Source organism: [Clostridium] aminophilum DSM 10710, assembly GCF_000711825.1.
Lineage (GTDB): Bacteria > Bacillota > Clostridia > Lachnospirales > Lachnospiraceae > Clostridium_R > Clostridium_R aminophilum.
This window is the reverse complement of the sequence record NZ_JONJ01000003.1, coordinates 115,343-173,013: the sequence shown is the minus strand read 5'-3', so window position 1 is coordinate 173,013 and position 57,671 is coordinate 115,343. Positions and strand designations below refer to the sequence as shown.

57 protein-coding genes and 2 pseudogenes (1 of these 59 cut by a window edge) are annotated in these 57,671 nt (G+C 45.8%); 14 read left to right on the top strand and 45 right to left on the bottom strand.

What is annotated here, in order from left to right; translation table 11 throughout:
* Positions 1–220: 220 nt before the first annotated feature.
* From BR86_RS0104315 to BR86_RS0104300, 4 genes are all read right to left on the bottom strand, one after another.
* A complete protein-coding gene (locus BR86_RS0104315; protein WP_031471766.1) occupies positions 221–772 on the bottom strand; it encodes a flavin reductase family protein in 552 nt (183 codons plus the stop codon).
* Between the two features lie 56 nt (positions 773–828).
* Positions 829–1,260: an Rrf2 family transcriptional regulator gene (locus BR86_RS0104310; protein ID WP_031471765.1), complete on the bottom strand. Its 432-nt coding sequence runs from the start codon at positions 1,258–1,260 to the stop codon at positions 829–831.
* Positions 1,260–2,075, bottom strand: coding sequence for a nitroreductase family protein (locus tag BR86_RS0104305; RefSeq protein WP_031471764.1), 816 nt, complete (start codon positions 2,073–2,075; stop codon positions 1,260–1,262). Before BR86_RS0104305 ends, BR86_RS0104310 begins: the two co-directional genes overlap by 1 nt.
* 113 nt (positions 2,076–2,188) lie before the next feature.
* Positions 2,189–4,012: a sigma-54-dependent Fis family transcriptional regulator gene (locus tag BR86_RS0104300; RefSeq protein ID WP_031471763.1), complete on the bottom strand. Its 1,824-nt coding sequence runs from the start codon at positions 4,010–4,012 to the stop codon at positions 2,189–2,191.
* A 241-nt stretch (positions 4,013–4,253) separates the two neighbouring features.
* On the opposite strand from BR86_RS0104300, the gene BR86_RS0104295 reads away from it, so the two are divergent.
* The 6 genes from BR86_RS0104295 to BR86_RS0104270 all read left to right on the top strand — a co-directional run bounded on the left by BR86_RS0104295 (position 4,254) and on the right by BR86_RS0104270 (position 10,413).
* A complete protein-coding gene (locus tag BR86_RS0104295; protein WP_031471762.1) occupies positions 4,254–4,550 on the top strand; it encodes a UxaA family hydrolase in 297 nt (98 codons plus the stop codon).
* Positions 4,551–4,554: 4 nt separating this feature from the next.
* Entirely contained in the window at positions 4,555–5,724 is a 1,170-nt protein-coding gene (locus BR86_RS0104290; protein WP_031471761.1) for a UxaA family hydrolase, read from the top strand.
* Between the two features lie 31 nt (positions 5,725–5,755).
* Entirely contained in the window at positions 5,756–6,718 is a 963-nt protein-coding gene (locus BR86_RS0104285) for a 2-keto-3-deoxygluconate permease (RefSeq protein ID WP_031471760.1), read from the top strand.
* A 70-nt stretch (positions 6,719–6,788) separates the two neighbouring features.
* Entirely contained in the window at positions 6,789–8,048 is a 1,260-nt protein-coding gene (locus BR86_RS0104280) for a four-carbon acid sugar kinase family protein (RefSeq protein ID WP_081844064.1), read from the top strand.
* On the top strand, positions 8,045–9,124 hold the full coding sequence (gene pdxA / locus BR86_RS0104275) for a 4-hydroxythreonine-4-phosphate dehydrogenase PdxA (RefSeq protein ID WP_031471758.1): 1,080 nt from the start codon (positions 8,045–8,047) through the stop codon (positions 9,122–9,124). Before BR86_RS0104280 ends, pdxA begins: the two co-directional genes overlap by 4 nt.
* A gap of 395 nt (positions 9,125–9,519) precedes the next feature.
* The gene (locus tag BR86_RS0104270; RefSeq protein WP_031471757.1) at positions 9,520–10,413 is read left to right on the top strand and encodes an Abi family protein; all 894 of its coding nucleotides are present in this window, start codon (positions 9,520–9,522) and stop codon (positions 10,411–10,413) included.
* On the opposite strand, the gene BR86_RS16190 is transcribed toward BR86_RS0104270, so the two are convergent.
* The 4 genes from BR86_RS16190 to BR86_RS0104240 all read right to left on the bottom strand — a co-directional run bounded on the left by BR86_RS16190 (position 10,355) and on the right by BR86_RS0104240 (position 14,454).
* A complete protein-coding gene (locus tag BR86_RS16190; protein WP_031471756.1) occupies positions 10,355–10,807 on the bottom strand; it encodes a hypothetical protein in 453 nt (150 codons plus the stop codon). The two genes, BR86_RS0104270 and BR86_RS16190, sit on opposite strands and share 59 nt — an antisense overlap.
* A gap of 38 nt (positions 10,808–10,845) precedes the next feature.
* On the bottom strand, positions 10,846–11,664 hold the full coding sequence (locus BR86_RS0104260; RefSeq protein WP_031471755.1) for a 4Fe-4S binding protein: 819 nt from the start codon (positions 11,662–11,664) through the stop codon (positions 10,846–10,848).
* A gap of 361 nt (positions 11,665–12,025) precedes the next feature.
* Positions 12,026–13,903, bottom strand: a complete 1,878-nt coding sequence (locus BR86_RS16185; protein ID WP_031471754.1) for a DUF2207 domain-containing protein — start codon at positions 13,901–13,903, stop codon at positions 12,026–12,028.
* Positions 13,903–14,454, bottom strand: a complete 552-nt coding sequence (locus BR86_RS0104240) for a LemA family protein (protein WP_031471753.1) — start codon at positions 14,452–14,454, stop codon at positions 13,903–13,905. Before BR86_RS0104240 ends, BR86_RS16185 begins: the two co-directional genes overlap by 1 nt.
* 415 nt (positions 14,455–14,869) lie before the next feature.
* On the opposite strand from BR86_RS0104240, the gene BR86_RS0104235 reads away from it, so the two are divergent.
* The 5 genes from BR86_RS0104235 (at position 14,870) to BR86_RS0104215 (ending at position 21,102) form a co-directional block, all read left to right on the top strand.
* The gene (locus BR86_RS0104235; protein ID WP_031471752.1) at positions 14,870–15,550 is read left to right on the top strand and encodes an ECF transporter S component; all 681 of its coding nucleotides are present in this window, start codon (positions 14,870–14,872) and stop codon (positions 15,548–15,550) included.
* A gap of 245 nt (positions 15,551–15,795) precedes the next feature.
* Positions 15,796–16,599, top strand: a complete 804-nt coding sequence (locus BR86_RS0104230; protein ID WP_081844062.1) for a type III pantothenate kinase — start codon at positions 15,796–15,798, stop codon at positions 16,597–16,599.
* 84 nt (positions 16,600–16,683) lie between these two features.
* A complete protein-coding gene (gene coaBC / locus BR86_RS0104225) occupies positions 16,684–17,880 on the top strand; it encodes a bifunctional phosphopantothenoylcysteine decarboxylase/phosphopantothenate--cysteine ligase CoaBC (RefSeq protein WP_031471750.1) in 1,197 nt (398 codons plus the stop codon).
* A gap of 260 nt (positions 17,881–18,140) precedes the next feature.
* Positions 18,141–20,384: an ABC transporter permease gene (locus BR86_RS0104220; protein ID WP_031471749.1), complete on the top strand. Its 2,244-nt coding sequence runs from the start codon at positions 18,141–18,143 to the stop codon at positions 20,382–20,384.
* A 19-nt stretch (positions 20,385–20,403) separates the two neighbouring features.
* A complete protein-coding gene (locus BR86_RS0104215) occupies positions 20,404–21,102 on the top strand; it encodes an ABC transporter ATP-binding protein (protein WP_031471748.1) in 699 nt (232 codons plus the stop codon).
* 178 nt (positions 21,103–21,280) lie between these two features.
* Here the strand turns inward: BR86_RS0104215 and BR86_RS0104210 are convergent, their stop codons facing one another.
* The 17 genes and pseudogenes from BR86_RS0104210 to BR86_RS0104130 all read right to left on the bottom strand — a co-directional run bounded on the left by BR86_RS0104210 (position 21,281) and on the right by BR86_RS0104130 (position 35,072).
* Positions 21,281–22,093, bottom strand: a complete 813-nt coding sequence (locus BR86_RS0104210; protein ID WP_031471747.1) for an AIM24 family protein — start codon at positions 22,091–22,093, stop codon at positions 21,281–21,283.
* Positions 22,094–22,233: 140 nt separating this feature from the next.
* Complete coding sequence (locus tag BR86_RS0104205; protein WP_242841559.1) at positions 22,234–22,917, bottom strand: alpha/beta hydrolase; 684 nt, start codon at positions 22,915–22,917, stop codon at positions 22,234–22,236.
* A gap of 218 nt (positions 22,918–23,135) precedes the next feature.
* Positions 23,136–23,747: a TetR/AcrR family transcriptional regulator gene (locus BR86_RS0104195; RefSeq protein WP_031471745.1), complete on the bottom strand. Its 612-nt coding sequence runs from the start codon at positions 23,745–23,747 to the stop codon at positions 23,136–23,138.
* 261 nt (positions 23,748–24,008) lie between these two features.
* Complete coding sequence (locus BR86_RS0104190; protein ID WP_051684573.1) at positions 24,009–24,506, bottom strand: low molecular weight protein-tyrosine-phosphatase; 498 nt, start codon at positions 24,504–24,506, stop codon at positions 24,009–24,011.
* A gap of 276 nt (positions 24,507–24,782) precedes the next feature.
* Positions 24,783–25,006: pseudogene (locus BR86_RS16560) on the bottom strand (transposase); the annotation flags it as partial.
* A gap of 57 nt (positions 25,007–25,063) precedes the next feature.
* Positions 25,064–25,147, bottom strand: coding sequence for a hypothetical protein (locus BR86_RS15550; RefSeq protein ID WP_408644227.1), 84 nt, complete (start codon positions 25,145–25,147; stop codon positions 25,064–25,066).
* A gap of 566 nt (positions 25,148–25,713) precedes the next feature.
* Positions 25,714–26,409 carry a flavodoxin family protein gene (locus BR86_RS0104175; protein WP_031471742.1) on the bottom strand — a complete coding sequence of 232 codons (696 nt, stop codon included), beginning with the start codon at positions 26,407–26,409 and terminating at the stop codon, positions 25,714–25,716.
* 77 nt (positions 26,410–26,486) lie between these two features.
* A complete protein-coding gene (locus BR86_RS0104170; protein WP_031471741.1) occupies positions 26,487–27,383 on the bottom strand; it encodes a helix-turn-helix transcriptional regulator in 897 nt (298 codons plus the stop codon).
* Positions 27,384–27,598: 215 nt separating this feature from the next.
* The gene (locus BR86_RS0104165) at positions 27,599–27,934 is read right to left on the bottom strand and encodes a phospholipase D-like domain-containing protein (RefSeq protein WP_143099309.1); all 336 of its coding nucleotides are present in this window, start codon (positions 27,932–27,934) and stop codon (positions 27,599–27,601) included.
* Between the two features lie 381 nt (positions 27,935–28,315).
* Positions 28,316–29,062 carry an N-acetyltransferase gene (locus BR86_RS0104160; RefSeq protein WP_031471739.1) on the bottom strand — a complete coding sequence of 249 codons (747 nt, stop codon included), beginning with the start codon at positions 29,060–29,062 and terminating at the stop codon, positions 28,316–28,318.
* A gap of 182 nt (positions 29,063–29,244) precedes the next feature.
* Positions 29,245–29,667, bottom strand: a complete 423-nt coding sequence (locus BR86_RS0104155; protein WP_031471738.1) for a VOC family protein — start codon at positions 29,665–29,667, stop codon at positions 29,245–29,247.
* 276 nt (positions 29,668–29,943) lie between these two features.
* Positions 29,944–30,885, bottom strand: coding sequence for an MBL fold metallo-hydrolase (locus BR86_RS16655; protein ID WP_031471737.1), 942 nt, complete (start codon positions 30,883–30,885; stop codon positions 29,944–29,946).
* A gap of 77 nt (positions 30,886–30,962) precedes the next feature.
* Positions 30,963–31,145 (bottom strand): hypothetical protein, encoded by a 183-nt coding sequence (locus BR86_RS0104145; protein ID WP_031471736.1) that lies wholly within the window; start codon positions 31,143–31,145, stop codon positions 30,963–30,965.
* Positions 31,146–31,167: 22 nt separating this feature from the next.
* Positions 31,168–31,257: a rubredoxin gene (locus BR86_RS16545; protein ID WP_278245590.1), complete on the bottom strand. Its 90-nt coding sequence runs from the start codon at positions 31,255–31,257 to the stop codon at positions 31,168–31,170.
* 284 nt (positions 31,258–31,541) lie between these two features.
* Positions 31,542–32,750, bottom strand: a complete 1,209-nt coding sequence (locus BR86_RS0104140) for a M20 family metallopeptidase (protein WP_031471735.1) — start codon at positions 32,748–32,750, stop codon at positions 31,542–31,544.
* 414 nt (positions 32,751–33,164) lie between these two features.
* Positions 33,165–34,091 (bottom strand): DUF2156 domain-containing protein, encoded by a 927-nt coding sequence (locus tag BR86_RS0104135; protein ID WP_031471734.1) that lies wholly within the window; start codon positions 34,089–34,091, stop codon positions 33,165–33,167.
* A 345-nt stretch (positions 34,092–34,436) separates the two neighbouring features.
* The gene (locus tag BR86_RS0104130; protein ID WP_031471733.1) at positions 34,437–35,072 is read right to left on the bottom strand and encodes a hypothetical protein; all 636 of its coding nucleotides are present in this window, start codon (positions 35,070–35,072) and stop codon (positions 34,437–34,439) included.
* A 499-nt stretch (positions 35,073–35,571) separates the two neighbouring features.
* Here BR86_RS0104130 and BR86_RS15920 point away from each other — a divergent pair, with 499 nt between their 5' ends.
* Positions 35,572–36,030 carry a hypothetical protein gene (locus BR86_RS15920; protein ID WP_031471732.1) on the top strand — a complete coding sequence of 153 codons (459 nt, stop codon included), beginning with the start codon at positions 35,572–35,574 and terminating at the stop codon, positions 36,028–36,030.
* 3 nt (positions 36,031–36,033) lie between these two features.
* A pseudogene (locus tag BR86_RS15530) lies at positions 36,034–36,342 on the top strand (transposase); the annotation flags it as partial.
* Positions 36,343–36,452: 110 nt separating this feature from the next.
* On the opposite strand, the gene BR86_RS16480 reads toward BR86_RS15530, so the two are convergent.
* From BR86_RS16480 to BR86_RS0104055, 12 genes are all read right to left on the bottom strand, one after another.
* Entirely contained in the window at positions 36,453–37,898 is a 1,446-nt protein-coding gene (locus BR86_RS16480; RefSeq protein WP_081844058.1) for an SDR family oxidoreductase, read from the bottom strand.
* Positions 37,882–38,451, bottom strand: coding sequence for a DUF4298 domain-containing protein (locus BR86_RS16280; RefSeq protein ID WP_242841558.1), 570 nt, complete (start codon positions 38,449–38,451; stop codon positions 37,882–37,884). The genes BR86_RS16480 and BR86_RS16280 overlap by 17 nt, the downstream gene beginning before the upstream one ends.
* Before the next feature lie 43 nt (positions 38,452–38,494).
* The gene (locus BR86_RS0104100) at positions 38,495–38,809 is read right to left on the bottom strand and encodes a TfoX/Sxy family protein (RefSeq protein WP_031471728.1); all 315 of its coding nucleotides are present in this window, start codon (positions 38,807–38,809) and stop codon (positions 38,495–38,497) included.
* Between the two features lie 24 nt (positions 38,810–38,833).
* Complete coding sequence (yaaA, locus tag BR86_RS0104095; RefSeq protein ID WP_031471727.1) at positions 38,834–39,607, bottom strand: peroxide stress protein YaaA; 774 nt, start codon at positions 39,605–39,607, stop codon at positions 38,834–38,836.
* The gene (bcp, locus tag BR86_RS0104090; protein ID WP_031471726.1) at positions 39,604–40,059 is read right to left on the bottom strand and encodes a thioredoxin-dependent thiol peroxidase; all 456 of its coding nucleotides are present in this window, start codon (positions 40,057–40,059) and stop codon (positions 39,604–39,606) included. The genes yaaA and bcp overlap by 4 nt, the downstream gene beginning before the upstream one ends.
* 72 nt (positions 40,060–40,131) lie before the next feature.
* Positions 40,132–40,317 (bottom strand): MerR family transcriptional regulator, encoded by a 186-nt coding sequence (locus BR86_RS0104085; protein ID WP_031471725.1) that lies wholly within the window; start codon positions 40,315–40,317, stop codon positions 40,132–40,134.
* A 41-nt stretch (positions 40,318–40,358) separates the two neighbouring features.
* Positions 40,359–41,435: a Fic family protein gene (locus tag BR86_RS0104080; RefSeq protein WP_051684572.1), complete on the bottom strand. Its 1,077-nt coding sequence runs from the start codon at positions 41,433–41,435 to the stop codon at positions 40,359–40,361.
* A gap of 501 nt (positions 41,436–41,936) precedes the next feature.
* On the bottom strand, positions 41,937–46,319 hold the full coding sequence (locus tag BR86_RS0104075) for a coiled-coil domain-containing protein (protein WP_031471723.1): 4,383 nt from the start codon (positions 46,317–46,319) through the stop codon (positions 41,937–41,939).
* The gene (locus BR86_RS0104070) at positions 46,303–47,010 is read right to left on the bottom strand and encodes a DUF6063 family protein (protein WP_031471722.1); all 708 of its coding nucleotides are present in this window, start codon (positions 47,008–47,010) and stop codon (positions 46,303–46,305) included. Before BR86_RS0104070 ends, BR86_RS0104075 begins: the two co-directional genes overlap by 17 nt.
* A complete protein-coding gene (locus BR86_RS0104065; RefSeq protein ID WP_031471721.1) occupies positions 47,007–48,554 on the bottom strand; it encodes a hypothetical protein in 1,548 nt (515 codons plus the stop codon). The genes BR86_RS0104070 and BR86_RS0104065 overlap by 4 nt, the downstream gene beginning before the upstream one ends.
* Positions 48,541–49,605 (bottom strand): Wadjet anti-phage system protein JetD domain-containing protein, encoded by a 1,065-nt coding sequence (locus BR86_RS0104060; protein WP_031471720.1) that lies wholly within the window; start codon positions 49,603–49,605, stop codon positions 48,541–48,543. Before BR86_RS0104060 ends, BR86_RS0104065 begins: the two co-directional genes overlap by 14 nt.
* 83 nt (positions 49,606–49,688) lie before the next feature.
* Positions 49,689–49,910, bottom strand: coding sequence for a hypothetical protein (locus tag BR86_RS0104055; RefSeq protein ID WP_031471719.1), 222 nt, complete (start codon positions 49,908–49,910; stop codon positions 49,689–49,691).
* 149 nt (positions 49,911–50,059) lie between these two features.
* Between BR86_RS0104055 and BR86_RS0104050 the strand changes: the two genes are divergently transcribed.
* On the top strand, positions 50,060–50,563 hold the full coding sequence (locus BR86_RS0104050) for a hypothetical protein (protein WP_031471718.1): 504 nt from the start codon (positions 50,060–50,062) through the stop codon (positions 50,561–50,563).
* Between the two features lie 8 nt (positions 50,564–50,571).
* Here BR86_RS0104050 and BR86_RS0104045 read toward each other — a convergent pair whose 3' ends face one another.
* From BR86_RS0104045 to BR86_RS0104005, 8 genes are all read right to left on the bottom strand, one after another.
* Positions 50,572–51,000 (bottom strand): EamA family transporter, encoded by a 429-nt coding sequence (locus tag BR86_RS0104045; RefSeq protein WP_031471717.1) that lies wholly within the window; start codon positions 50,998–51,000, stop codon positions 50,572–50,574.
* 387 nt (positions 51,001–51,387) lie between these two features.
* Positions 51,388–52,305 (bottom strand): RnfABCDGE type electron transport complex subunit B, encoded by a 918-nt coding sequence (locus BR86_RS0104040; RefSeq protein ID WP_075034418.1) that lies wholly within the window; start codon positions 52,303–52,305, stop codon positions 51,388–51,390.
* A gap of 15 nt (positions 52,306–52,320) precedes the next feature.
* Positions 52,321–52,899 (bottom strand): electron transport complex protein RnfA, encoded by a 579-nt coding sequence (locus tag BR86_RS0104035; protein ID WP_143099310.1) that lies wholly within the window; start codon positions 52,897–52,899, stop codon positions 52,321–52,323.
* 14 nt (positions 52,900–52,913) lie between these two features.
* The gene (gene rsxE, locus BR86_RS0104030) at positions 52,914–53,597 is read right to left on the bottom strand and encodes an electron transport complex subunit RsxE (protein WP_038287770.1); all 684 of its coding nucleotides are present in this window, start codon (positions 53,595–53,597) and stop codon (positions 52,914–52,916) included.
* A gap of 18 nt (positions 53,598–53,615) precedes the next feature.
* Entirely contained in the window at positions 53,616–54,218 is a 603-nt protein-coding gene (locus tag BR86_RS0104025) for an RnfABCDGE type electron transport complex subunit G (protein ID WP_031471713.1), read from the bottom strand.
* Entirely contained in the window at positions 54,215–55,198 is a 984-nt protein-coding gene (locus tag BR86_RS0104020) for an RnfABCDGE type electron transport complex subunit D (protein ID WP_038287767.1), read from the bottom strand. The genes BR86_RS0104025 and BR86_RS0104020 overlap by 4 nt, the downstream gene beginning before the upstream one ends.
* A 16-nt stretch (positions 55,199–55,214) precedes the next feature.
* On the bottom strand, positions 55,215–56,570 hold the full coding sequence (gene rsxC / locus BR86_RS0104015; RefSeq protein WP_031471711.1) for an electron transport complex subunit RsxC: 1,356 nt from the start codon (positions 56,568–56,570) through the stop codon (positions 55,215–55,217).
* 671 nt (positions 56,571–57,241) lie between these two features.
* Positions 57,242–57,671, bottom strand: the 3' portion of a protein-coding gene (locus BR86_RS0104005) for a sodium-dependent transporter (protein WP_031471710.1). It continues 938 nt past the right edge of the window; the window shows 430 of its 1,368 coding nt (coding positions 939–1,368); its start codon lies off the right edge, out of view — the gene reads right to left on this strand; its stop codon occupies positions 57,242–57,244.

Genomic DNA, 57,671 nt, shown 5'->3' with positions numbered 1-57,671 from the left:
CTTCTACGGCCTAATGACATGAAATCTGACGTGGCGTTTTGCTACCCGGCGGCAGTTTATGATACGTGAACTATTATACGCAATTTTCCTATTTTGTTCAACATCGTTCAGAACACGTGACCGTCTAATCCGTAAAAATGCTAATGACTGACAGAACCAATCATAATGTCAGGCAGAACGAGTCATAATGAGTCATAACGCGACTATGTCGTTCAAAACCTTATTTTAATGTCATTCCATCTTTAAAAGCATTGCCTACTTTCGCTCCAACGCCATAATATGCATTTCCAAAAGGATCAAAGCTGATTGGCTTAACTTTTGTAATATCTACAGCACCGTCAGTAATTACACGGTCATCCGCAGAAACATTGATAATTTCACCAATAAGGATTCCGTTTTCAAAGCTTTTCACCTTGCATTCCAGAGCAAGAGGAAGTTCGTCAATTAAAGGTGCGTCTACGAACTCGCTCTTAGTAGCGTGAAAACCGGCTTTGGCAAATTTGTCAGGAATCTTTCTTCCGGATTCTACACCTACATAATCACAGGGAACCACCTGGTCTTCCGTTGCCATACTTACGGTAAAAGCGCCCTTTACCTTGAGGTTGTCTGTCGTCTTGTGATCGGAAAGACTGATCGTAATTTCCCCGAAATCCGTAGTAATGCCCCAGGCCGCATTCATCGCATTCGGAACTCCGTTCTCATCATAGGTTCCGATAATCAGTACCGGCTGCGGATACATCAACGGCTTTGCTCCAAAATTTACTCTGCTCATCAAAACATCCTCCTAATTTTCATAAAATACACGGTTGCCCAAAAGAATCCGGACTCTCACAGATGATCGCTCTCAATCTGTTCTCTCATCCTGTCCACACAATCCGCAAGGGTTGTATCTCGCAGTTCTTTTTCGGCTTTTTCTTCAATGTCACGAAATACATCCGTAAGTACCGGCTTTATATGTCTCCCTACGACACAACGGTCATTGGGATTCTGATGCAGATCAAATACATGGACTTCATCGGTCTCCGAAACTGCCTGATATATTTTATATAAAGAAAGTTTCTCCGGGCTTACTGTTAACCGAAAACCGCCGACTCCTTTCCTGCTCTCTATAATCCCCTTTTTCTTCAAAAGACCGGTAACCTTTCGGATGTAGCTGGCATTGGTGCCCACGCTTGCTGCGATCATCTCTGATGTCATCGGATACTCCGCCTCGGATATCAGGATCAGCACATGTATTGCGGATGAAAACTTCGTATCCATTATTCGGTCCTCTCATATGTTGCAATATAAAGGACATTTTCCGGTACGTTTATCTGTGGATCCTGAAATACAAAGGTACCCGATACACCATTTTCCTGCATGGTCAGATTAAAATGACACAGAGCAATCCCTACATCCACTTTTTGAATATCTCCCAGATCACTGTCATTGATGGACTTCTGCTCATAGAAATGAACCTTATTCCCCTGAACAATCACACGCCATGGCTGCTTATTTACGGCCGAAGGTGCAAGCCTTACCATTTCCAGGCCTTCCGCAAATTCTCCCGCGCTCTCTTTCGAAAGTTCTTTTCCAAAAGCGTCATCGAAAAAGAGCTCTCCAAATGCCATCCTGCCATCCGCTTTGAGCCCCTTTCGCATCAGTTTCTCACGAATGGACATTTTATCGGCAGGGTATCCCACCGGGCTTGCTGCCGGGAGGACCTCTCCACTCTCAACGTTCATTGCTTTCTCGAAGGTACCCCGGCTCAAAGACCCCGCCAGCATGACAGTCCCTATTCCCAAAGACTCCGCATACAGACACGCCTCTTCAAAGCTGTATCCGAATGCGATCTCAAAATGCTCCTCTTTGCGCACCTTGGCCGCAAGATATGTATGCTCTCCAAGAATAACCGGACTTGTAAGCTGATGCTCTTCTGCCTCAAGAAGCTGAAACTCCACCGGCACGCCAAACGGGTTGGTCAGTGAGGAAATGTATTTTTCCAGATTATTTCTATCCTCTGCAGAGAGCTGCCTGCCATCAAATGTCCGGACACTCCTTCTTCGTTTTATCACTTCTTTTGCTGAAAAAGTCATATTTCTAATCTCCTTATCTGTACTTGTATCTGATACCAATACAACTTTACTATGATCGGTTCTGCCTGTCAATTACTCCGAACATCCTTTTCCTGGGATCTGAAGTGTTGTCTCTAAAAATCCTTTTTCAGGATCCTCCAAAGGGTTGATCTTCCGATCCCGAGTCGTTTTGCAGTGCGCGCCTGATTCATGTTTTCCTCTTCCAGAACTTTCCGGATAATATCATACTCGATTTTTTCGAGTGTCTGGGACAAATCAATGTCACCGCCGGCCAACCCGCCGGTACTTTCCCGCCGGGTTCCCTCTTCCCGCAATATTTCCCGGATTCTTCTCCCGGTCAGCCAGGGCGACCGGGCCGTTTTTATAGCCTCATTCAGAATCCTCTCCAACTCATTGGTGTTGTTCGGCCACGAATATGATTCGAGAAGTTCCATTGCTTCCGGTTCCAGGCCAATGATATTGGTTCCATTCAGCTGGTTTTGCTCATGAATATACAGAAGCGCGTAATTGGCGATATTCGTGATGTTATTTCGAAGCGGAGAAATCCGGATCTCTTTACACTTCAAACGGTTTTTGATGCGGTTGATCCGCATCTCGTCAACATTGTGCGTGTGTTCAAAATGATTGTACTCATAGGTCAGCAACACGCGGCAAGTGACGTTGGGAAGAATCTGCGCAAGCTGCTCCAAAAAATCCCCAAACACGTTATCCGATAAATACTGCATTTCCTTGAACAGAACACAGGTGTTCAGCGAAAAGAGCGGCGAATGAACGCTGTAAAATAAGTAATCCATGAGTTTTGCAGAGAGATCGCTTCCGCTGATTTGATACAGAAGATCTCTCTTGCCAGATGCTGTGAGAAAGATCTGATGTGCAATGATTGTTTTTTCAGTCCCCTTCTCTCCCGTCACCAGAATCGGCATGGATGAATGAACGATATCGGAATGCTTCGAAAGCGTGGCTGCTGCGACATTTCCAAGAAAACCTCCGCTATGAACCGATTCTTTCTGTTTGGCATAGATGGTCAGATCTTCCTGGGAAAAGACATCCATCCCATGAAAACGGGTATGTCGTCCCGTTTCGGAAATGGAGACATTCACCGAAAAATACCAGACAGGAGAAGGCATTTTGGCACGAACGGAGCGGATAAAGAACATTTCTTTTCCGACCTTTTTCTGTGACATGCTTTTCTCCAGAGCTTTACGGTCAGAAAGCATCGGAAGTAACTCTCTGCAGGCATTTGTAATCCGATCCGGTATCCGTTTTGCGGAGTAAATGATCTCACCCCCGGCATTCATACTGAAGTCGTAGGATGGGGCGGATAAGAGAAACGACTTCATATTCTGATACTCGGTATTGATGGAATCAAAATACTTATAAACGCGCAGAATGTCATTAAAGGCGGTTTTAATGCTTTCGGGGCCGGATACCAGAAGCATGGATTGAAGGCCGAATTCTGCGGCATACGATGTTGAAACCGCATCGCCGATAATTAACTGATACCCCTGATCCCTTGCGCTTTTGACCTTCTCCCTTGCGTCATTCCAGGAATGCACTGTAAAGATATCGTAGGAACGCTCTAATAATTCGCAAACCATTTTGACATCCGATGAAATGTTCGGGTAACAAAGAATAACTATTTTCCCGGAAAAACCTTCCACCAGTTTCAGGATTCCCATCAGATCCGGATACGTAAGAGGAATCTCAAAAACAGGTTTTTTTGCAACTTCATCGATATATAATTTGGTGCCCCCGCGCGATAAAATGACGTCATATTTGCTTTCATCATAGTGTTTTACGATGTCTGCACCGTCTTCGAGATCCCCGACCAGTGCATCCACCAATTCAATCCGGGAAAACTGTTTGGCGATCCGGATCATCGTTGTTTTCATGGAATCATATGGCGCAATTCCAAGTACTCGTACTTTCTGCAGCATGGTTCTCCTTTCACGCTGACACAAGAATTGGTTGAACAGATAGCTTAAGTATGTGTCAAAATGAATCATGTATCAAGTATTATTGCACTGTTTTGAAAAATTGTTCCTATATGAAACAGTTAGAATAAACTCACCTCGTTGTTGAATCGGATCTTCTCTTCTACTATAAGGGCAGAACTGACAGGCGCAATGGAATACGTATGAAATTGTCAACAGAGTATTTGGAGGAAAAGGAACGCTTATGAATGATGTAATCCATATTAACCCTAAGGACAATCTGGTAACTTGTCTTAGACCGATCGCCAAAGGGGAAACGATCGAATTTGAGGGGGTAAAATACACCGTAACCAGCGATATTCCAAAGTATCATAAGATGTCGACCGCAGAAATCAAAAAAGGCGAATATGCGTATAAATATGGGCAGATCATCGGTCTTGCACTTGAAGACATTCATCCGGGGGACCATGTACATGTCCATAATATTTCGAGTACCAGAGGTCGCGGCGATGACCTGACGGCAGAGAGAAAGGATTGGTAAAGCTATGAAAATTACAGGATATCAACGTGAAAATGGTACATTTGGAGTACGCAATCACCTTCTGATTCTTCCGACCTCGGTCTGTGCAACCGATACTGCAGAAAAAATCGCTGCGCAGATTCCGGGAGCGGTTTCCGTTCCGAATCAGCACGGCTGCTGCCAGATTGGATCTGATTCAGAGCAGGTGGAACGCACTCTGGTTGGTTTTGGCGTGAATGCGAATGTCGGTGCAGTTCTTGTAGTGGGACTGGGCTGTGACGGAATTCAGGCAGAAAAACTTGCGAGCCGCATCGCTGTATCGAAAAAGCCGGTGGAATGGATCACAATTCAGGGTTGTGGCGGAACGTTAAAGGCAATTGCCAAAGGCGCAGAAATTGCTTCCCGTATGCAGAGAACGCTCTCTGAGATGGTTCGGGTGGAAGGTGATCTTTCCGAAATCATTCTGGGAATGGAATGCGGCGGATCGGACCCGACCAGCGGTCTTGCATCCAATCCGTCCATTGGGTATGTATCCGATAAGCTTTGCAGTCTTGGCGGTTCCAGCATTCTGAGTGAGACCACAGAAGTCATCGGCGCAGAGCACATTCTGGCAGAACGTTTTGTGAACGAAGAAGAAAAAGAAAAATTCCTTCATATGGTTCACCGTACAGAGCAAAGAGCGCTTGATCTCGGAGAAGACCTCCGGACCGGACAGCCGACGCCGGGAAATAAAGCGGGCGGTCTTACCACGATTGAAGAGAAATCTCTTGGCTGTATGTATAAGGCCGGCACTTCCGCTCTCTTCCAGGGCGCTCTGGAATACTCTGAAATCCTTCCGTTAGATAAAGCGCACGGTCTCTATTTCATGGATACTCCGGGACAGGACATCGATTCGATCACCGGAATGGTCGCTGGCGGAGCAACCGTCATCATTTTCTCAACCGGACGGGGTACTCCGACCGGAAGCCCGATCGCTCCGGTAGTGAAGATTACCGGAAATAATGATACATACAACAATATGCCGGATAACATTGATATCAATGCCGGCAGAATCATTGTTGACGGTGCGGGCATTGCGGAAATCGGAGAAGAAGCGTTCCAGATGATCGTGGAGGCATGTAACGGAAAAATGACCAAGGCGGAAGCACTTGGTCACCGCGAGTTTGGAATCTACAAAACTGCAGGTACATTCTGATTTCGATAGAAAAACCATTCGGAGGTTTATCATGAAGATAATGAAAACGGTTCAGAAGGTTCCGGGCGGTCTGATGATCGTTCCGCTTCTTCTTGGTGCAATTGTAAACACCTGTTTTCCACAGCTCTGGGAGATGTATAACGGAACATTTACCGTACATCTCTGGAAATCCGGTGCGATGCCGATTCTTGCCGCGTTCCTGTTCTGTAACGGAACAACGATTGATGTAAAACAGGCTGGTGTTACCGTGGAAAAAGGCTGCCTTCTGACCGCAATTAAGGTCACCGTTGGAATGCTGATCGGGATTCTTGTCAGCAGGGTCTTTGGCGAGGCAGGAATCTTTGGACTTGCTCCGATCGCGATCATCGCGGCAATCGCTAACTCCAACGGCGGTCTCTATGCGGCATTGGCCGGAGAATATGGCGATGCAACCGATGTTGGTGCGGTATCCATTCTTTCCATCAATGATGGACCGTTCTTTACCTTACTTGCACTGGGAGCTGCCGGATATGCGGTTCCGATCAACACTCTGATCGGCTGTGTCATCCCGATCATTATCGGCTGCGTTCTCGGAAATCTCGATCCGGATATCCGAAAATTCTGTGCACCGGGAGCCTCTCTCCTGATTCCATTCTTTGCCTTTCCGCTTGGAGCAGGTCTTACGTTAACATCGATCGTAAAGGCCGGTCCTGCCGGAATCGTACTTGGTATCGCTTCGACGCTTCTTACGGGACTTGCAGGATATCTCATCTACAAAGCGCTTCGTTTTAAGCATCCGGAAGTCGGTGCAGCCATCGGAACCACAGCCGGAAATGCAGCGAGCACGCCGGCGGCGGTTGCTGCGGCAGGGGTTATCTCAACAGCAGTCGGTGATGTTGCAACCGTTCAGGTTTCAGCAGCGATCATTGTAACGGCGATTCTTTGCCCGATCCTGGTTACCGCGCTTCATAAAGCAGAATCCAAGGGAAAAGCCAATCCATCCGTAACAGCATAAGGATCATACTTTTTTCGGTAAGGCGGGAGCGGAACATCCTGCCTTACCGATACGTGTTACAAAGACAACGATGGAAAGGAACAACAAGATGCTGAAACTGATTGTACTTGCAGATGATCTGACCGGCGCGCTGGATACCGGAATCCAGTTTGCCAAAAGCTCCGACGGCACGCTGGTCGCATTGGATTGTGATGTTTGCTGGGATGACGTGAGTGCGGAAAAAGAAGTCCTGGTGATTGATACGGAGTCCAGACATATTGCCCCGCAGGAAGCTTATCAGAGGGTGAAACATCTTAGCGAAAAAGCAAAAAATGCCGGAATTCCGTTTATCTACAAAAAAACCGACTCTGCGCTTCGCGGGCATGTCGGAAGTGAACTTGCGGCCGTGTTGGATGCGACCGGTGAAAAACAGCTTCACTTTATTCCGGCGTTTCCCAGGACAAAACGTGTAACCGTTCATGGAATTCAATACATTGACGGGATTCCGGTAGCGGATAGTGTCTTTGGATCGGATCCCTTTAATCCGGTTCGGCACTCTTCCGTCATGGATGTCCTTGCGGAAGAAACCAATCTCCGAACTCATTCCATTTCGTGTGAAGAAGACAGCTCGGAAGAAGAAGGGATTCTCATCTATGACGCGGAAAATGATGAAGATATTCAAAAAAGAGCCGGAGAACTGAAGAAAAAAGACAGGCTTCACGTAATGGCAGGCTGCGCTGGCTTCGCGGCAGTATTACCGGAACTTCTGGATCTTCATCGTGGAAATGCGAAAAACCGCATTGAGCATAAACCGATGCTTGTCGTGTGCGGAAGCGTCAATCCGATCACCGTCACTCAGTTGGATGATGCCGAAAACAAGGGATTTCGAAGAGACCGGATTTCCCCGGATACACTGTTGCGAAAGGGGCATTTTACCTCCGAGGAATGGAAAACGAACGTTAAGGATTGGGCAGACTGGCTAAATAAGGGAAACGACCTGATTCTGGACACAAACACGCTTCCAGGATGTGAAACTGCTTATGATTTTGCCGATCAAAACGGAATTCGCCGAGAGGATGTTCCGGTTCTCATCTCACGCTCGATGGGACAGCTGGTAAAAGATTTGATCGACCTTGGCGTGGACGCAACCATGCTGATTACGGGAGGCGACACCTTAATGGGCTTTATGAGGGCGGAAAACATCCGGCTAATGCAGCCATGCAGGGAGCTTGTAGCCGGTACCGTTTTATCCATGGTTTCTATCCATGGAAAAACGTATAATATTATATCGAAATCCGGCGGCTTTGGCGTGCCCACACTGATTTCGGATTTAAAGGAGTTATTACAATGAACAAGAAACCGATCATAGCGATTTCCATGGGAGATCCCTTTGGAAACGGGCCGGAAATAACGGTCAAAGCGCTTTCTGACGAACATCTTTATGAGACATGCCGACCGGTTGTCGTGGGTGATGCGTCCTGCATGGAATATGCATGCCGCATTGCCCGAAAGGTCTCGGGAATCGATCTTCGAATCCATGTGATTTCGGAAGTAAACGAAGCACGCTTTACATACGGAACCATTGATCTCATCGACATGAATAAAGTCCCGTCTTCCTCCATTCCGGATCACTCTGTGGAAGACTCTCCCTCCGCTTTCGGCGTTGGAGCCTGTGCGCTCGGCGGAGAGGCGGCATTTTCCTACGTCACAACCGTAATCGATTTGGCAATGAAAGGCCTCGTAGATGGTACGGTAACCAATGCGATCAGCAAAGAATCCATCAATATGGCGGGTCACCACTATTCCGGGCATACGGAAATCTATGCGGATTATACGGGAACCAAACGCTACGCGATGATGCTTGCGCATCACGACTTCCGGGTTGTTCACGTATCCACTCATGTATCTCTTCGGGAAGCGTGTGACCGCGTAAAGAAGGACCGCGTGCTCGAATGCATCCAGTTGGCGGCGGAGGCATGCAAAGACATGGGAATCGCAAATCCAAAGGTTGCCGTTGCCGGATTAAACCCGCATTGCGGAGAAAACGGATTGTTCGGCACGGAAGAAATCGATGAGATCCAGCCGGCAATTGAGGCGGCAAAAGTGCAGGGAATTGAGGTCCTTGGACCTCTCCCGCCGGACAGCATTTTCTCCCAGGCGATCGGAGGATGGTACGACATCGTGGTCGTTATGTATCATGATCAGGGACACATTCCGATGAAAACCGTTGGATTCGTCTATGACCGGGAGAAACAGGATTGGAAAGCGGTGGAAGGCGTGAACATTACCCTCGGTCTTCCGATCATCCGCGTCAGCGTCGATCACGGAACCGGCTGGGCTCTTGCCGGAACCGGAAAAAGCAATGAATTAAGCCTCGTGAATGCCATTGATTATGCTGCGAAACTTGCAATGGGGAAGCTCGCATAAGAATCAAGCATTATAGGGCTATTTACGAAAAAACTCACACTCTCGAACAAAAGAACGGACGGTTCGTAAGCGTCAAATAATTCGCTCGCAACACTTTTAGGTCCGCTTTTTCCTGAATGCTTCGGTTCATTCGCAGCTGAACGCCGTATTCCGAGGTGATTCGCTCCAGGTCTTCCTCACGCTTTTGTTTCTTAATTTTTGAAAAATGGGCATAATAATAGACCAGTACGAATCATCTGGGCGTCCCCAGAGGTACTGGTCTATGTAAAAGCTATGTAAAAATCAAAAAAATATTGAATTTCCGCCAAATCTATTATATTATAATAGCAACAGTACCCGACACGCCTCTTAACAATGCGGACCACGTCGGGTCATTTTAATTTAGGGAGTTTTTTATGTTAAAGCAGCTTCAACCATCTATGTCTATAGATGATCAAATCAAAAATTTAAAATCCATTGGTCTATCAATCCCTGATGAAGAATATGCTCGCCGTTTTCTAAATGATGTTTCCTATTATCGACTAATCAAGGGATTCAGCATTGGGTTAAAAGAAAAAAATGGCCATTATCATGATGGAGTTTCTTTTGAGCAGATTGTATCGTTATATCTTTTTAATGCAAAACTACGTCAGTTATTGTTTTCCAAAATCGAAATAATTGAAATCAATCTCAGGACACGATTATCTAATCATATATGTGAAAACTATGGCGTTCTAGGCTATAAAAATCCATCTATTATGCCAAGTGAAGAGTATCATGCTTCTCTGATGAATGATGTTAATCGAGAAATAAAGAGAAATTCCCGTTCTCCTTTTATAAGGAATTTCAAGGACAACTATGAAAATGGCGATATTCCATTTTATGCTTTGGCTGAAACTTTAAGTTTTGGCACGCTATCTCGCCTTTACAAAAACCTAAATACAGACGATAAAGCAACCATAGCCGATTTATATAATCTCAAATACTCTTATTTAGAGAGTTGGATTGAGACAATTGCTTATGTTCGAAATCTCTGTGCCCACTATGGCAGATTATATAATGTTAAACTTACCAAAACACCGAAGCTTTATAAATCTGACCGTCTTGCAAATATTGGTAATCAACGTATATTTGGCGTTATATGCTGCATGAAGTATCTAATTTCTGACAAAAGAGAATGGAATGAATTTATTGAAAATTTAGATACTCTCGTTTCCAAATATACATATGTGAACATTCATCTTATGGGATTTACAGAGAACTGGAAATCTCATTTACTTTATGAATTAGAGGAAGATGTCGAGAACTAACTCTCACATCTTCTTTTTTATACCCACATCCATCCTCTTCACAATACCAATGATCCATCGGAATGCCATACGGATAGCCGTTCTCTCCAATCAGGGAAAGAACTCCCCTCTTCTGTGTGAACAGAACCTCTCTGCACTCTGCATCCGAAATCTGCTGTTTGAATCGTCTCATCTTTCTGAACATAATTTTCCCACTCCTCTTATTCAATCGTTTAAGGTCTTCGCCGACATCTGTCACACCTCCGCAGAATACACAGCCCTTAAAGACGGCTTTATCAAAACATTCGATCCATCCTTTTGTCCCTTCTACTGCTCTTTGAGGAACTGTCTTATCATCCTCGGCTGCAGCTGCGAGAAAATACACATCTCTAAACTTATCATCCTTTGTAAACATAGGCAGGAGTTAATACCGAAGGAACCTGACTTCCAGATTCAGAGTGCATTCTTCGGGCAGGCTTTCACACATTCCATGCATAGAATGCACTCCGTTCCGTTCTTGCGATTTCTCGAATTATCTGTCACATCCACATTCATCGGACATATGCGCCTGCATTTTCCGCAGGATATGCATTTTTCTTTATCGCATTGGATCCTTATCAGTGAAAACCGGCTCATCGGTTTTAAGAATACCGTTATTGGACAGATGTACTTGCAGAAAGCTCTGTTATCCTCAAATGCAATTGCCAGAGTTATACCGGTTCCGTAATACACGATATTCCCGACCACAAACGACCAAAACATGATGTATTCGATATTTCCAGCTTTGAAAAGAAATAATGCCGCCACGAATACCAAGGATACGGCAAACGTGATATACCGGATCCACCCCAGTTTCTTTCTTGGCTCCTTCGGCACCTTATACGGAAGAAAATCCAGCACCATTGCCGTCCAGCAGGCATATCCGCACCATCCCCGTCCGAAGACCAGGGGACCGAATATCTTTGCAACGGCATAATGAATGGTCGCCGCCTCAAAGACACCCGAAAAAAGATAATACCAGAAACCTTCTATCTGCATATTTTCCCGGCAGATAAGCCCCAGATAAACCAGAATATACAAGCCGACAAGCAGCTGCACGGAACGCCGCGCATATTTGTATTTCTTTATAAAGCAAAATACCCCCAGTGATATGGATAAACCTATATAACTGAAGTTAAACAGATAAAACAAGTTATCCCTGATCAGCCACAGCCCAACGGCTGCGATCTCAAATACCGCCAACAATATGGCAGGCAGCCTGTATTGTTTCATAATTTTGTCCTCCAGGCTCAAGCAGACAAGCTTGCTTGTCTATTTGATCCGTCAATCAAAGTTTGAAAGTTTACTTTCAAACTTGCTCCTTACACCGTTTTCCCAAACATCAGCCGGAACGCATCGGTTTCCGCCGGTTCCGCTCCGGGGTGACAGTCTCTGATCTCTCCGCCTTTGTTCGGAAAAACCTTTTTTCTGCTCTCAGAATAATTGCAAATCGAGCAGGAGACCAAAGCCTCCTACTCGATCTTTTTCTTCCGTATGAAAAGCGCATCTTCTGTTTTTGTCCGATCAACGATCTGTTTGGACCGCTTCGCCTTCTCGGGCATACGACTGGCCGGACACATTGCGGATTCCGGCATTACCAGGCACCGCCGCCTCCGCCGCCTCCGCCGCCTCCGGAGAATCCGCCGCCGGAAGAACCTCCCGAATAACCTCCGGAAGAGCCACCCGACGGGACAGGCGGTACCGCTTTCGTGGTGCACGAACGGACAATCTGATTGCACCAGACAGGTGAATATACAAATGTGTCATCCGACCGATACCACTCAGGCTGCGGGATGGAAATCTTCTCAAAATGCCTTGTCCACTGGGTTTCCAGTCCCAGAATCGCCGCATAGGGAAGAATGTGATAAAAATATTCCGGGTCCTCTTCGCTGAGGGCCACAATCCTTTCATACTCCGCATTCTTGATAAAACTGCGGAAACCGTTTATTCTTCCCATCAGCCGGGTATTCTCAGGTGTGCGTTTCTGCATTAGTGTCATGGCAAGGAAGATCACCGCCATGGAAACCGCAAATGCTATGGTGTACTCGCCCTGCGGCAGATGGTTAAACCACCAGAGAGAAATCAGAATCTGAAGCGCATACAATATAAAACCGGCCACGATCTTGACAACACCCATGCCCTTATGGAAACGGAAATTATCCATTCCCGTGCAGGCAAGATACATTGCGGCAATACAAAAGCCAACAGGGAAAACGGCCAGATATACCCCGTCAAAATGGCCGTCCATGCTCCAGTAATAAACTGCCATATCCAGAATCAGGAAGATAAGGCAGGCACAACGACTCAAAAATGCGCTCACTGTATAGACGTCGTCATGTTTTTCACGAAAATCCTTTTCCGCTCTGGTTTTCGCCTTGTTAAAAGGTTCCCGAAACGCCATCGGAACTTTGTCCGTCCGGAAGCACTTTCTGCCCTTGAACAATGCAAGAAGGAAGTCCTTTACATGCTGCGGCTCCTCGTCCGCTGCGTCCTTTTCTCTCTTCAGGACAAAATGACCCTTTTCCGGTTCTATGGTGATGTATCCCTTATCTGCCAGATAAAAGACCATTGTCATCATCTCTCCATCCGAAAGCTCCTCGTCCATCGCATATCCGATCTCGGCGGGAGTCATCTGATCCGGCGGATAAAACTCCACCGTTTCAATGATCGCATCATCCCGGCCGTATCGTATCCAAAGCAGGATGGACAGCACGGCGGTGAGAATGGAGACGATCATAATGACCGTGATTGCTGTCTTATGAACCTCCGCATAGGTTCTGGCATCAGACCAGTATCCATCCGGAAGCCGGGTATCGCGGAGAGTCAGACCGCAGCCTTTCCCCAGATCCTCTCCGTAAAGGGTCAAGGTATCGCCGTTGATCTCGTAATCAAAACAGGACTTCCAGCGCTCATCATCGACTGCGCCATATTCCCCGTAATAGATAAACATATTATCCCAGTCGATCTCGGAGGGCATGGTGAGGCTGAGCTGCACCTGACGGATCGATGTCTGCCACTCCGTCGGAAGCATGTTCTGAGCCAAAAAATCCGCCGAAGTATCTGTATCTTTTAAATACTCGATCTGATAAGAAATGACGAAAGTCTGATCGCCCTCCAGATATTTCTCGGCGTCTCCTATTCGAACGACCACATTGCCGCTCTCTTTCTCCACCGAATAGTTATAGTCATTCACCGAAACATTCCTTATCTCATATGTGCCGTCCCGGGCCTCCGGAATGTTTCTGGTGATACCGTGATGCGCCTTGATAAAGTCCACGCTGATCTCTTCGGTAATGGCTGCGGTGTGGGATGAATCAAACTCTGCCCATACGTTGAAATGCCTGGTTATGTAATCCTTCGGGTCGGAATCGTGGTATACTGTCTCATTGTCCGCATACACCGGCCCCGCCGGAAAAATACAAAAGCACAGTGCCAGACAAAGCGCCGCAGCAAATGATTTAATCCGTTTCATCAAAAGCTCACCTTTACATTCTCGCGCTCTGCTGCATCCGCAACCTCAAACATCGGCTTCTTCTCAAAATGGAACATGGAAGCAATAAGATTGGTCGGAATTGTCATCACGATATCGTTAAAGATGCGAACGGTTGCATTATAGTATTTTCTGGAATTGGCGATATCTTCCTCAATCTTCTGAAGCTGTCCCTGCAGATCCAGAAAGTTTTCATTGGCCTTCAGTTCCGGATAACTTTCCGCCAGAGCAAAGATATTGCGCAGGCCGCCGCTGATGGCCGCTTCATTTACCATGCGCTCTTCCGCACTCTTTGCGTTTCCTGCCGCATTTCTTGCCGCAATCACCCGGTCCAGTGTCTCACTCTCATGCTTTGCATACCCTTTCACCGTCTCGACCAGATTCGGAATCAGGTCAAACCGCTTTTTCAGGTACACATCCATGGTGGAAAATGCTTCCTCCACCTTGTTTGCAGCCCGTACCAGTCTATTGTAGCCGGCAACAAACCACAGAATAAGAACCACTGCCACTCCGATAATTATCCACCTGATCATTTTTTCCTCCTTGTGGTAACAAATTTTAGTCATTATATCATTTTTCCGATTACCGTTTCAATTTTATCGGAATACTTTCGCGATCCAATATGAACTTCCGTCTTATCCGGATATTTCCATTCCTTGTTTGAGTTTTTTTATCGAATTCGTTCTGTTTCGAAACAATGCAGACCATCTCCAAATACAAAATGTCTGTTTTGAATTTTTTGCCGGCAGGCACTCCAAACCGTATCCGGAGCAATCCATATAGTTTTTAATTTCCATGAATATTTTCAATAGTTTGAATCATAAGAAATATTGCATGCCCGGACAACAAATGGCATAATGAGGGAGCGCGATACTTCGCAGGGGGCCCGGTACGATAGCCGTACCGGGTAAGCCTCGTAAGACGGAGACCGCAGCAGGAGGAAAAAAAATGAATAACAACGTTACTGCAACCACTTCGGCTTCCGGCGTCGGTGTATCCAGCCGGGTACGTGACCTTTCGATCATGGCGATGTTTACAGCCATCGTTCTGATCATGGCATTTACCCCATTCGGCATCATCGATCTGCCGCTCATTAAGGCAACGATCCTGCATGTGCCGGTTATTATCGGTGCCATCGTTCTCGGCCCGAAAAAGGGTGCCTTTCTCGGATTCCTGTTCGGAGCAACCAGTCTTTTTAAAAACATCATGACTCCGAGCATCTTATCGTTCGCATTTACCCCTACCGTACCGGTTCCGGGACTGTCGCACGGTTCTCCGTGGGCTTTATTCATCTGCTTTGTGCCGCGTATGCTCGTCGGCGTTACACCGTTTCTTCTTTATGCGGCAGGTAAAAAAATGCTTCCGAAGATGAATGACGCAGTACGTTTCGTCCTGCTCACCGTTTGCGGCGCGCTTGGCGCCTTAACCAACACCGGCCTTGTCATGGGATCCATCTTTGTAATCTTCCGGAATGCCTACGCTCAGGCGAACGGCATCCCCGTTGAAAAAGTACTCGGTGTGATACTCGGCATTGTATTCACAAACGGTATTCCCGAGATGCTTGTGGCCGCAGTCATCGTTCCTGTCGTTGTGACAGCGCTGATCAAGGCACGTATCGCAGCAAAATAACAAGGCGAAACACGCTCCGCAAGTTTGCGCGCGTTTCGCGGCAGTCGCCAAAGCCATGTGCAGGCACGGGGTTTGGCTCGTTGCTCGCGTAATCTGTCATGCCGGTCAGACGCTCTGTTTTGACCGGCATTTTCCGGCATAATCTCCCGATATGTCAAAACCGCCTTTAATCCATCTGTTCTTGATAAACCTATGCTTTCAGCCGATCTGCGCAAAAGATCAGATGTAAATTCAGAGAATAACATATGAAAATACTATTGATAGACGTTGGCAACTCCAATATCGTAATTGGCCTCTTCGAGGACGGAACGAAACTTTTTCAGGACAGGACAGAAACCAGACGTGACTGGGATTCGCTCTGCTTCATGAACGAGCTGGAAACCATCTTTTTCAGTCACTCCATCTCCGGAAATGCCGTCGACGGGGCTATCATTTCTTCCGTTGTACCGGATCTGAATCCCATACTGTCGACGGCCATCCGGCATTTCACCGGTCATAATCCAATGATTGCAGACAGAAGCCATATCGATATTCCGGTCCGGGACTACGATATAGACCGGCTTGGAATGGACCGGATGGTGGACATGATTGCCGCAAGAGAAAAATACGGCGCTCCGCTGATCATCTACGATCTGGGGACATGCACAACAATGTCCACCCTTGACGCCGAAGGCTACTTTAACGGAGGAATGATCTCACCGGGTGTTCAGCTCGGACTGGACGCGGAAGCGCAAAAAACGGCGCAGCTTCCTGAGCTTATGGCTGACTCGCCGAAAGCCCTTTTGGGAAATGATACCGTCTCCTGCATGATCAACGGTTCCGTCATCGGCACTGCTGCCATGATTGACGGAATTCACGAGCGCGTGGCGGAGGAAATGCATCTTGATGTTGAAAATCTTCCGCTCGTGCTTACCGGCGGTCTCGGCCGGCTGGTCCTTCCATGGATGAAACATCCGGCCTGTTTTGAACCCGATCTTCTTCTGAACGGTCTGGAGATTCTCTACAGGAAAAATGTCCCCATGACATCATCCGAAGCAGTTCTGCAGTGAGATGCGGTACTGACGCACCGCATGCCGGAAACGAGTCCTCAATCCCCATATGCAGTTTCACGAAAACGAGAAAAGGAGCACACAATGCTGAAAGGTAAAAACATATTACTCGGCGTAACCGGCGGCATCGCCGCCTACAAGGCGGCGGATATCTGTTCCCGTCTTGTCAGGCTTCACGCCAATGTGGATGTCATTATGACAGAGCATGCGCTGAACTTCATCACTCCGAACACGTTTGAGGCTCTTTGCCACAACAGAGTAGTGACTGATACATTTGACCGCAATCACCCCTATGAAGTCGAACATATCGCGCTTGCGGACAAGGCGGATTGCGTGATCATTGCCCCGGCAACCGCCAATATCATCGGAAAACTCGCTAACGGCATCGCGGACGATATGCTTTCCACCACGCTCCTCGCATGCAGATGTCCAAGGCTGATTGCTCCGGCCATGAATACACACATGTGGCAGAATCCCATCGTAAAGGACAATGTCGCAAAGCTTGTGCATTACGGCTTCACCATGATTTCGCCGGAAAGCGGACATCTTGCCTGCGGATATGAGGGCTCCGGCAAACTGGCAAGTCCGGAAACCATCGTCGACTGGATTGTGAATTCCTGTGCTCATGAAAAGGATATGACCGGTCTGAACGTGCTGGTCAGCGCCGGCCCTACCTGCGAAGATCTGGATCCGGTTCGTTATATCACCAACCGCTCCTCCGGAAAAATGGGCTACAGCATTGCTTCCGCCGCTGCCTGCCGCGGTGCAGACGTCACACTCGTCAGCGGCCCTACAGAACTTTCCGCGCCTGCCGGCGTAAGTGTCGTTCCCATCCGCAGCGCCGAGGACATGTTCCGCGAGATCACCGGCCGGCAGAATGAATCCGATATCATCATCAAGGCTGCCGCGGTTGCGGATTACCGTCCTGCCAGTGTTTCGGACAACAAGATCAAGAAAAAAGATGACGGCTCGGATCTGAGTCTTTCGCTTGAGCGAACCAGAGACATCCTTCAATACCTCGGCGAGCACAAAAAGGAGGGGCAGTTCCTCTGCGGCTTTTCCATGGAGACCGAAAACATGCTGGAAAATTCCAGAAAAAAGCTTGAAAAGAAACATCTGGATCTGATCGCGGCGAACAATGTCAAGGTTTCCGGGGCCGGTTTTCAGGGGGACACCAACGTGCTGACACTGATTTCCGGCAAGTCGGAAACCGAGCTTCCGCTGATGTCAAAGTGGGATGCCGCAAACCGGCTTCTGGACGAGATCCTGAAACTGCGGTAAACACCGGATTCTCCGCTTCTTCATTTCACGGCTCAAACATTTTCCATGCACCGCAGTGCCAGTTCCATAGCCGATCACATTCCCGATGATACCTACGGAAACCTGATACGTTCCATGTTTCCGCCAGGTATCATCTTCTTTTATATTCTCCTTTACATATGGAACATTTTAGCCAAAGAATAAAATGTGTTATTATTGAGTCAGAATCAGTGTATATGAACTGATCTGTTTGAAGAAAATACATCCTTAAGGAGTCTGTTATGCTGGAAATCCTGAAAAACAACATTTGGAGAGATTTATATCGAAACCGGATCACCTACCTTCTGATGGGGTTGCTGATTGCCGGTGGCATGTATATTGCTTCTTCCCTGGCGTCCATTACCTATTCCTATAATCTTGTCTGCGGAAAGAATTATATCGCTTCCAATTATCAGGACGGACAGTTTTCCCTGAGAAAACCTCTGACCGATCCGGACGAGTCCTCCCTGAAAGAACAGGGATATGCGCTGGAACGGATTTTTTCATTTGATCTTGAACTGGAAAATGGCAGTATCCTTCGCATGTTTAAGAACCGCCAAAAGATCGACCTGTTGGTCCTTGATGAAGGTCATTATCCGGAGGATCCGCAGGAGCTTGTATTGGACAAATGCTATGCGGCTTCAAATGGAATCGCAGTCGGGGATGACCTGAACATTGGTTCGCAGCAGTATCATGTTTGCGGCATTGGCTCGGTTACCGATTATGATATGCCTTCCAGAGGTTTGTCGGATTACAGTTCGGACAGTCATTCATTTGGTCTTGCATTCCTGACGGATGAAGGATATGATACATTGCTTTCGCAGACAGGAAACGGCACCCGGCAGGAATATGTATACTCCTATAAACTGCCGGATGAAGGTTCCGATGATGAACTTCGCGGGGAAATACAGGCTTCCTTCGGAGCAGACGCGAATCTCCTAACATTCGTCCCGCGGGCCAATAATGAGAGAATGTGCTCCGCAGTGGCTGATGGTTTTGCGTATGAAATTGCCGGCTTTATTATCGGAATCGGCTTACTGATCCTCGTCTCCGTCGTATTCTATCTTGGAATCAAATCCGCGATTGAGAAAGAAAGTGCTTCGATCGGATCGCTTTACGCTATGGGGGTAAAGAAGACGGATGTCATCATCATGTATCTTGCTCCGCCAACGCTTATTTCATTTGTCGCCGGATTCCTCGGATGGCTTGCCAGTATATGGTTCAGTGCGGCCAAGTTGATCTCAAATTCCGATTATTACTGCGTTCCCTATGTTCCGATTCAGACTTCGCCGTTCATCTTTATCTATTGCGTGCTGATACCTCCGATTGTTTGTTTTCTTATCAATTTTGTCCGATTAAACAAGCTCTTTTCGATGGCTCCGGTGGCATTGCTGAAAGGAACCTTCAACAACGATACCCGGAAGTACAAAAGCCGCGGAAACGGCCGCGGTATCCTGTTGGATCTGATCTTTTCGCGCTTTACAAAGGATATCGGCTTATGTGCGGTTCTCCTTACCGGCTCGCTTGTGTCCGGAATGGTCTATATGCTTGGAATCGGTATCGGACAATTTGTTAGCAATATCGAAGAAAGACTTCCGCAGGAGATTAATTATGAATACGTATATGATCTCATGGAGGAATCCGATGAACCGCTAACTTCGGGCGAAGCTGTTTACAAAAAGGTCTTCAAGATCGGTGATACGGATTACATGTCCGATATTCAATTTCTCGGACTCGAATCAACCGGCGAATTCTTTCATGTAGATACGAGTGATCTAAACGGAAAAGTACTGATCAGCAGTGCGGTTGCCTCACACTACGGTCTAAAGGAAAATGACAGTTTTACCGTATATGATGATCTGACGGGAGAAGCATATACATTCCCGATTGCCAGCGTGGCAGATTATGATGTTATGTTAACTGCCTATATGAACATCGATGATCTGCGCAGTCGTTTGGGAAAGGGAAAGGTTTATAACAGCATCTACTCAAATGAGGTCTGCGATTACTCCCCGTCGGAACTGCTTGGCTCATATAAAAGAGAAGACTATCTAAAACCGATCAAAAGTTTTAAACTTGAATCAGGAAGGATGAGGATATTCTTAATAACGGTATCGCTGCTCTTTTATTTGGCGATGGTCATTTTCATTGTACGTTTTTCTGTAAATGGAGGAATGCACCAGATTGCGATCCACTCTGTACTGGGCTACAGCAACCGGGAACTTCAGCTGATATTTCTTTCCAGTACTGCAGTGTTCACTGTTTTATGTGGAATCATCGGATTACTTACGGGGTTCCGTTTTTCTAATATTGTAGTCCGGTACTTAATGAATACCACCCCCGTCGGGATTCATTTAAGCTATTCCGTTATAAACTTCATAAGAGATGTCGCTGTTGTCATTTTTATATATCTGATAGCAGCATTTGGTCCTTCCAGACAGATCAAAACGATAAACGAGCTTGATCTTATACGGGCAAATGAATAAAGAAAGGCGGCTGATTTTCATGATAACGGTTAAAAATATTAAGAAAACATATGGCAGCGGAAGCAGTAAGATTGAAGCATTAAAATGTGTATCCTGCGATATTGCGGCCGGGGAAAAATGCGTGATCATCGGTTCCTCCGGAAGCGGTAAATCAACCTTGCTGAACTGTATCGGCGGTTTGGAGACCCCGGATGAGGGTGAAATTCTGATTGATGGAATGGAGATAACCGGCTTCAACAAAGAGGAATTGCGCTGTTTCCGAAGAGATAAATTGGGTTTCGTATTTCAGTTTTATAACCTGTTACCCAATCTGTGTGTCCGAGACAATATCAGAGTCGGAGCCCGGCTGAGCAAATCGCCGATGGATTACGAGATGCTTCTGCATGTTCTGGGGCTTGAACGCCTTGAGAAAATGTATCCGCCGGAACTGTCCGGCGGCCAGCAGCAGAGAGTTTCCATTGCAAGGGCATTGATCAAAAACTCCCCGGTTCTTCTGTGCGATGAGCCGACGGGTGCTCTGGATTCTGTCACTTCCAAAGAAATACTGAAACTGCTCGAAGAAATCAATAAGAAGTATGGCACCACGATCGTCATGGTCACTCATAACACTGCGATTCCGAAAATGATGGATACTACGATCGTGATGAAAGATGGCATGATCGTAAAGACGGAAAAGAATCCGAATCCCGTGCCCGCGGACGAACTGGACGATCTGTGAGTCTCCCGGTCGGTTTTTCGACCTTCCGTGTCGCCTCACCGGTTGGCGTTTTTATGGTCTAACAACCATAATTCCTGCGTTGGCAAACTCCCTCTCAACTCTCTCATTTGCAGTATAACAGCCTTCCCGACACATGCCGGGAAGGCTGTTTCTTCTCATCATACAAATTCAAATATCATCATTTCTTCGCTGCCTTTGCCGACACCGTATTGGTCGCCTCATACAGCGAGGTGGTCGGAGTCACCGGACTCATCAGGACCTTTCCGGTGCCACGGAATACATTGACCAGTCCTTCTCCGCTAGCAGCCGAGCCGATCAGCGTCTTTGTCGTTCTCTCCACGGTAAAATCAAGGCTGGAGGACCAGCACACCGCATAATTGCCGTCGATCTTCAGCGTATCGTTATCCAGTTCCACTTCGATCAGCTCATCATACGGCACATTACTCTCCAGAGCTGCCACACCGGAGCCGGACAGACTCAGATTAAACAGTCCTTCTCCGCCAAGTGTTGCGGAGGAAAGATTCTTTCGCGCAACCACTGCCGTCTTCACCGTTCCGGCGCATGCATAAAACATGCCATCCTCGATGGTCAGACCCGATCCCCATTCTGCCACGTCAACCAGAAGAATATATTTGTAGGTCGGTTCCAAAACCAGCCACCCGTTTCCGGTGTACTCCGGCTTAATCGCAGATTCTCCCGTGACTGCACCTTTCATCATTTTTCCAAAGAAATCACCGACGCCTTTTACCCCGGTACTCACATTGATGTCTCCGGCCATCCACTGCATGGCACCGCTCTGAATCATTGCCGAACGGCCGTTTTCCAGCTTGATCGCAACCTGTCTTCTGTGAACGCCCATCTTGCTCATGTAGTACTCCGCCGCGGCATTCATCGGTGATACGCTGGCATCGCGCAGATACTCAAGAACATAGAAATTATCTTTGTTTTCCGCAAACTTTCGGGTGTCATTTTCAAAATTCCGGATATTCATCTCAAACCCTCCATACAGATATATGCCGATCCCGCCGGATGACGGCACACCACGGCATTGGATCTTGATTTACGCCATCAATTTCATTATATCCTTTTCACTGCGATTTCCAAAATTTATTTTCTGATTTATCAGTCTAATCAATCTCTCACAGTCCCGGTCTTTGCTTCCAGCCACCGATCCAGAAATGCCACCTGCTCTTCCGTGTGAAACCAGTGCTCTCCGCCTTTCATCACGGTCAGAGATGCTTCTGTTTTCTCCGCGAAATTCCGGACAGTTTCCTGATCCTGCAGATGATCTTCCGACCCATACAAAATATCGGTCGGAACCCTCCAGGAAACCGGATGTTCTCTCACATAGCAGAGATACTCCCATGACAGATCCTCACCGAACTCCGTCCGGATGTTTTTTTCTCGTTGCAAATCCGCCTCGGATACTTTCGCCCACGTCATCATGCTGAGAATCAGTTTTTCCATATTAACCATCGGTGAAATGAAAAAGGCCCGCTCGATCTTCTCTCCAATATTCGCATTTATGGAATAAAATGCGCCGATGCTGTTAGCGATCAGTATGATATGACGGTATCTCCCGCTCAAATCATTCACCACGCTCTCCACCTCAAGGTTCGTCTCCCACGGAAGATCCGTCCGGTAGTCCAATCCATACACATCACACTCCGGAAAGAGCTCCATATAATGTTCTGCCTCCTCCGCGTTTCCGCCTTTTCCGTGAACATATAAAACCGCCTTATTGCGGTTCTGTCCCAGTTCTTCGCTGGCTTCGCAGTTGTTCTTCCTGTTGAATTGTTTCAGCAATTCCGTCATTTCCTTCTTTCTCCTTTTCTGTTTCCAGTTCTGTCTTCTGCTCTGCTTTCTGGTTCCCGCTCCGCTCTCTGTTCAGTTTCCCGCCCGGCTTCTGTTCTGTCTCCTGCTATACTTTCTGCTCATTTTCCCGCTCTGCCTTCCGTTCATTTTCCCGCTCTGCCTTCCGTTCATTTTCCCGCTCTGCCTTCTGGTTCTTACTCTGTTTCCATTTCAATCTCTTACTCTGCTCTCTGTTCTGCTTCCGTTCCCGATCCTTCTTTTCCTGATCCAGTCAGTTGCCTTTTGATATGACTCACAATGGAATGAAAACTATCCGGATTCATCGGAATAATGCGGCTCCACATTCGGATACCCTGATATGAATACAGAATCACATTCACCATTTCATCGACATCCACGTTTTGAAATTCTCCGCGAGCTATCCCGTACCGGATCAGTTCTGTCCATTTATCCTCATTGATTTCGGTAAAATGTTTCATCACACCACAATCAACGGTTTCCGCATACTCATACATGGCCATGCTCAGAGACTCTTCCGGATGATTCATTTCATCCTCCATGAGAAGAAGCGCTCCATCCAAAATGTCCGTCGCAGACATCCCCTTTTTCATCTCTCCGAAAAAATCCATCGACTCCTTTTCCGTAATTCGCTCCAGCAACGCCTCGAACAGCTGCGCCGTTCCGGAAAAATGACTGTACAGTCCGCCCCGGCTCATACCGGTGACTTCGCAGACATCCTTCATGGTCACCTGCTTGAAGCCTTTCTCTGCAAAAAGAGCGTATGATACATCCAATATCGTGTTTCTTGTCTGTTCACCTTTTGATGTCATTTTTACCTCCCCAATACCCGGTACTCATACTTGTACAATGTTAAAGTCATGAAACCTATGATCATTTTTTCTTATACGCTTTCCGTTTTTTATTATGCTTTGGCCGAACTCCCTGTGAAATCGACACCAATGTCGTTTTTTATTTTAGACACGTGTGTCGATTTTGTCAATAAAGAAATGCCGGATAAGAAACAACTGCTTCTGCTCTGCGTTTCCATCCGACAATGTAGTAACCTCACGAAACTTCCCGTACGATATTATTTAGTTTTCCCCTTCTGTCTTCCGCAAAAGCTCCTCGCATCCGCGTTTGACGTCTTCGTAGCAGTAATTGAATCTGCGGGTATACCACGGATCCGCGATATCCCTCGGATCATCTGTGAAATCCAGGAGACGGCAGCATTTACCGGCCGGATCGTTTCCGAATGCCCTGGCAAGATCCCGCATGTTTTCCGCATCCATTCCGATGATGTAATCAAAATCGGTATAATCCTCTTCTCGTACATGGCGGGCCGCATATCCGTCGCAGCTGATCCCATGCTGATTCAGAACCTGCCGCACCGGCGGATACACCGGATTTCCAATCTCCTCATAGGTCATCGCCGCACAGTCGATCTGATACCGGTGCGCGAGGCCCCGTTTTTCAACCATATCCTGAAGAACGTATTTTGCCATTGGTGAACGGCAGATGCTGCCGTGGCAGACAAATAGAATATGGATGGTCCTACGGGACGGGGTTAACGGTTCATTTTTCAAATTCATTTTGCAATTTCCTTTCAACAAATATATGACTTCTTAAGTCAAAGTGTTTGACAATCTAAATTTATATTTCTTGCAGAAGTTTATTTTATGTCAAGAAACCCCAGAACTCTGAATTCAACATGCTTATATCATACTTCATTCAGTCAATCAGCACATCATATTCGAAGAAGATTCCGCTTATCAGAAATTCCTTTTTTTTTTATCAGATTGTAAAAGAAATATGCCCAAAGTGGCCATCTTCTCCAAGATCGTTTCTACCGTTCTGCAATAAAAAGTGAAAGAGCTTTTCTGTCTGCGCTCATCTATGTAGCCGTTGCGGTAGTCATCAGAGTCGGAAAGCTCGGATTTTTCGTATCCGAGGTGATTATCCATCTCGGCTTCCATCATCTCCTTAATTGTACCGCCAAGCAGGTCTTTGTGAGCATCCTGAATGTCCTCAGAGGTCTCAATGTCGTCTTCCTGCAGGAACTGTTGGATGAACTGACGTTTTCCTTCGTCATCACGATTTTGTGAGCTGGTTTCTTTTCTCTTCTTGCCTCAAATCGGTCAATTTGACCTCACCATCCGCCTGCTTTACGAATAACATGATATAATTCTGCAATATCTTGGTCTCTCATGCCTTGAAAATAGCGTAATAAGATTACATCACGCTGTTTCTCTGATAACTTCTTCCTGTATTTTGCAAATCGACTATTTTTAAGACTTCATCTATTCGGATTTTGGGAATATTCAGTAATTTTGCACGGACTTCTAAATTTTCTACTGCGGAAAGATTTTCATAAAGTGGAGGAGTTTCAATCAAAGCTCCTATCTGTTCTAAATCTATTCTGTTCCATTCATGTCCATTAAAAAGAACTTTACCACTAGCAGGACGGAGGGACAGTTATAGATACATTCAAAAATTATCAGAAGAAGAATTTGACACTCTTTTGAATAGAAGCAAATAACGCTTTGGTGTGTCATATTGATCTTTTATTAGTAAAAATATATGAATTATTGAGGACCTTTTACGTTTTTTTAGTATATGATTATAAAAAAGAAATCAATTTAGTTTTGTACTAAATTGACTCCATTGACCGCCGTTAGGCTACTTTATTTTCTTTAGGCACATGGCTATTCTGCTGTCACAACATCGTTTTTTTATTTTACTTGTTAGGGCAGATGGTTTTGTATCTATCATTTTGCTCTTATCAACAGTATCGTAAATTTAGTTCTTTTCTTTCATTGCAGAGAAGGTAGCATTTACATTTGCAATATACATATCTGTTGGTATCATTGGAACATCTAATATCATCTGTGTATCTTTAGAAATCAGACCTGTTGCTTTATATTCTGTTCCTGCCTTTTTTGCAGCTTCAAGGTAAGGTAGTGTCAAGGGTTCTGTTTCAGGTGATAAAAACAATCCTGCTTCTGCACATAAGATTGTAGCGGTATTTTCGCCAAACATACGCTTTAGTTGAAAGACCAGTCCATCAAAGTTTCCTTTTACATCGGGCAAACCACCAGAGGAAATCAACACTGTTTTTTTAGAACCATCTTCATATCCATAGTGGTGTGTACATTCATCATCCCCCAAATACATTTCTGCTGAGTTAAAGCAAACGGTTCTGTCCATGAGGGCTTTACAGTGCGAGGGAGCAGAGTAGCAATATAATGGAATTGACCATATTACTAAATCAGCTTCACGGATTTTATTAAGGACAGTGATTGCCTCATCATTTTGTACACATTTGCCATTTGTTTTCACCCAGCAGGCATAACAGGCACGACACGGATTTATGTCCAAATCAATCGTATGTACAATCTCCGCAGTCTCGTTCAGCCCCTCCATAAAAGCTCTTGTTATTTTTAATGTGGTGCTGTTCTCCTTGTATGGTGAACCATTAATAATTAATATCTTCATAAGTATTTCCTTTCTCGTCTATTTATTTTCTTTTATTTATGAAATATACTATATCAAATAAATACTGACACCTTATGTCATACTTTATTCATTTCATAAATTTCTTTTGCTTTTTCCGCTAACTGTGTTTTCAAATACACAGGCTCTATCACCTCAACCTGAGTACCAAATGAAAGCAATCCACCGATAAGCCACGGTTCTCTTGTCATTTCAGCCGTGACAAGCAAATATCCATCATCTTGCCTAATCACTTGGCTGCTACTAAATTCGTCATAAACACGAAAGGCTACTTCTTTGGAAAAGCGAAGAACAGCTTTCCCATAAGTCTGTGACGGCATTTTCTGAACTTCCGGGAATGATGTGGGGATAAAATCCTCGTTCAAAAGTTTAATACTTAAAATCCGATTTAGCTTAAACATACGAAAGTCATGTCTTTCGGTGCAAAATGCTTTTAAATACCATGCATTTGTTTTGTAGTACAATTTTAGCGGTTGTACTTTTCTTTTGCTGTACTGACCATCGCCACTTGCATAGGAAATTTCCGCAGATTTATGATGGATGACCGCCGTTTTTAGCGTTTCAAATTTTTCATTATCTTCTGTTTTGGTTTCCCACCTTGAAAAATCTACCTCAAACCATGTTTCAGAACGAGTATTAAAAAGTGCAGACAACTTTACAAGCGTAGCATCCTCATAGACATTTCCTATTACGGACAAACTTTGTAACGCTGCTAATATCTCTTGCTTTTCTTTTTCGGACAAAACTGCTTTGTCTAAAACAAAATCATTCATTAAACAAATGCCACCTTTACACCCTGTTTCCGCATAGATTGGAATACCTGCTCCGCTAAGGGCATCAATATCTCTATAAATTGTTCTAACCGAAACCCCAAACTTTTCTGCCAACTCTGGAGCTGTGGCTTTCCCTTTATCAAGCAAATAATATACAATTTTAAATAATCGACTTTCCTGCATAAGTGACACCTCCATGTATATCAGTATAACGCAAAAACCATGTCACAAAATGTCATGGTTTTATTAGAAATACAGAAAAGAGAGTATAAAAAAGCACGTACAAATCGAAACAGGATATCTATCTTTGAAACGAAAGCTATAACGCGAAACTTAGAAAAAGTCCTGTGGTATTTATGAAATAGAAAGTGAAAATGGGAGACTTTCCTATAAAATTTTTACAAATTAAAAAAAGCCGACAGATGCATATTGAACTTTTCAGCGTTAAGTATGCCTAAATAATCTTGTATTACATAGTGCGCATATAAAGCATAGCAATCCTTATAATATGATGAAAATCTTTTAGGGATATTTGTAACGATAGTAACTTTCGTTCCATTTTTACAAGCCGCTTCTAACTCCTTGATCAACTTTCCATCCCGATACTTTGAAATGTTAAACGTGACAATATATATTTCTATTGCATTATTAAAATCATCAACTACTTTTTGGATAACGTATAATAAGCTTCGCAAATTCACTTTCATATCTTTAGCGACATTTTTCCAATCCAAACCGTCATTCAAACCGACATTTTTTGTATTTAAGATGTCACCCTAATTGTCACTGTATTATCCATTCTAAATAACAAACCCACCGCCCCGTGTCAAACTACAGCACATCTTTACTGCTTTTGACACGACCCGATGGGGTTGTTCATAGGTAGCCAAGCACACTTAAGATAAAGTGCGCTTTCGCTATATTTTATTGTATGTCACATCTCCAAAATCACTTATATTCTGCTGCCGAATAACATTTTCTCAAAATCACTTGGGTTAAAAGTGGATTGCAAATCCACCTAAAAACTCCCACAGCCCTTACTATTACTGTCTTTAGAAGATTCATAAAAGCAGTTGACATGGCAGACAAACATAATTCTTATCTACTTTTCCTCCCTAACCATTAATAAGCTTCAAAAATTTCTTATCATTCAGCGGCTCATTCGTGACATACTCCCCATCACAAAATAGCGCATACGTCGTGATCGGAGTCGGTGCTTTCTGAGCTTCTTCCCTGCTTTCAATCCTCACAGCCTTAAATGATATGCCATTCTTCTCAGCGGTTTCTTCCAGAACCGGTACATATTTTGCATTAAACGGACACTGGTTCGTGTAAAAGAGAACATAACCGCGCTCATCTATACGGGGATGTCTGGCACATTCCTTGAATAGCGGTTTCTCAGTATCCATTTCAAACGGGAAGTACCACAACTGGATCCCATTATCGGCCTCATCCGAAACTCGAAAACCTTTATATTTCAAGAATTTCGGATCAGCCAGAAATGGCTTTTTCTTTGCTGAAGCAAGAATACACAGCCCCTTCTTTCCCTTTACCTTACTGTCAGCAATGCATTCGGAAAGCAGATCGTTTGAATATCCATGGCCTTTGAAAGCCCCGGAAACCCATAGGCAATCAATATGCATATATCCGGGCGCTTCGATCGGATTCCAGGCATATTCCGCAGGAAGATACTCTATGAAACATTTTCCACGCTCCACACTTTTCAGAAATACAAGCCCTTCCGCAAATCTATCCGCAAGCCATGCCTTTTTCGATGATACCTGATCATCTTTATTGCTGGAAATGGCGCAGCAAATATGCTCTTTTTCAAGATTCTCCATCGTAACTCTTATATATTCCATACCCTTTTCTCCACTTTGTTTCGCCCGAAGCGAAATGAGCACTCGGCAACCGCTTCTACCCCGAAGTCCTTTTCTCATCTTCATTCCGCCTGATGCGAAATGAGCACTCGGCGACCGCTTCAACCCCGAAGTCTTTTCTCGTCTTTGTTCCGCCCGCCGCAAAATGATCATCTGCCGGGCGATCAACACTTCTCCGTCAGGTCCTTCTCTTCATAAGGCTTATTCCATGAGCCGATCTCAATCAGGTTGCCTTCCGGATCCGCGATATAGCAGGTTCGCTGTCCCCAAGGCTCCTGCTCCGGTTCAAGCACCGATGTCGCACCATTTTCCACGGCCTTCTTATATGCTTCATCCACTTCTTCGAATGTATCGACGTACAGCGCTATTTCAAATTGACCATTCAGCCCCTTGATGTATTCATATCGTCTGCCTGTCATCTTTTCAAAATCCTTCCTGCCATAAAGCAGAAACAGTGTTCCATCCTTCACAAGGTAAACATTAGGCGTATTCTCTTCCTCCTTAATTTCGAATCCGAGAACATCCCTGTAAAAGCGAATCATCTTTGCCATATCATCAACGAGCAATCCAAATCCATCCAATCTCATGATGCAAATCCTCCATCGATTTTTAGTGTTTCTTTCATGTTCCTGCGGACAATGTCCCGTCCTTCAGCCGGTTCCGGCGCCTCTGCCTCTGTCTTCACCCCCGATGTCAAACAGCAGGGTTACAGGACTTTCCATTTCCGTATAGTCCGACAAAAAGTGACATCATCTATCTTTATTTGATCATCCTTAAATTGAGTGATTGTTATGATATCAAAAGAGAGCCGCTGTTACACGACTCTCTGTATAATACGCGTTCAAATTGAGGAATCTGAGGAATCAAGCCTTGTTAAATTTCTCTTTTCTCTGTTTGCATCTTGGGCATTTCCAGTCATCCGGAAGATCCTCAAAGGCAACTCCGTCATGCTCCGCAGGATCATACACATATCCGCAAATGGAACAGACATATTTCCCGGATGCTGCTGCCCCGGAGAAATCCACCTCAGCCAAAACGGTAGGCACCGGATTATCCAGATCCATCACACGCTTTGCTTCAAGGTTCTCATATCCCTGCGGCGTGTGGGTGCCGCAATAAACCGTCGGATGATTCTTTACAAACTCACGGACCCGGTCAAGTGTCTCACGCGCTGCCGGAAGATCGTCAAAAACAACAGAAACCTTGTTTTCATAGAGCGCCTCGTCCACATATGTGATATCACCGTGAAGCATATAGAACAATCCATCCTTCTCCACGATCACAATGCTATTGCCATAGGTGTGTCCTTTTGCTTTGATAAAATAAATTCCGTCCCCTATCTTCTGGCTTTCCGGGAAATTATAATATGCACCGTCCGTAAATTTAACCGGTTCAAGATTCGAAAGTCCCTGCAGCTCATCAGCCGATGTTTCATCCGCACTCACAAAGATCTTTGCGTTCGGGAAAGACCTCAGCTCACCTGAATGGTCAATATGTTTATGTGTAAGAAGAATCTTCGTCACTTGCTCCGGCTTATAACCAAGGGCAGCAAAAGCTTCCATGTAGCTGCTGATATCCTTTCCGGTATATGCCGGGCTTTTTTCATCCGGCACCTCTTCCGGCGTCCCGGACGGTAAACCGGTATCAACCAGGATCACTTCCTCTCCGGTATCAATCAGATAATTCTGGAGTGTACCGCGATATCGGATGGTAGGGTCAAACTTGTCCGGTCCCTCTTCCCCGCCAAATGCAAATGGCTGAGAATAGAACCCGTCTTTTCTGAATTTTACTGCTTTGATCTCCATTTGCTCATCCTCCATTTTTTGAATATCATCTCCTGCTTCCATGCTGCATTTTCAGCAGGTTTTCCATCACGCCTTCTTTATTTCTCAGCGGGCTCCCATTTGCATCTGACCGGGGATACAATTGATCCGTCTTTTTTCATTGCAGCAAATGCCTTATCGACCACTTTACGGTCAAGACCGGTCAGTTCTGCCACCTTGCCGGCATTCAGCGGTTCACCGGCCTTGCGCATAGCTTCTAAAATCTGTTCCTTCTCACTCATGATGGCCTCCTCCTTTGCTCCATTAAACCTGCTTAAACTGTTCCCTACCTTTACGGCAGAGAGGACATTTCCAGTCCTCCGGAAGATTGTCAGCTATTGTTTCCGGCTCTATGTTGTGCTTCGGATTTCATTTTTCAGGATCATAGACCCGTCCGCATTTTGCGCGCTTGAATTTGCATCTCCGACAGGTTCCACAGTGTGTTCCCTGAAAAGCCATCCTTTTTTTCTATTACAAGCCGGTATGACTTATGATACTTTGATATTACATCTGTCATTGTTATTTTTCAATTTACAGTCATTCATATCATGCTCCTGTCATATAACATCGGTAATAATATCCAGAAAGCATTCCTACATAAGTATTTCAGGCATGATGCGCGGAAGAGTTTTCGAATGTCATTCGATATCCTTCTGGTGCTCCACATGGTTACGGTGATCTTCCCGGATCTTTTCCAGAAGCTCCGAATCTTCCAGAAGATCAAGCGCCGTAAATGCCAGAACGCCGGCGCCAAGCCCGATGGCTTTCAATCCCTTTTCGCTTGCCGCCGCCTTCACAAAATCCGGAGAGTGACCGGCAATCTTCGTATCCGAGATCGAGATATACGTCTGGATGGTCGGAACAACCTGAGATACATTTCCCACATCGCTGGAACCCGCTTCAATCTTGTCCGGCTTGTGGGTGATCTTCTCGCCGAAAAGCGCCAGATTCTTTTCATAGACTGCGTCAAACGACGGTGTTACCACCATATTCTCCACGAGGTTCTGATAGAGTTTCAGACTTCCCGTGCATCCGGTCGCCAGTGCGGCGCCCTGAACGATGTTTTCCACCTTTTTCTTGAGTTCATGAAGCGTCTCAATGTCTGTTGCCCGTATGTACCATTTGGACCTGGTGTAATCCGGAATGACATTCGGCGCCGAACCGCCCTCAACAATCACACCGTGAATCCGGATCCGGTCAGTCAGCTGCTGTCGGAGCACCGATATTCCATTGTATACAAGGATCTGTGCATCCAGTGCGTTGATACCGTCCTGCGGATCTCCCGCCGCATGTGCCGATTTTCCGTGGAATTCGATGTCTACCGGTGCGCAGGCGTAGTTTCTGGCAGAGAGCGTATGCTCCGGACTGCCGCCCGGATGCGTGCAAAGTGCAAAATCCGCATCTTTGAAATATCCCTCGCGTACAAACGAGCCCTTAGCGCTGCCATTCTGTCCGCCTTCTTCTCCGGGTGTTCCGTAAACACGGACTTCACCGCCGACTTCATCAATCACCTGCTTCAAAGCAGCTCCGGCCAGTGCGGATGTTGCTCCGAAAATATTGTGGCCGCATCCGTGTCCAAGCCCGGCAAGCGCATCATACTCTGCCAGAAACACAGCAACCGGCCCCGGTTTTCCGCTCTTATAGTAAGCCGCAAATCCGGTTCGGTGACCGGCCGCCGGAAGCTCAATTTCGAAACCTTCCTTCTTCAGCTGTTCTGAAAGCGTTTTGCTGGCAAAAAACTCAAAATCGGAAACTTCCGGATTTGCATGAATCTGTAATGCGATATCCTGATACGTCGTTAAATGCTCTTCCACAAATTTTCTGATTTTTTCTCTTCGGTCTGCCATATCCGTTCCCTTTCTCTATCAATGTTGTTGCATAGTATAAAATTGAAACGGATGACCGACAATTACATCCTTTTAATCGTCAGCGATAGAAAGTTTTTATATCATATCACAGAACAAATTCCGCATGGGATTCTTCGGTTCCCCCTCCCAAGACTCATGGGCTCTGCGTGCCGCTGATCACGTACCGCTCTTCACTTGTCGCTGGGTACTTGCCGCTGGTTACCGCAAGTTGACTCCTTCGTTGGCGGAGCGCTTTTCCAAAAAACGAGCAGAAACATGCTTCTCAAGTTTTGATCGTTTCGCGGCAGTTGCTTCGGCCTCACCGGGGCGTGATCTTTGGCGAGTTAGCCGCAAAAAAAGAAGACATCTGTCATCTGGACAAATGTCTCCCTCGCTGATTGGCTTCTGCTTTTATCACTGAATTCCGGCGCTCCGGTATTCAAATTTCTTGAATCGCAGATCCGGCTGGTACATCATTTTGGCTCTGCGAAGCCCCGGAATTCCCATATCTTCTTCCCGGTTGATCCATTTTGCATTCCAGTTTTCCAGCAGATGTTCCGCAAAACACTTGTTGATCATCGCAAATCCGCCGTCCTGTGCATACGAACCATAGCTCTTTTCAAAAAGAATATCATAGACTCCGTTGTTGATCTCCGAGGCAACTGTCATGGCTACCGGCTTATCCTCCGCATAGATAACCGCTCCGATCAGCGGAAGCTCATTCCAAAGCCGGACTGCCTCGTGAATCTCGGACTGTTCGATGGAAATGGCCGGATCTTTGTCTTCCTGTGCGGAAAGCCAGCGCTCTTCTACTTTCAGAAGATCAGCCAGAAGATCCTCCTGTTCCTCGTGATCGATATAGCGGATGCTCCACTCCGGATACCGACGCATAAACCGGTTCACCCGGTTTCTCTTCTTATTATTCTCTTTCCCCGGAAGAAAGGCCAGATGTTCCGCATCATACACGTAATCCCAGTTGGCCTCATCGGTAGTAAATGATCCTTCCATATTCTGCGACCGGAGTTCTTCGATCTGGTCTTCTCCCAGAAGGATCATATCCATCGGAAGATTTCTCTCCCTGCGGTCTTCCGCAAGACGCCGGATCGCATCGGCGATATTGCCCTTTCCCAGCGGGAACGTCACGCCGCTTCTGCCCGGAATCTTATCATTTTGATACCAGCGATATAGGAAGCCGTCTTCCACTGCAATACGGGTATCGTATTTTTCCCGGAGCAAAAATATATTTGCCGCACATGTATCGCTGCCGGTCATACCGGATTCCTGGATGCACTCTTTCATAAGTGGTACAAGATCGGCAGTCGGTTTTTTCCAGTTAAGCATAAATCTCCTTACCTGTTTATAAAGTCTGCTTTTCATGCAACGGTATATACTATACCATTCTTTTTGATTTAGCGCAATTTAATTGTTTGCTATCTTTTGTATTTTTCCCGTATCTTCCGCTCAGCGTTTTTTCAATTCCACGGAATCCGCGCGAAGCGTTTTTTCTGGAATATGGTATTTCGGAGTAAATTCCTATACCGCAAAAGACCGGCACGTCCGTCTTTCCTTTCCGTGCCGGTCAAATCATGATTCATGTGCAATTATTGTCTTTTATTTTGATTGCCGCCGGATCATAGACTGAGCGCCCCCCGGTCCGGCATTTCTCTGATCACTGTCTTCCTTGTCTTACGAAACTGCCGAAAGCTTTTCAAAGATCTGCTCCATCTTGTCATCTCCTACCGATGCTGCCGTAATGCAGAGGTAGAATCCGTTTTTTGCAAGAATAACCTGTTTCTGATACAGGGTCAGATCCCGTATGGTCGCTTTGGTGTTCAACACATAACGAAGTTTTCCAGCGATATATTCCCGGTCAATACTGATCCGATCCACCTTAAAGCCACTGTTTTCCAACGCCGTTTTCGCCGCGTTCAGGCTGTCCTCATCGATCAGCCGGTCTGTCTCGTCCGCTCCTTTTCCGCTGTCTCCCACAACAATATTGATACTGTCATAATTTTTTGTCTCAGCATACGCGATCACATAGACTTCTCCGGCTTCCAGTTTCTTCCGCAAAGCGCTCTCATCTTCAAGAAGGTCTGCCGGAATCTCTCCGCTTTTTACCAGCTCTTCGTCGCTCTGAAAGCGGAAACCATCCAGTGCTTCCAGCTGATATCCAAAGAACCGGTTTACATAGGCTCCTTCATCAGATGCTCCAATCAGGCTGTACGCAGATCTCGTCTTTGCATATCCGGTCAGAGTCATGGTCAGAACAAGCAGAATTGCGGTCCACACCGCAGCAAATATTCTTTTCCTTCGATTTGTCATGGTGTCCTCCTTTCAAAGAGTATGTGTTAGATCTTCATCGTCTCTTAGAATAGAGAATACTGTTATTTTAAACTATATCGGCAAAAAGTCGGAAAATCATAATATTTTATAAGTAATAATTATATGATTTCACAGCCGTAATCCCCTTTCTGCAACATTTCCCCAAAACGAAATCCCGGTAGATTGTCGGGAATACATACGATTTACCATCTGAAGTTTAGGTTTACCATCTGAAGCTTAGGTTTACCATCCGGAGCTTAGGTTTACCATCCGGCACTTAGTTCTATCACCCGGAACTTAGTTCTACCACCCGGTGCTTAGATTTACCTGAAAAAAGTTTTCCCTGAAGCGGGCCTCTATCATGCGAAAGATCCGGATCCATTCTCTTCCACGGATAAAATGGCATAATTCGCGATTTGGAGATATAATACTTATATTCAAATCATCGTACCGTAAACAAGCATCGATCCGGTTGACATACCGTTGAATACTATCAATCATGTTTGAAATTGTTTTCTGTATCCCCTGGATTGTTGTCGCATCCATCTGGGGTTATATTCTTCTGAACGCAGCCGGCAGAAACCGGGCCATCCTGAACGATGACAAACTCTGCCGTAATCCGGAAACCGTGCGGGAGGCGAAAAGCACTCTGCGTACCGTTCGTATCATGGGCCCGATTGTGATTCTGATACTGGCCGTAATGATATTTGTGCTCTTCAATTCTCTATTTCCGATTGACGGGCTCGACATGGCAGGATTTGCACTCGCCGCTGGCGGTTTCATTTTTTCCTACATCGGTGCAGCGCTGGGGCTTGTGTTTGCCGGGACAGCCGAGGATCCAAAGCCGAAAGATGCTCAGAGAGCCGGCAGAATTCTGATGTTTTCCTTTTTGACCGCCGGAACAATCGTCATGTTCGCCGGGATTCGTATTTTAACCAATCACCCGCTGCAGGTTTAATTGGAAGTTTTTCCTGATGCACGCTATCAGCGATGCACTGTACATTTCTACAGAAATGTATTCACTGTCACGCCAAGAACCAAGATGCGAACTGTCTCTATGATGCTGAAAGCAATACATGCGCAGGAAAGCAAGGAGGCGGCACGCACCAAAGCAGCCGCTGTTGCTGAAAAGCTCCGTGAAATGAAGCTTTCCCAAGCTGCACACAAAGTTGAAGAAGGCATCGAAGAGACGCTCACATACATGGACTATCCAACCGAACACTGGAACAGGATCCGAACCAACAACACAACAGAACGGGTTAACTGGGAAAATTTGAAGCCATGCTTCTTGAGATCCTTACTTATCTGTCTGATAATCCGTTGCTCACCGGGATTGGCCCCTTATCATGGCCCAGGTACAGTAGCCCATGCCATTCTCCTTTATTCTTCCGGCGTATAGGTCCAGCCATGGTCGTCATGGTAAATCATCAGCTTGGTCATCCCGCCATCAATGCAGATATTCTCTCCGGTAATGAATCCAGCCTTATCCGAGCAAAGGAACATAACCATATTTGCGATATCCATCGGATTGCCGACGCGACCGACTGGCTGCTGCAAGGCATCCGGGCCTTCATATATCGTGTAAGCCGTATCGATCCATCCAGGGGAAATAGAGTTCACCCGGACCTTCCCCGCGAAGCTGGCAGCCATCGCATGTGTCAGCGCCGCAATCCCGCCCTTTGCCGCTGTATAGCTCTCTGTCTGTGGCTGGCTCATCCGGTCACGGGAAGATGAAATATTGATAATGCAGGCACCTTCCCGGAAATGCGGCGCAAACAGTTTGGAGAGATAGAACGGCGCAGTTACGCCGACGGCCAGTGCATACTGGAACTCCTCATAGCTGCACTCATCGATCCCTTTCATTAGCGGCAGCGCATTATTGATCAGATAATCAACACCACCGTTCTCAAAGATCACTTTCTCTGCGAAGGCTTCCAGCACAGCCTTGTCAGAGATATCCCCAACATAATGGTCGCCCGCCGCTTTATCGATCACATAGACCTTTACGCCCTGTTTTCGGAATTCCTCTGTTATGCATTTCCCTATTCCATTGGCTCCGCCGGTCACGATGGCAACCTTCTGTCCGCTTGCCGGTACCCCGATGATCCTTTTTGGAATTGTCAGCTTCATATAGAGCCCGCTTTCATCCTGTTCCGGCTCCGCAGGGATCGTCTCACACATTCCGCCCGCTGCCAGGGCTGCAGTCACTGCAAGACAGGCGGAATCCAGCAAGTCATCCGGATTGCACTTAAGCTTCTTTGCCATCTCCCACATGCCGGATAAATCTTTCCCGGGCAGATACCTTTTCAGGATCGCTGCTCTATCCGAAAAGCCCGGATACTCTTTCTTCCGGGTCATTACAACAGATCCATTCAGTCTGGCAAAATCCACCTCTGGGTGGCTTTCCAGAATCCGGTTTTTATACTCCGGATGAAGACTCAGATATTCATCAAGTTCCTTAATCTTCGGGATGATATGAACGGTCTGTTTTGAAAGACTTTTTCCAAGAATTCTGATATTGGTCTGCTTCTGTTCCTCTTCCGAATCTGCATACACAGCCTGGCGGCACGGAATCGGAAATATCGAGGATGATTTCTGCCCCAGTTCTTTACGGGCAAGGTCATCCGGTCTTAACTGATCTGCGCTGGATCTGAGTCCTACTGCCATGTCAATCAGAAATGCATCAAATTCCGGATAATGGCTGACAAGTTGCTCCAGAGAATCAAATCGTTCAAATCGGAACTCACCATGATTCAGGACGCAGGCGATCCAACCACCTCTGCATCCATCTACGCCAATATATAATCCGTCATTCATGTTCATCATGCCCCTGTACCTCCGAAATCCCGAGTCTCCGGGTCAATTCCTTATTTCGTTCCAGCAGATTCCATATACCATCCTGTGAAAGGACACCGCGCTTCAGTTTGTCCGGAAATGTACCAGCCTCATCCATGGCATAATCGTCCTTCCACTGTTGGCTCGTATAATATGCCTCCAACTTCCGGATTTCAGGCTGGAATGCTTCGTATTCCTCGATCTTCTTTTCCAAGGCATCCATCTTCTGCGTTGCTTTTTCCAGGATGCTTTCCATCACAAAGATATGCTGAGGCACGTTTTCTCCGGCAAGGCGTTTCTTGAACTGGTTCTTTTTTGCCCGGTAGCGGTTAAGGATCTCATGATCCGGAATCCAGATCTTTGCCTCTTCAATCCGATCAAAAACGAGTTGCAGTGCTTCCTCATCCGACAGTTTTTCCGAGGTCTGCTTCTGATAGGCCTGGTACATCCACTCCGAGATTTTTTCTTTCTGCTTCTGTTTCAATTGCCCATAACTTTTATTCATCTGGAACAGACGTCCGTCCACCATTTTGTGCTTACTCATTTATGTTCACCCTGTCTGTATTCGCAGTCAGCCTGTTTCGTCCTTACTTCTTTTTCTTTGGGGCAGGAAGATCATCATACATTGCTTCCAACAGCTTGCGCAGGAATTCCCTGTCTTCTACGTCATCGACAAGCAGCATTGCCTTTGCGCCTTCATATGGCAGCTCCATATCTGCATTCGGCATCATCGCCACAGCAGATTTTGTGGGTTTTACAAGAAAACGGTCATCGTAAATGCCACCGACCACCTTGCTTCGATAATATATGATGTATTCGCCCATCATAGCTCGATAAGATATATCATCCAAGTCCGATAACTGCTCCAATATGAATTCCAGGTATCTTTTGCCTGATGCCATACTCATCTCTCCCATTACGTCCACTCACAATGATAGACTTTTCTTTCCTGGTATTGTTTTGCGGATAAAAACATATTCTTGATCCGAAGAGCGGCCATCATCGTAATGATACCCACTCCAATTGAAGTCCTTCATCTGCTCCGGAGTCTCGGCATGGATTCCTGCCATAAAACGCACCATTTCGCCTCTGGCCATCTTAGCGTAGACGCCCTTCTGAACAACCTTGTCACCTTCCAGTTCTCCAAAGATGCAGGTGATATATCGGTCATCCGGCTGCAAGTATTTCTCAATGCACTTTGAGTACTCTTTGGAAGCAAGATTGATTATGATCCTGCTCTCACCGATTACTTTTTGATACAGGCTGTCTCCCCAGAAATCATAAAGGTTCTTATGACCGCAGACGGCAGCCTTCGCCTGCATTTCCAGACGGTATGGCACCACGCCATCCATCGGTCTCACTACACCGTAAAAACCAGACAGAATACGCAAATGTTCCTGCACATAATCATATTGGCCATCCTCAAAAACAGCCGGAGCCATGTATGTGTACTGGATGCCATCATAGGCCAGTAAGGCAGGCGTCAGATTTTTGTGAAGATCCATATGCGCAAATCGCTCAGCGTTCTGCCGGGCGATTTTGTCGTTGCAAGCCCAAAGCTTCTTCTGCTCTTCATAAGACAAACTCTGGATCCATTTCATCAGGACTTCCGTCCTGTCCATAAATACCGGAAGCTCTTTGCAGGCAAAAGAATCTGTATCCACCCGCATCTGCTTTGCCGGGGAGATAATGATTCTCATTCCAGTTCTCCCAGCATCTGTGCCGGATTATCAGCCGCCTTCACCTTATCAAAAGCCTTTATGATAATGCCATTCTCATCGATCAGATAGGTCGTCCGGACAACACCCATGCTGACCTTCCCGTAATTCTTCTTCTCTTTCCAGACATCATAAGCCTGAATCACTTCCTTCTCCGGATCAGAGAGAAGTGTGAAAGGCAGGCCGTATTTCTCCTCAAACTTCTTGTGGGATGTTACACTGTCCTTGCTCACGCCAAGAACGACTGCACCCTTCTCCCGGAACTGCGGATACAGATCTCCAAACGCACAGGCCTGCTTAGTGCAGCCGGCTGTCATGTCCTTCGGATAGAAATACAGGATTACCTTCTGTCCCTGATAATCTGCGAGGCTTCTCATTTTTCCGTTCTGATCCGGCAGAGTAAAAGCCGGAGCTTTGGTTCCAATTTCTAACATTTCATCCTCCATACTGCCTCTTATATGCCAGCTCTGCTATGTAATCAGACAAACAATATACTCATCTCCATATTAGCATCTTCCCTCCATTTTACGAACTTTTCTTGGATCTTCCGGCTTTTTTGCATCTTTCGGAATCAGCCACATTCTTCCCATAAGAAAAGCTCCTTCAATTCGTCCTTCTTTACAATATATTGCTACTCTTCTTTGAGACACATTCCACTTCTTTGCACATTCCGCTGAGGTTAGATAATCCATGCTTTATCCTCCGTAATTCGGTAAAAATACATTTGTTTATATTACTTCTTCTCTAATATGATCCATTCACCTTTTTTATTTGAGCCAATTCGTTTCAGTACGCCCTTTTCAACCATAGACTGCAGGCACCGCTTAATTGTTGAATCCGAGCAATCTAAACGAGCTGCCATCTCTTTTCGTGTTAAGCCAGTTTCTTCACGTAACAACTCTATAATTTTAAGCTCACGTCCATCTAATTTTATCGGGTCATTTATTGGGTCATTTATCGAGTCATCGTGACCCAAGAAAAATTTACCACTAACATGCATTTCTCTATTGTGAAGCTCGTGTTTCTCATTCAGCAAAAGATTCCTTAAAAACATTTCAAGGAACTCTGTCGTCTCATAGATACCATTCTTTATGTTATTGTAATTTGCCCTAACCAAAGCATTTCGGAAATACCAAGAGTTTTCCGCAAACAAATCATTTTCGACATCAAATCCGAGCATTCGAAGATACTTTATTAAAAAAACAGCCGTTGTTCTTGTATTTCCCTCTTCGAATACGTGGATTTGCCAAAGTCTGGAAATAAAAACCGCCAAATGATGAATCACCTCATCCATTGTTAAACCGTTATAGCGAAAATCTCTTTCCCGAGAGAAATCATAATCCAGCGTTTCTCGAAGTTCAGCAGCTCCACCATAAGAAACTGTATCTCCATCAAGGACCCATTCCTTTTTCGTGATATTATAATCTCTGATTTTTCCTGCATGGGAATAAATACCAAGGAACAGCTCTCGATGAATCGATAAATATTGTGTAGGTGAAAACGTAAATGCCTTTTCAGATAAGATTTTTGCAATTCTTGCAGACACCTTATCAGCCTCTTCTGTACGCATCTCCACCTCAGAACGACCATCTTTACTCTCGTAATAACTATTAATCAAGTCTCCGGCCTCATCTACAGAGATTTCACCGTCAATGTTCTTTTTTGCAGTCTCGTACAAGTATTCAGATGGTTTTAATCCATCAACATCCTGCAACCCAATCGCAGCCTGCCAAGCTTGTCCAAGTTCTTTTCTTGTAGGAGGAAGATTTTTTATATATTCCTCAAATGGATCTTTTTTTATATCCTTCATATCAAACCTCCGTAATCCAATAAAAACTCATTATTTTATTATATTCTATGACGCGAACACTTTCAATCAGCAACAAATTTGCACGAATCGGCAACTTATATGATTCATAATTTGCTTATCATTTCTCGTAAATATTTAAACAACTAACACCCCCACCAGCCCGTGTCAATCTACAGCACATCTTCCCTGCTTTTTGACACGACCCGATGGGGTTGTTTATTGGTAGCCAAGCACACTTAAGATTAAGTGCGCTTCGCCATATGTAATTGTATGTCACATCTCCAAAATCACTGTTTTTTTGCTGCCTTGTCACATTTGCACAAAAACTGCCAGGGTTAAAAGTGGGTTACAAATCCACCTAAAAATCCTCACAAGCCTTGCTATTACTGACTTTAAGAGATTCGTGGAATCAGTTGCCGTGGCAAACGAATAAAATTCTTATCATCTTAATTAAAAACCTCTATTTCTGCGAATTATGTTTTGACCGATAAAAAGCCTTTATCATCCAAACAAGCTCATCTGCCCGTTCATGATCTTATAGTAGCCGTGCTCAATCCTCTCATTTCCCTCATGTGTCATGATTTCAAAGTTTGAGAGGCTCTGTGCTTTTATGACAAGTTTGATGACACAGTCAAAGCAACCTACAACATCGCTCTTATTGATGTCAGACAGGCAGATCAGCTGAACATTGAAGTGCTTTGCGATATCAAACATCGGCTTTAAAAGATGCGCTGAGGTTATCTTTCCAAACGGATTATCAAGGATCAGAACACTCTTAACATTTTTGCTGATAAGCCCTGCTGATGACCTTGTATAATTCATGAGCGTCAATACCACAGAGAAAAATACCACAAACTTTTCGGCACCGGAGCTCTGTGTCAGAGTTTCCTCCCAGCCTTTATATACAGAGTTGGCGCTGTTCATATCTATCTTGTAAACCTTAATCTTTATAGATTCCTGGCGTATGTACTTATGAAGGAGCCGCTCACTTGAAACGATCGTTCTGGCGCGCTTTTGTATCTGCTTTTCATCAGCACCGCCTCCAAGGAGTTCTTTGATCTCATTCGCCCCCTGCTCAATCTCCGTTTTTATAGATACTCTTGACGCTTCCTCGGATATTTCTTTTTCCTCAGGAAGATCCATTTTCACCATCTGTGTCTGAGGTTTACCCTCAAAAATATGAGCCTTGGAGCTGGCTGCTATCATGCGAAGATCCAGGTACATTCTCTTTCCCTGGTTCATGCACTGGTCTACGATGTCATTAAAGTCATTTTCAATCTCCCTGAGATCAGTCTCAATCCTGCTGTTAATCTTCTCTATGGAGGCTGTCATTGTGCTGATACTCTCGCTAACCGTATAAAGCCTGTCTCCCTTCATCCCTGAATCATCCAGCATCTCACCGATCGCACCAAGCTTATTGACTATTTCAGAAAGAGCTATGTCCTTAAACTCTGCCACAGTTGTTCTTATTCTGCTGTTCAGCTTTTCTTTCTGATCCATGAAGGTCTTCTGCACATGAATTAGATTTTCATGTATGGACTCCCACTGGACATCCGGTTGTTCGGATAATGTCACTGTTTTTATTATGTTTCCGAACTGAATCGGCTTTAAAACATCTCCTACGCGATCATAAATTCTCTCCAGTGAACGTTTTTCACGCTCAAGAGACTCCTTCCTTTCACTTAACTGCTTTATCTCCAGTTTTGCGGCCCTTACCCGGTTTTTGAAATCTTCTCCTATCTCATTTTGCGGAAGCGCAATCCCGTCAAAGTCTTCAAGCGCTTTTCCTGCGGCATCAAATCTCTGCCTGGCCGATGCCACTTTTACATTGCATGCACCAAATATGGACTGTGCCTTCTCCATTTTCTCAGAAGCAAATCTTACTGCGTCTTTCGCATTTTTAAGAGCTTCCGTTGAAAAATGAACCGTTTCATATTCGGATTGATCGCACTCATAATCCTCAAGTTCTTTTTCATGTTCGGCTTTTTCCTGCTGAGCTTTGTCAAGGCTGATCTTGAGAATTTCAAGGCTTTCACTCAGACTCCCCAAAAGCGTCTGATACTGCGAATACAGCTCTTCCAAAGTGCCTTCTGCAAGTTCCGTTTCCTTTGCATTACTGGTATTCTCTAAAACAACCCGGACTTTAGCCAAATGATCAGTCTGCTGCTTACGGTCATTATCCAATGATGTCAGCTCATCCCGGCATTTGATCACTGTCTCACATGTCTTTTTATATGAGCTTTCTGCTTTTTTCAGGGCAACATATGCTTCCTGCGCTTTTGTGTACCACTCGTTTTCCTTAGCAATCATTATGCTGAGTTCTGCAAATGACTCAAACCACATGGTAAGTTCCTGCAAAAGCTTTTCTTCACGACTCAAGTCATCCTTAAGTTTATCAATCCTTTCTTTTATTCTGCCCTGTTCCTCTTTCAGCGCCTTTCTTCTCCTCTCCAAAGCAAGAATATTCTCCTGCAATTCAGCAATCACTTTTTCCTGCAAAGAACTCCAGTCCTCAGGATAATCAAACTGTTCTGCAAGTCTCTTCTCTTCCTCGCTGTCACGCAGTCTTTCGCTAAAGCGCTGCAGGTTTTCTTCCTTGGAACGTATTTCATTTTCCAATCTTTCGCAATAGCCTGATCTGTCAGCAAAATACGCTCTGTCAAATGCTGCCAGAAATGAAGTTCTGTTCATATCTCCGGACATAAAGGCGTTCACCTGCGCCATGGTAAATAGCGGAACAGAAGCGGGAAGCCATTCCACATTACCTGCAGATAACATTTTTTCCATATCCTTTTCATTATTGAAAAGAAGCGAAAATGCAAATTCCGGATGCCTTTCCATAATATCCCCGGCTTTTTCCTGAGTAATGGCACTATTTTCCAGTAGCCCGGTAATATATTCTTCACCGGTCTGACAGTATACCCCTGTAGACAGAACATATTTCAGGATGTCAGGCAGAATATGAACATGGCCTTCTTTTGCTGCCTTAAGCCTTTCTTTCAAAGACTGCTTGTCCTGCTGAAGCTTTCTAAGCTTTGCTCCGTTCATCTCTATTTCTTCCAGCAGTACACTTTTTAATCTTCCGGAAAAAACAGCGCTGTTCTCAAGACTGTATTTACTACAAACAGATTCAAGCAAGTCCAGTAATGTTCTGTATTCTGAAAGCGCATCCTCCGCTGCTTTTTTCTCCCCTGACAGCCTATCATATTCAATTTTTACATCAGCCAATTCACCCGGGATTTCATTTTTCCTGTCATCCAAAGCCTTTATCTCATTTTGAAGTTTTTCTATAAAGACGACAGCTTTTTCTCTCTCTTCAGCCTGTTTACTGCGCTCATCATCTATATCTTTTTCAGAATAGAATCCATCCAGCATTCTTACAGCTTCGATTCTTAACGTCTTAACTTTGGTATCAGTACTATCTTTTGAGGCATTCAGATTGGCAGTGATCTGTGCATGATTCTGCTTTGCGTCGTTCAAAAGCACTTCAGCACGTTCCATTTCAGCCTTGCTGTCACGCAATTCATCATTCTTGATCTGAAGCTGATCATCCACCCCCGAAATACTCTGTGACAGGATTTCACTCTCATGTTTTGCTTTCACCATGCAGGAGTATTTGAGCTTCCCCACAGTTTCCGCGTCTTCAGAATCATTTTCTTTTTCCTCGATAAGCTTCTTATATGCGGTTATCTGACTGTCTGCCTCTACAATCTGCCGATAAAGCCTTGCTGATTGCAGAATATCTTCGTCATGCTTTTTTACTCTTGATTCTTCCCTTGCCTGATCAAGAGCTTCTTTTGCATCTGAAAGAGCATGAACCGCAGCCTCATGCTCACCACCGGCATCGTAATATTCTTTGGATTTTTCCTCGTGTTCTATATGTCTGATCTTGGCTTCTACGCGTTGGAGTTCCTCCACGGTTCCAGACAGGCTTTCATCGATATTCCCAATCTTCCTTCCAATGGAAGCCTTAAAACCGCAGGCCTCACCAATACTATCTGACAAGTTTTCCCCGACAGTATACAGATCGTCACTCCTCTGACCGAGGTCTGACAATTCTGCGATCAGTCTTCTGTTTGTATCTCGTTCTCTAATGACCGCATCTTTCTCTGAGATCCTTTTTGCATAGTTGATCAGCATAGTTTCAAGGGATGAATCTGTTCCACTTGAAGCCACACTTTTCATTTTGTTTTCAATTGCCGGAATAAAGAATTTTGAAATCAGTTTGTCCGATGTTTTTGCCTCATCAAAATACTGGTTCAATCCGCCTTCATCTTTGTTAAGCGCCTCTATTACCGTTTCCCACTCAGATCTGTAAATGCCATATTCGGAAAGCGCCTTTGTCCATTTCGTGCTTTCATCCGAGGAATAAACTTCCAAATCACCTCTGCTGTTTTTGGCTTTGTCCCTTACATAGTTAAACGGTGCCGGCACATACTTTCCATTCTCATTTTTTGAAAGTTCTAACGCCGATATGCTGTAGGAAGAATTACTGTTTTCATAAACAGTCTTAAAGGTATAGTACCGGATGATATTTCCTCTTGAATTTTCGTCATTATTCTCGCTGGCACTTCCGGCTATGGCAATACCGGTCAGGAGCTTATCATCACTTCCGTCCAGATTCCATTCAACAAGTACAAAAGAATGATCTCCCGGGCGGCCAAAATAATCCTCAATACGTCTTCCGCCTGCCATGGCCCTCGGATGCACCGGCTGCATCATAAGCTGGACCAGGACGGTCTTGCCTCCGCCATTATTCAGGTTAAAAAGCGAATTAAGCGCCTCTCCCTTATCTGATGAAAGATCATATAATTCATCTGGGATAAAACGGTTGCCATCATTATAATTAAAATTTACAATCCTGATCTTATTTATCTGTGGCATGTTTATCCCCCTCAATCCATGCATTAATCATCTGAGCGCGCTCTTTTCTGAGCACATATGGCATAAGATCTTTTGTTTTCTTTGTTGGAGCCACCCTTCCATCTTCGCCCTCTACAAATAAATCATCTGCCCGAAACTTAAGAAGGATTTTATTTACAATGCCGTATCGGTCATCTACCCTTCTGCTTGAAGGATCTCCTTCCTTTTTACCGAGCCAGTCCTCTGCCAGCATAAAAAAGCTATCACTGAAGTCTTCTTCCTTATCCTCACCATCCACACCTTTCTGTGTCACACGGATACAGTGATCGGTGAAATCCTTGATAAGTTGTTCCTTTGTGATAAAATCTCTGACAAGTGTCTCTGCCCCTTCACCCTTAAAGAATATATATAAAATGTAAATAGCAAGATAATTTAGCAGGTACAGGTCTCTTGTCCTTACATCATTACCTGCCTTGATATCAGACCTGTAATCAATATTGTTTTTTAGAAACAGGTCGTTGTCCTGAGTCGGTACCATATAAATCCGGTTCTGTGCAGGAATTATTTCAAACCCAAGTTCAGCCCCCATCTGATCCAGCTCGTCCCTTGCTTCCGAGTCCTCTACAAATCCCCATAATACGCCGTCATCATCACGATCTATCCAGCCTTTTTTCATAAGCTGATGATAGAGCTTAAGCGCACTTTTCTTCATCGTTCCACCTCAACTGTAAAATTGGTCATTTCTATTGTCACCTGCTTTTCCCCATCATCTACCGTAAATTCGAATTTCTGGTCAGATGTAGAAAATGTTATCTTTTTCACTTTCAGATAATCCTGTGGAATATTGCTGAGAACCCAGAGAAGGTCAAACTCGCCCAGGGGTTCTTTTGCAAACAGGGTCCCATCATCATGAAGCGTCTCAAAATCAATCTCCTTTTTCTGGTATATGGTCATAAGTGTATTGGGAAGAGCACTTTCCTTATTCCATTTCATAAGCTCATCCATTGACAGGGATCTTATGAACTTTTTTATCTCAAAAAAACGTTCCTTCTGAAGGAATGCAAAAAAAGCCGTACATATCTCCATGTAGATTTCGTTTCTCTTTTTTCCCGCTTCCTCAGCTTTTATATCAGTTTCATCAATGCTGAGTCCCTTGTCCTCTTCCTCATTACTGATCGTTCCGCAGGCTGCATAGAAGTTTTCGATACTGAATTTCTTATCAAATTCCGGACTAAGCAGCGGCTCCATGATTGTGTGTACAGCATCCCCCAGACCCTCTCCCATCATTCTCAGCTTCACCATGATATCCTGTTCAAAGTTCATACGATCAAAACTTTTTATCACAAAACTGTCCCGAAGCATCTGCTTATAGCTTTCCGATACAGAACTCTTTGCATTTATGAGGGATCGCTGCTCCAATATGGTAATATCGAGATTTTTATTGATTTCATTCAGGGCTTTCAGGTTCTTCCTGGCTTCTTCTGTGTCTGCGCCATTATCCAGAGCGCTTCTTATCGCCTCTGCCTCCTTACGGGCATTCTTCTGTATTTCCTCCAGTTCTTTCTGCTCATCAAACATCAGGCTCCTGAACTGCCCTACAATTCTCTCATACTCATCCACCGTTATCTTTGCGATATTTTCACGGCATCTCAAAATGAAATCATCCATGCTGTGACTCATGTTGCGGAGCCGTGCAACCAGTTCCCTACTCTGGGAGAGTGCCTCTGAATAATTCTTACGCTTCATGTATTCCTGCATCTTAAAGCGCGTAACAGAATAATCCAGTTCAGACTCTATCTCTTTCGATCTGTAAAGGAAGTCAAAAACATCGTCTGTCAGATGATAGGAACCCTTTTCCTCATTGACAAGGCGGATTGGCATCTTCCTGAAACTTTCGGAATCCGCATAGAATGTATTGTATTCAATGAGCTTCCCGTTATTCTGAAGAACATGAACCACGATGAAACCGGCAAGTTTATACGTGTCAATTTCATATCCGTCAGGGACAATCCGGATTATGCTGTCAAGAAATCCGGCGATATCCTTGAGTGTGCATGACTGCCTGTCACTCAGAGTACGCTCCTTGATATACAAAAGAACCGCAACAACAAGATTATTGATATAATCGTAGTCTCCACGAAACATCTTCTTTATCTCATCCGGATAACTTGTTACAGTAATACTCCTGACGATATCAATAAACTTCATTCTGTTCTGAAAATCCGAAAGCATCTCTTTTATGTCAGAACGAAGCATCTGGCTTCACCTCCACATCATTGAAGATACAGTCTCTCAAATACTTATACGATATTATTTCCTGAGGAATAAGCTTGTTATTCTCAAATATGTCTATCAGGAATTCCTGCTCTGAGGGTGAAAAATCTTTGAGCAGATCGTCAAAACGCATGCCCTGTTTCTTGGAAGACGGACTATCCTCAAGTTCTATATTCCTTGCTCTTTCTATCATTTTTCTATATCCGGGCACAAATAAAGATATATCAAGCCTTTCATTGGCGTCTTTCGTTCTTCTGAATATGTCAAAACCTTCTCTGTCTATATCTCCCCAGTATAAGAATTTTACATCCGGATTACCCATGAACTTAACATACTCTTCAAGAGCTCCTGTTCTGTCAGAGACCTTGTTGCCTTCGCCATAAACCACGCCATCAATTGCTATGTCAAACAGGCTCCTTATTTCATCCTCAAACATACACCTTCGGATATTAAACCAGATATCCTTGTTCTCACAGATAAGAAGCACCATGTGGTCCCTTCTGACGGGGATATAATCATGAAAGCAGTACTCGGGTGTATCATAGAATCTCAGCTCTGACTCGGCAATCTGCAGCTTACGTAAAAAAGCTTTAACCTGACCGTCATCAAGTGTTTTTTCATGTCCGAATATCTCAAAAGAGCGCTCTTTTCTGGATACAAAAGTCTCGTCATTATCTCTAAACAGATAGGCACTAAGGCCTTCCACAACGTCTCTATTCCTATGGAATTCCATAGGGTTGGCAGATAAATACCCGCTCCTTAGCAGAAGAGGATGGAGCCGCTTGATTTCGTCTATGATTTCTTGATCACCTTCCTCTTTAACCAAAATCCTGTATTTTTTGTGCAGTGGATAGCTGATATTACCGTTTTTACCTGACGACCTGACCGGTTCAATAATCTCCTCCATTATCATTTCTGAAATCTGTTCATACGCTCTCTGTTCATCCATTATGCTTATTTTCAAAAAATTCTTAATATCATCCAACGTTATTGTTTTCTTACCATACCCCAGTAGCTTTTCCTTGATATTCAACTCTTCCCCCCAAAAAACGATTATCTTTCTGCATCATCGATAAAATGCAGCGCAAGTCTTATGATCGCCTGCTATTCTCATATTTATCCCGGTACCATTCTGTCTGTCATGCCGATGATTCCCGAAATACTCCACACCGCAGCGCCTGAAAAAATGACAGAAAACAGCGTAACATCCGCTGTTTTGCCGGCAAGCAGGCGAAAACCGATAGTTCCTGTTACGCCCAAAACGCTTCTAAAAGCACCACACAGTAAAGCAAGAATGCCGTTAACCTTTAATATCCATCTGCTTATTTTTAAAGTCATGGCAATATTTCCTCATTGTCCAACAGGTTTTCACGATCCTTACGTATCTCTTCCGCCGGATGACAAGTCTGGTCCTCCGTACTATAATCAAAGTTGCTGTGCCCGAGGCAAAACAACGCCCTGTACAGCTGGAAGGAGTATCACCAATCATGTTTGAAATCATTTTCTGTATCCCGTGGATTATTGTCGCTTCCGTCTGGGGCTTCATTCTTCTGAATACTGCCGGCCGAAACCGGGCCATTCTGAACGATGATAAACTCTGCCGCAATCCGGAACTGGTCAGACAGGCGCGAGATACGCTGCGCACCTGTCGAATCATGGAACCGATCGTGATCATGATACTCGCCGTAATGACATTTGTTCTTATCCAGGCCTTTCATCCGATCGCCAAAATACCCATGGAAGGGGTCGCGCTTGCTGCAGGAGACTTTATCTTTTCTTATATCGGTGCAGCCGCTGGGGCTTGTTCTTTCCGGCACTGCCGAGGATCCCAAGCCAAAGGAGATGCAGCGGACGGGCAAAATTCTGATGTTTTCCTTTATGACCGCCGGCACCATCGTTATGATCGCCGGGATTCTGATCTGCTCATCCGCAGGCAAGCAGCCTTCTCAAACGGACTTCCACTCCCGGATCAATTCCAGACTTTCTACTGAGAATCACGTTATCTGTAGTTGATAAACCCAAGCCCGATCAGGCAGATCACGACGCCGACGATTTTATTCCAGGTAATCGTCTCATGGAACAGGAAATACCCAACCGCAAGCAATACAACGGAAAGGACTGAGCTCTGAACAATAAAGCCGGAACTGACCTGCCAGCCGGCTTTATAGGCATAGATCCATCCGGTTTCCAGGCCGACAATAAAAAGCCCCAGAACAAACGGAGCCCAATTCAGTTTTCCGTATTCCCGGATCAGGGAACCGTTCTTTCCGACCGCAAAAAACAGAACCGCGCTGACCATGGCTCCGATGAGATACGTCACCGTCAAGGCCGCGAAGGGATTCAGTTCTTTCGGCACAGACTTTGCGCAGATCTGATACACCACATTGGCCAGAATCACCAGCGAAATCGGCCATACATACTGAAACATCTTTTTTCCTCCATCAAATATGCTTTGATACCTGTTTTCCGGCAGGTTCCCACCCGGCAGGAATCTGAAAATACTTGTCGGCTTCCCGTGCCTGCTTTTTCAGTATAACACAGAATTTCGTTCTCCTTCATTCCTGCCGCTCCCGTTTATCCGGAATAAAATATCGTGATGCAGCTGGTGTTTCCGGGTTTAGTGGATTTCTACAGAAGCGCACATCCTCGCGGAGAGGTTTTATGCCATAGGAAATCTCAGAGGAGTTTCCTACAAAAAAGCGAAAAAATAGGAATCGGCAAAAAATTCACTCTCTGCCAATTCCCCAAAAACGGCCCCCCGGGAATCCCGGGGAGCCGTGTGAATAATATATTCGGTTTTTCTCCGTCAGAAACCTTATGCCTCTGTCTTCGGAGCCTCAGCAGCCTCTGCGGCCTTTGCAGCCTCAAGCTCTGCTTTCTTCTTTGCAGCATCTGCTGCCTTCTTCTTTGCAATCGCCTCGCGAAGCTGCTCAGCCTTCGGATGCTGAATAACCTTTGCCGGGCAAACAGCAGCACAGAGGCCGCAGTTCTTACACTTGGAGTAGTCGATGACTGCTACGCCGCCGTCCATGTGGATCGCGTCGAACTTACACTGCTTTGTGCAGAGCGTGCATCCGATACATCCGTTGGAACATACCGCCTTGACAGCCGGTCCCTTGTCCTTGTTCACGCAGCGAACGAAAGTATCCTGCTTATACGGAACAAGCTGAATAAGCTTCTGCGGGCAGGCATCGATACACTTACCGCAGGCCTTGCAGGCATCCTTGTCGACAACGGCAACACCGTTTACTACGTGAATAGCATCAAACTCGCAGGCCTGAACGCAGGAACCAAATCCCATACATCCGACGCTGCATGCCTTATCGCCGGCACCCGGAACTACGGTCGCCATACGGCAATCTTTGATACCGGAATAGTTATACTTTGCCTTGGTCGCATCGCAGGTGCCGGAGCATCTTACATATGCAACCTTCTTATCTGCCGCTTCCGCCTGAACGCCCATGATATCCGCGATCAGAGCCGCAACTCCGTCACCGCCGACCGGACATCCGTTTACTGCTGCCTGACCTGACGCAATCGCTTTTGCCATCGCGTCACATCCTGCAAAACCGCAGGCACCGCAGTTGTTGCCCGGAAGAGCTTCACGAACTGCTGCTTCTTTTTCATCGACCTCAACCTTGAACTTCTCACCGAAGATTCCAAGGCCGAAACCAACGACGATTCCGACTGCTGCAACTACCAGCATGGAAGTAATGATCATCACTGTATTCATTTTCGTCTCCTCCTTTTACAGCTGTAATCCGGAAAATCCGAAAAATGCAATCGCCATCAGACCTGCAGTTACCAGAACGATCGGCATTCCCTGGAAGGAATACGGAACGTCATTTCCCTCAAGGTGCTCACGAATACCTGCGAGCAGGCAGATGGAAATGAGGTAGCCGATTGCGGTGCCGACACCGTTCACGATACTCTCAACAAAGCTGTATCCGTTGTTAACATTGGAGATTGCCACACCAAGTACGGCACAGTTTGTGGTGATCAGCGGAAGATATACACCGAGAGCGTTGTAGAGGCTCTTCATGGTCTTCTTCATGAACATCTCAACGATCTGAACCAGAGCAGCGATTACCAGGATGAATACGATGGTTCTCAGATAATCCAGTCCCAGCGGGCTGAGAACGAATTTGTAGAGAAGTGCTGCAACGGTTGAAGCGATAAAGGTTACAAAGATAACGGCGCCGCCCATACCTGCGGAGTTCTTAAGGCTCTTGGATACGCCGACAAATGAGCAGATACCAAGGAACTGGCTCAGGACTACGTTCGAAACCAGTGCGGAGGTAATCGCGATAATAAGTAAATTCATAATTTATCCTCCCCTCCTTATTCTGCCATATCCGGCTTGTCGCTGTGTGCCTTGAAACCTGTAACAGCCATGCCGTCGCCGGTCATACCGTCTTCACGGACATTGGTTGCGCTCGGTGCCTTCAGTTTGTTCTGAAGTGCAGTGAGTACTGCGATAACGAAGAATGCGCCCGGTGCAAGGATCATGATGGAGATCGGTGTGAAGCCGGCCGGCATTACCTGAATACCGAATACGGTACCTGCGCCGAAGAGCTCACGAAGAGCGCCCAGAGCTACAAGACCGAAGGTGAATCCGATACCCATTCCGAGACCGTCAAAGAGAGACGGGATCGGAGAATTCTTCATCGCATAAGCCTCTGCACGGCCAAGGATGATACAGTTAACTACGATCAGCGGAATGTACAGACCAAGTGCGGAGTACAGTGCCGGTGTGAAACCTGCCATAAGCATATCTACGACAGTTACGAGAGATGCTACGACTACAATCTCGGCAGGAAGACGAACACGGCCCGGGATCATATTTCTGAGTGCTGAAATCAGCAGGTTCGCGAGAACCAGAACGGCCGTACTGGATACGCCCATGCCGACGCCATTGATAGCGGATGTGGTTACCGCAAGGGTCGGGCAGAGTCCGAGCATCTGAACAAATGTCGGATTTTCTTTCCATACGCCGTTATAGATACGTTCTGCGTATTTATTCATTTTTCTCTCCCTCCCTTATTATTTCGCAAGCGTCTTGCTGAATGCGACTGCTGCGTTTACTGCGTTCATGGTTGCCTTGGAACTGAAGGTCGCACCGCTGATGCAGTTGATCTGATTGTCAGCGGAAGCGCCGGTCTTGGAAAGTTCAAAGAACTGTGCATCCTTGCCTGCAAACTGATCCTTGAATTCCGGATCCTTTGCCTTCATACCAAGTCCCGGTGTCTCATCGATGGTCAGGAAGCCGATACCGGTGATCTGTCCGTCATTATTGATTCCGACAGCAACCTGAATCGGACCCTTGTAACCGTCGCCGGAAGTTGCGGACACAACATATCCGATCTTCGCGCCGCTCGCATCGAGAGCTTCCATGTAATCATTTACGGTAACCTTGCCGAAATCATTGCCTGCAACCGCAGCCGCAGAATCAGAATCGGAAACAACAACCGTGTCGCCAAAGGAAGCTGCATCTGCAAATACTTCCTGATATGTCTTTGTTGCCGCTGCCTTCTTGGAGGCCTGGATCGGTGCGAGTGTTACCTCGTGAACCGCGCCCAGTGCGAAACCAGCGATCAGTGTGATCGCAAAGAGGACCAGTGCGTCATGAATGATTCCCTTGTTCATGCCTTCTTCTCCTCCTTCTTAACTTTCTCGATACCGAATGCTACCGGCATTGTGATTCTCTCGATCAGCGGAACGAGCAGATTGCTCAGGATGATCGCATAAGAAACGCCCTCCGGAGAAGCACCCTTCAGACGGAAGATGCAGGTGAAGAGACCAAGAACAGCACCGAATACATACTGTCCCTTCTCGGTGATCGGGCTGGTAACATAGTCTGTTGCCATAAAGAATGCACCGAAGATCAGACCGCCGGCACAAACCTCAGAGATCACATAGTTTGCATCAAAGCCGCCGAAAAGGAAGGTCAGAACTGCAAATGTTCCGATATAGCATACCGGAATTCTCCAGCTGATTACCTTCCGGACGATGAGGTAAATGCCTCCGATCAGAAGTGCAACAGCGGATACCTCACCGATGGTTCCCGGTGTATTTCCGATGAAGAGATCCTGAAGGCTGTATACGGAAGCTGCCTCTGCACCCTTGTGAATTGCACGAAGGGATGCAAGCGGTGTAGCACCGGATACGGAGTCGAAGGAAGCTGCTCCGTTGGAGAAGGAGAAGTTGTTCATGAAGGTCGCAAAGGAGATCAGCAGGAAGCATCTTGCTGCCAGTGCCGGGTTCATGAAGTTCTGTCCAAGTCCGCCGTAAAGCTGCTTTACAACGAGGATTGCGAACACTCCGCCGAATACCGGAATCCATACCGGAACCTGCGGCGGCATATTCAGGGCAAGGATCATACCGGTAACAACGGCACTCAGGTCCGCGATGGTAACCGGCTTATGCATTGCCTTCTGATATACAAGCTCAGTGAGTACGCACGCTGCGACAGTCGCAACGAGAATCACCAGCGAGTTCATTCCAAAATGGTAGATACCCCAGATTGAGGTCGGGATCATCGCAATGATCACGTCGAGCATAAGGTTCTGCGTAGAAGTCTTGCTTCTAACGTGAGGCGATGACGATACATTATAAAACTTTTCCATTATTCTTCACCTCTCCTTAGTTTTTTGCTTCTGCTGCAGCCTTTGCTCTTGCTGCTCTTGCAGCGCCTACTGCCTTACGCATCTGCTTGAACGCCTGTGTGAGCGGACGGTGAGCCGGGCAGATAAATGCACAGGAACCGCACTCTACACACTCCATACCGTACAGAGCGGTGAAGTCATCCAGGTTCTGACGCTCGGAAGCCTTCATCATCATTACCGGTACGAGATGCTCCGGACATACCTCAACACATCTTCCGCAGCGGATACATGCAGACGGAGCATTTGCCGCAACCTCATCCTTGGTGAATGTGGTCAGGGCAGAGGAAGTCTTGGCAACCGGGAAATCGATGGTGAACAGAGCCTGTCCCATCATCGGTCCGCCGGAGAGCATTTTCTCAGGCTGAGTCTTGAAGCCGCCGGCAGCCTCTACCAGTCTCTGGTAGTTTGTTCCGAGACGAACTTCGAAGTTCTGAGGTGTGGTAACCGCATCACCGGTCACGGTAATGATCTTACGGATCAGCGGTGTTGTCTTACAGACAGCATTGTAGATGGAAACAACGGTATCGGTGTTGTCAACGATGCATCCCGCATCTGCCGGAAGCTTTGCGGAACTGATCTCTCGGCCGGTTACCGCCTTGATCAGCGTACGCTCACCACCCTGCGGATACTTTGTCAGAAGCTCGCAGACTTCGATTCTCGGCTCATCCTTAACCATCTCTTTCAGCTTCTTGATTGCTTCCGGCTTGTTGTTCTCGATACCGATCACGCCTTTTGCATTCTCAAAGAGAGACAGCATAACTTTTACACCGCCGACAATTTTCTCCGGCTGCTCCATCATGAGACGATAATCGCTGGTAAGATACGGCTCGCACTCTGCGCCGTTTACGATTACATAATCGATCTTGCTCGGATCCTTCGGAGCGAGCTTTACGTGAGTCGGGAAGCCTGCGCCTCCGAGACCGGTAATGCCGGCATCCTTAACGATCTGAACGATCTCCTCCTTGGAAAGCTTCGTGTAATCACGATCCTCGCCAAAGTGCTCAATCGCCTCTTCTTCTCCATCATTCTCAACGATGATGGAATTCACTTTTGCACCATTCGCAACCAGTCTCGGTTCAATCTTCTTGACAGTACCGGATACGGAACTCAGCACATTTGCTGAGATAAAGCCACCCGGCTCTGCGATGATCTGACCTTTAAGAACGCGGTCGCCAACCTGTACCAGCGGTTTTGCCGGAGCTCCGATGTGCTGAGACAGCGGAAATACCATCTCTTCGCCCTTCTGCGGCTCCAGAACCTGGATCGGTCGATCCTGGGACAGTTCCTTTCCCTCAAAGGGATGAACGCCACCAATAAACGTAGCCAAACCCATCAATTAACCCTTCTTTCTTTTTGGATTTTTCTTGCTGTATTTTCTGCATCCCCCTAAGAAAAAGCAGAAAAATCGCATATTTACGCACATTTGAGTATATCATAAGAATAAAATTTTAACAATGTAACGTTAACTTCCATCTCAAGGAAAGATGTATTTAATTTGATACAATGTTTTTCAGTATTCCGTGTTATGGAACAGAGTCCATGATACGGAACCCCAAAATGTGCTATGTTTATATCGACGTTTTTCAGAAAAAGTTTATATTTATTTTTTAACAATCCCCCTCCTTTTTTGCTCCTCATTTTTTACTCAATCATATTATCCATCATCAATATCTGTTTTTTTGTCCTCTCATGATTCGTATCCGGTTTCCCGCAAAATCCATGATTCCGGATGATCCGGCCTGAACAATCGTCCAAAAAAATAATCAACCCTCCCATAAACAGGCATTCTTTGATCCTCCAGACGCCTGAAAAGAAACCCTCCGGCCGCAAAGAAATACCTGGCCGCATAATATACCCGCCGCATAAAATACCCCGGCCTTTTCCCGGCCGGGGTATTCTCAATTTCATTTTCTGTTTTAATCATTTCTGCAACAGCCGGCAGTCCCGCATCCGGCTGATGCCGTCCGCTTTTCTGCTCTCTGTTCTTTTTCTCTGTTTCCCGCCTTACGCAAACAACGCAATGTATCCCTGAACGAAGATGCACATCAGAATCAACGGACAGAGGTAGGTAACATAGAGGCGGGAAGATTTCGGAAACGAAATTCCCATTCCTTCATTGGCCTCTTTCTCAAAATTCTGATAGCCCCATCCAAAGCTTGCAGTGCAGAACATGAGATAAACCAGACTTCCGATCGGAAGGAGATTGTTGCTGACGATGAAGTCCTCAAAATCGAGAACGGTCGATCCCGCACCGAGAGGCTGGATAAAGCTGAGCACGTTATATCCAAGTGTACACGGAAGTGACAGCAGAACGATGACCGGATAGTTGATCGCGCAGGCTTTTTTCACGCTGCAACCGGTCAGATCCGTAGCAAACGAAATAATGTTCTGGAATACCGCGACCTCCGTGGAAAGTGCGGCAAAACTCATAAAT

Excerpts from the sequence above, each read along its gene's own strand:
- BR86_RS0104315 (WP_031471766.1), bottom strand. The coding sequence starts at position 772 with ATGAGCAGAGTAAATTTTGGAGCAAAGCCGTTGATGTATCCGCAGCCG.
- BR86_RS0104310 (WP_031471765.1), bottom strand. The coding sequence starts at position 1,260 with ATGGATACGAAGTTTTCATCCGCAATACATGTGCTGATCCTGATATCC.
- BR86_RS0104305 (WP_031471764.1), bottom strand. The coding sequence starts at position 2,075 with ATGACTTTTTCAGCAAAAGAAGTGATAAAACGAAGAAGGAGTGTCCGG.
- BR86_RS0104300 (WP_031471763.1), bottom strand. The coding sequence starts at position 4,012 with ATGCTGCAGAAAGTACGAGTACTTGGAATTGCGCCATATGATTCCATG.
- BR86_RS0104295 (WP_031471762.1), top strand. The coding sequence starts at position 4,254 with ATGAATGATGTAATCCATATTAACCCTAAGGACAATCTGGTAACTTGT.
- BR86_RS0104290 (WP_031471761.1), top strand. The coding sequence starts at position 4,555 with ATGAAAATTACAGGATATCAACGTGAAAATGGTACATTTGGAGTACGC.
- BR86_RS0104285 (WP_031471760.1), top strand. The coding sequence starts at position 5,756 with ATGAAGATAATGAAAACGGTTCAGAAGGTTCCGGGCGGTCTGATGATC.
- BR86_RS0104280 (WP_081844064.1), top strand. The coding sequence starts at position 6,789 with ATGGAAAGGAACAACAAGATGCTGAAACTGATTGTACTTGCAGATGAT.
- pdxA (WP_031471758.1), top strand. The coding sequence starts at position 8,045 with ATGAACAAGAAACCGATCATAGCGATTTCCATGGGAGATCCCTTTGGA.
- BR86_RS0104270 (WP_031471757.1), top strand. The coding sequence starts at position 9,520 with ATGTTAAAGCAGCTTCAACCATCTATGTCTATAGATGATCAAATCAAA.
- BR86_RS16190 (WP_031471756.1), bottom strand. The coding sequence starts at position 10,807 with ATGTTTACAAAGGATGATAAGTTTAGAGATGTGTATTTTCTCGCAGCT.
- BR86_RS0104260 (WP_031471755.1), bottom strand. The coding sequence starts at position 11,664 with ATGAAACAATACAGGCTGCCTGCCATATTGTTGGCGGTATTTGAGATC.
- BR86_RS16185 (WP_031471754.1), bottom strand. The coding sequence starts at position 13,903 with ATGAAACGGATTAAATCATTTGCTGCGGCGCTTTGTCTGGCACTGTGC.
- BR86_RS0104240 (WP_031471753.1), bottom strand. The coding sequence starts at position 14,454 with ATGATCAGGTGGATAATTATCGGAGTGGCAGTGGTTCTTATTCTGTGG.
- BR86_RS0104235 (WP_031471752.1), top strand. The coding sequence starts at position 14,870 with ATGAATAACAACGTTACTGCAACCACTTCGGCTTCCGGCGTCGGTGTA.
- BR86_RS0104230 (WP_081844062.1), top strand. The coding sequence starts at position 15,796 with ATGAAAATACTATTGATAGACGTTGGCAACTCCAATATCGTAATTGGC.
- coaBC (WP_031471750.1), top strand. The coding sequence starts at position 16,684 with ATGCTGAAAGGTAAAAACATATTACTCGGCGTAACCGGCGGCATCGCC.
- BR86_RS0104220 (WP_031471749.1), top strand. The coding sequence starts at position 18,141 with ATGCTGGAAATCCTGAAAAACAACATTTGGAGAGATTTATATCGAAAC.
- BR86_RS0104215 (WP_031471748.1), top strand. The coding sequence starts at position 20,404 with ATGATAACGGTTAAAAATATTAAGAAAACATATGGCAGCGGAAGCAGT.
- BR86_RS0104210 (WP_031471747.1), bottom strand. The coding sequence starts at position 22,093 with ATGAATATCCGGAATTTTGAAAATGACACCCGAAAGTTTGCGGAAAAC.
- BR86_RS0104205 (WP_242841559.1), bottom strand. The coding sequence starts at position 22,917 with ATGACGGAATTGCTGAAACAATTCAACAGGAAGAACAACTGCGAAGCC.
- BR86_RS0104195 (WP_031471745.1), bottom strand. The coding sequence starts at position 23,747 with ATGACATCAAAAGGTGAACAGACAAGAAACACGATATTGGATGTATCA.
- BR86_RS0104190 (WP_051684573.1), bottom strand. The coding sequence starts at position 24,506 with ATGAATTTGAAAAATGAACCGTTAACCCCGTCCCGTAGGACCATCCAT.
- BR86_RS0104175 (WP_031471742.1), bottom strand. The coding sequence starts at position 26,409 with ATGAAGATATTAATTATTAATGGTTCACCATACAAGGAGAACAGCACC.
- BR86_RS0104170 (WP_031471741.1), bottom strand. The coding sequence starts at position 27,383 with ATGCAGGAAAGTCGATTATTTAAAATTGTATATTATTTGCTTGATAAA.
- BR86_RS0104160 (WP_031471739.1), bottom strand. The coding sequence starts at position 29,062 with ATGGAATATATAAGAGTTACGATGGAGAATCTTGAAAAAGAGCATATT.
- BR86_RS0104155 (WP_031471738.1), bottom strand. The coding sequence starts at position 29,667 with ATGAGATTGGATGGATTTGGATTGCTCGTTGATGATATGGCAAAGATG.
- BR86_RS16655 (WP_031471737.1), bottom strand. The coding sequence starts at position 30,885 with ATGGAGATCAAAGCAGTAAAATTCAGAAAAGACGGGTTCTATTCTCAG.
- BR86_RS0104145 (WP_031471736.1), bottom strand. The coding sequence starts at position 31,145 with ATGAGTGAGAAGGAACAGATTTTAGAAGCTATGCGCAAGGCCGGTGAA.
- BR86_RS0104140 (WP_031471735.1), bottom strand. The coding sequence starts at position 32,750 with ATGGCAGACCGAAGAGAAAAAATCAGAAAATTTGTGGAAGAGCATTTA.
- BR86_RS0104135 (WP_031471734.1), bottom strand. The coding sequence starts at position 34,091 with ATGCTTAACTGGAAAAAACCGACTGCCGATCTTGTACCACTTATGAAA.
- BR86_RS0104130 (WP_031471733.1), bottom strand. The coding sequence starts at position 35,072 with ATGACAAATCGAAGGAAAAGAATATTTGCTGCGGTGTGGACCGCAATT.
- BR86_RS15920 (WP_031471732.1), top strand. The coding sequence starts at position 35,572 with ATGTTTGAAATTGTTTTCTGTATCCCCTGGATTGTTGTCGCATCCATC.
- BR86_RS16480 (WP_081844058.1), bottom strand. The coding sequence starts at position 37,898 with ATGATGAACATGAATGACGGATTATATATTGGCGTAGATGGATGCAGA.
- BR86_RS16280 (WP_242841558.1), bottom strand. The coding sequence starts at position 38,451 with ATGAGTAAGCACAAAATGGTGGACGGACGTCTGTTCCAGATGAATAAA.
- BR86_RS0104100 (WP_031471728.1), bottom strand. The coding sequence starts at position 38,809 with ATGGCATCAGGCAAAAGATACCTGGAATTCATATTGGAGCAGTTATCG.
- yaaA (WP_031471727.1), bottom strand. The coding sequence starts at position 39,607 with ATGAGAATCATTATCTCCCCGGCAAAGCAGATGCGGGTGGATACAGAT.
- bcp (WP_031471726.1), bottom strand. The coding sequence starts at position 40,059 with ATGTTAGAAATTGGAACCAAAGCTCCGGCTTTTACTCTGCCGGATCAG.
- BR86_RS0104085 (WP_031471725.1), bottom strand. The coding sequence starts at position 40,317 with ATGGATTATCTAACCTCAGCGGAATGTGCAAAGAAGTGGAATGTGTCT.
- BR86_RS0104080 (WP_051684572.1), bottom strand. The coding sequence starts at position 41,435 with ATGAAGGATATAAAAAAAGATCCATTTGAGGAATATATAAAAAATCTT.
- BR86_RS0104075 (WP_031471723.1), bottom strand. The coding sequence starts at position 46,319 with ATGCCACAGATAAATAAGATCAGGATTGTAAATTTTAATTATAATGAT.
- BR86_RS0104070 (WP_031471722.1), bottom strand. The coding sequence starts at position 47,010 with ATGAAGAAAAGTGCGCTTAAGCTCTATCATCAGCTTATGAAAAAAGGC.
- BR86_RS0104065 (WP_031471721.1), bottom strand. The coding sequence starts at position 48,554 with ATGCTTCGTTCTGACATAAAAGAGATGCTTTCGGATTTTCAGAACAGA.
- BR86_RS0104055 (WP_031471719.1), bottom strand. The coding sequence starts at position 49,910 with ATGACTTTAAAAATAAGCAGATGGATATTAAAGGTTAACGGCATTCTT.
- BR86_RS0104050 (WP_031471718.1), top strand. The coding sequence starts at position 50,060 with ATGTTTGAAATCATTTTCTGTATCCCGTGGATTATTGTCGCTTCCGTC.
- BR86_RS0104045 (WP_031471717.1), bottom strand. The coding sequence starts at position 51,000 with ATGTTTCAGTATGTATGGCCGATTTCGCTGGTGATTCTGGCCAATGTG.
- BR86_RS0104040 (WP_075034418.1), bottom strand. The coding sequence starts at position 52,305 with ATGAATACAGTGATGATCATTACTTCCATGCTGGTAGTTGCAGCAGTC.
- rsxE (WP_038287770.1), bottom strand. The coding sequence starts at position 53,597 with ATGAATAAATACGCAGAACGTATCTATAACGGCGTATGGAAAGAAAAT.
- BR86_RS0104025 (WP_031471713.1), bottom strand. The coding sequence starts at position 54,218 with ATGAACAAGGGAATCATTCATGACGCACTGGTCCTCTTTGCGATCACA.
- BR86_RS0104020 (WP_038287767.1), bottom strand. The coding sequence starts at position 55,198 with ATGGAAAAGTTTTATAATGTATCGTCATCGCCTCACGTTAGAAGCAAG.
- rsxC (WP_031471711.1), bottom strand. The coding sequence starts at position 56,570 with ATGGGTTTGGCTACGTTTATTGGTGGCGTTCATCCCTTTGAGGGAAAG.